This is a genomic window from Altererythrobacter xiamenensis, from assembly GCF_900177715.1.
GTDB lineage: Bacteria > Pseudomonadota > Alphaproteobacteria > Sphingomonadales > Sphingomonadaceae > Erythrobacter > Erythrobacter xiamenensis.
Window position 1 is genome coordinate 112758 of the sequence record NZ_FXWG01000001.1, and the last position, 54955, is coordinate 167712.

Genomic DNA, 54955 nt, shown 5'->3' on the forward strand with positions numbered 1-54955 from the left:
TGAGATTGCCGATCACGCCTTCGAACGGCTTGCGGACGGTATATTCCTTGCGCCCGTCCTTGAAGGTCAGCTCGACCGGCATGCCGCCCGTGCCGTGGAGGATGATCATGCGCTGGTCGGGCTCGAGCTCGTTCCACGGCGTGGTCAGGTCGAAATCATAAGCCTTCGCAAGGCTGGAGAGCACCTGCATGTAATAGGGTGACGGCGGGTTGGACTTGGCCCAGGGCACCACCGCGCCCTTCTTGAGCGATAATGCCTCATTCGGAACGACCAGTTGCGGGTCGAACAGCAGCTTTTCACCGATCCCGTCACAGGTCGCGCAGGCACCCTGCGGCGCGTTGAAGGAGAACAGGCGCGGCTCGATCTCCTCGATCGTGAAGCCGGAAACCGGACAGGCGAACTTTTCGGAAAAGACGATGCGATTGGCAGGGATCCCTGCGCCCTTCATCGCTCCGCCGGCTTCGCTCTCGTCCTCACGCCCCGGCACCACGCCATCGGCGAGATCGACATAGGCCCGCCCCTCGGCCAGCTTGAGCGCGGTTTCGAAACTGTCGGCAAGGCGCGTTTCCAGCCCCTCTTTCACGGCGAGCCGGTCAACCACCACTTCGATATCGTGCTTGAACTTCTTGTCGAGCGCGGGCGCTTCCTCGATGCCGTACATCTCGCCGTCGATCCGCACACGGGTGAAGCCGGCCTTCTGCCATTCGGCCAGTTCCTTGCGGTATTCGCCCTTGCGGCCGCGCACCACCGGCGCGAGCAGGTAAAGCCGCGTCCCTTCCGGTAGAGCCATGACGCGGTCGACCATTTGCGAAACGGTTTGCGCACTGATCGGCTTGCCGGTCGCAGGCGAATACGGCACGCCCACCCTCGCCCACAGCAGGCGCATGTAGTCGTAGATCTCGGTGACGGTCGCGACGGTCGAACGCGGATTGCGCGAGGTGGTCTTCTGCTCGATCGAAATGGCAGGCGAAAGCCCGTCGATATGCTCGACATCGGGCTTCTGCATCATTTCGAGGAACTGGCGCGCATAGGCGCTAAGGCTTTCGACATAGCGCCGCTGCCCCTCAGCATAGATGGTATCGAAAGCGAGGCTAGACTTGCCCGATCCGGAAAGCCCGGTGACGACGATCAGCGCATCGCGCGGCAGATCGATATCGACACCCTTGAGGTTGTGTTCGCGCGCGCCGCGGACGGAGATTTTGGTGAGGGACATGAAAAGCCGTGTTCCGCAAATGTTCTGATGTGTCAAGGCAGGCGGGCAGTTGCTCCCCGCCCGAGCGCGGGATGTGGGGATTTATGCGCGAATTACAAAGGGTGCCGAAACACCCGGCAGCATGCTTGCGAGGAATTCCAACAAAATCTTTCTCAGGTTTTTACTCTGTTTTTCAATTCCTTGGAGCGATTAAAACCGGCCTACAGGAAAAATGAAGTCCCGCCATTTGTAAGAATGCGTCACCACTGGTGCCTCTTCGTTCGTATCTTCCCGCTGAGCCCTTCGGGTCGCACCAAGGCTAGCGTGATCTGCGAAATGGCGAGAGCTCGCCGGTCTGTTCCAGGATCGGCGAGCACCGCCCCCTCCCCCGCACATCGCCGGCCCACCCCTTAAACCGTTGCTCAACCACGCTGAAGCGTGGACCGATTAGGCCCCTCCGTCCGTTATATAACTGAATGATAACGAGGCGTTTTTTGCAGGCTCCGCATTCAGCGTAGAGCCGCGAACATTCGCCGCAAGCCAGGGGAAAGCGCAATCGTACCTTCGGATCATGCTCCAGCAAAACGGGCCCCGCGCGGCCCGGCATTCTCGCGCCCGAGAGACCGGGTTCGCGCGCTACTTCGCCGGATGAGCGAAAGGCGCCGACGCGGTCCGCAGCCTCCGATCAAGAAGCGTCGTACCAAGCGCAAGGCGGCAATGGCGCTGTCCGCCAGCGTGATGGCGATGAATACCGGCATGGCCGATAGTGCATCTTTCGGTCAGCCGGTGATCGATACGGACATAACCGAGACAGTCGACCCGACACAGACGCGCGTGATGGCGCATAAACTGTCGGTCAGCCAGTCCTTCAAGCAAGCCCTGGTCGAAGAGGAAGGCGTGCGAGAAGTCGTTTATCGCGATGTTGCAGGATACCCCACCGTCGGTGTCGGACATCTGGTCCTTCCCGAAGACGGTCTCTATGTCGGTCAGAGGGTAAGCTACGCCCGGATCCTGGACTTCCTTGAGCGCGATCTCGCCAAGGCTGAAGCTGCCGTGCAGAGGCTGGTGGGTGACCTCAAGCTCTACCAGCACGAGTTCGACGCACTGGTCGACCTCGTCTACAATGTCGGCGAAGGCAATGTCTCGTCGGAGGAGAGCCCGCAGCTCAACGCAGCCATCGCCGCGGGCGACTATGATGCGATCGCTGACGAGCTTGACTATCGGCATGCCGGAGGAAAGGTGGCGAAGGGGCTCGCCATACGCAGTGAGCGCCGCGCGCAGATTTTCATGGACGCAAGTTATGACAACCCCCGCGTGCAGACCTAGTCGTGCCATCGCCGCAGCTGCGGCAATCCTGATAACGGCCTGTTCGGCAGAGACACGAGAAACCCCTGCCGATCGGGAAGTGCCGGAGACAGCCGGTGTCGATAATTGCCTGCTTCTCGTATGGGAAAACCAGGCCGATCCCGACCAGATGTTCGACCGCGCCAACGACACGGTCGAAGGCGGCGCAATTTCCTGCGCTACGGGCACCAGCCCGACACAATATGCCCAGGCGATCCAGGCGATCAGGGTTGCGGCACGCAGCGGCGACCGCGCTGCCATGCTCGATAACGTCGGCATTCCGCTGCTCTATCTCGATGCTGATGGAAAGCGCCGCGAATTGCGCGACCCGGCCGAAATCGAAACGGTGTTCGACGAGATTTTCGACCCCGAAATGCTGCGGATGATGCGCGATCTCGACCTGCAGCAAATGGCGGTCGAGAACCAGGCGGGCGGCTATTTCGGGCTTGGCGCGCTGTGGCTGGTGCCCGAGGGACCCGGTCAGCAGCCGCGCATTGTGACCATAAACCGGCAGGCCCTGAACGAAGCGGCGGTCGCTTCATCCGCCGGGCTGGCTCAATCGACGGACAGCGAACAGTGATCGACGCCTGACTTTCGTCCGGTTGCAAATGCAATCAATCTGCTGTTCAAGTCCGGCCTGCTAGCAGGGGGACTGCTATCTTGCTGCGCGAAATCCTCGCGCGCTATCATAATGACTGCTGGAGATAATATGAAGGTTCGCAACCCGGCCATTTCGCGCCTTAAACTGAGCGCCGCCGCACCCGCACTCGCCGCCACGCTTCTCGCAGGCTGTGCCACCACCTACGGAGACGACATGGATCCGATCGCCGCTGCCGAAGCCACCGCCGATTACAGCCCCGAAATCCCCGAAGGCACGGGCTATTTCGCATCGGACAGCACGCTGCCGTTCCTGGCACCCGACTTCACCAAGATTTCCGAGGACGACTACGTGCCCGCTTTCGAGCAGGGCATGGCGATCCAGAAGGCCGAAGTGCAGGCGATCATCGACAATCCTGCCCCGCCCACTTTCGCAAACACCATCGTCGAGCTGGAAAAGTCGGGCCGCATGCTGGGCCGCGTGAGCCGCGTTTTCTTTGCGCTGACCGGTTCGAACACGACCGATCGGCTGGACGAAATCCAGAGCGAGATCAGCCCGAAGCTGTCCGCCCATAGCGACAGCATCACGCTCAACCCGGAACTCTTCGCCCGCGTGAAGGCGGTTTATGACAACCGCGCCGCGATGAGCATGACTCGCGAAGACGCCAAGCTGCTCGAGGAAACCTACGACAGCATGGTCCATGCCGGCGCGCTGCTCACCGAAACCCAGCGCGAACAGGTCAAGGCGATCAATTCCGAGCTTTCGACCCTGACCACCGAGTTCAGCCAGACGGTGCGCGAAGCGACCGTCGACAATGCGCTGATCGTCGATACGGCGGAAGAGCTCGCGGGTCTTTCGGACTCGGAGATCGAGGCTGCCGCCAAGCTGGCTGCCGAGAAGGGTCATGAGGGCAAGTATGCCATCGCGCTCCAGAACACGACGCGCCACCCGCTCAACCCTGCTCTCACCAACCGCGACACGCGCGAAAAGCTGTTCAAACTTTCCGCCTATCGCGCCGATCAGGGTGGCGAGAACGACACCCGCCTGATGCTTGCGAAGATTGCCAAGCTGCGCGCCGACAAGGCCGCGCTATTCGGCGAGGAAAGTTGGGCCAGCTATGCGATGTATGACCGCATGGCTAAGAATCCGGCGACCGCAATCGGCTTCATGGAGCAGATGGTCCCGGCGCTCGCCGCGACCCAGCGCCGCGAGGCTGCCGAAATCAACGCGATGATCGCGGCTGAAGGCAAGAACTTCTCGGTCCAGCCGTGGGACTGGAACGTCTATGCCGAGAAGATCAAGGCCGAACGCTTCGCCTTCGACGAAAGCCTGGTGAAGCCTTACTTCCAGCTGGAAAAGGTGCTGGAAGACGGCGTCTTCTACATGGCGAACAAGCTTTACGGCCTCAATTTCGAACGCCGTACCGATCTCCCGACCTATCATCCGGACGTGTGGACCTACACGGTCTTCGACCGCGACGGTTCGGAGCTCGGCCTGTTCTACTTCGACCCGTTCCAGCGCCCCAGCAAGCGCGGCGGTGCATGGATGTCGAACTTCGTCGACCAGAGCCATCTGTGGGGCACCAAGCCGGTGATCTACAACGTGCTCAACATCCCGAAGGCGCCCGAAGGTGAAGTCCAGCTGGTCGATTTCGACAATGTCGAGACGACCTTCCACGAGTTCGGCCACGCGCTGCACGGCTTCTTCGCCAACCAGAAGTACGAGAGCCTTTCGGGCACCGCCACGGCGCGCGACTTCGTCGAATATCCGAGCCAGGTGCACGAAATGTGGGCGACCTATCCCGAAGTGCTGCAGAACTATGCCAAGCACTACGAGACAGGTGAAACCCTGCCGATGGAGATGGTCGAGAAGATCCAGGCCGCAGCCAAGTTCAACCAGGGCTATGATTTCGGCGAAGTCGTCGAAGCGGCCCTGCTCGACATGAAGTGGCACGCGCTCACGCCTGCCGAAGCAGCCGCGATCGACACGCCGGAGAAGGTCGATGCCTTCGAACGCAAGTCGCTGAAGGAACTGGGCCTCGAGATCGACCTCGTGCCGCCGCGCTATCGCAGCAGTTACTTCAACCACATCTTCTCGAGCCCTGCGGGCTATTCGGCCGGCTATTACAGCTATCTGTGGACCGAAATGCTCGACAAGGATTCACGCCAGTGGTTCCTCGACAATGGCGGGCTGACGCGCGCCAATGGCGATCACTATCGCAAGACCGTGCTGAGCCAGGGCGGAACGATGGACTATTTCCAGATGTTCCAGAACTTCGCCGGGCGTGAGCCTGACGTGAAGCCGATGCTGGCGAGCCGCGGACTGCTCGAAGGCGAGGCGCAGGCTGACAGCTCCAAGCCGGACGGCGCGCTTCCGCCGCGCACTGTCGGCGGCGAGTAAGCTCCAACGGCTTTGCATCCTAAGCCCCTCCGGATTGCCGGGAAATCAAGAATGGGCGCTCCTGCGATGGGGCGCCCATTTTTATTGGCGAAGGCTCAGAACAGGGCCGGAGGTTAAAACAGGGACTGTTTCATGGGAATGGCGAGTCCTGCCTGTTGGGCGATCATGCCGACCCATTGTTCGACCTGCCCGATTTCCTCGGCAAGTTTCGCATCCCGGGCCAGCATATTATCCTCGTCCTCATGCGCCGCCTGTGCCCCGCCGAGCTTGGAATGCTCATCGAACACGTCGGCATGGGCCAATTCCTCGGCCCCCGCTTGATCTATCTCCAGTTCGGCGAAATCCGCGATGGCTGCGATAGTCTTCACCCTCTCGGCATTGAAACGATCTCCATCGAGCGAGCGGAACCTGTCTCCGGAAATTCCGGCGACCTGGCCCTGCATGTGCAGCAGGAACCATCTTTGCCCCAGGAACCACGCGAGGGCTGCGGCCTGCATGTCGCTCATTGCGAAAAGCTCGCGAGAGCTCATTCCGAAATCCATCCCGGCATAGGATTGCAGAGCGAGGAACAGTTCGCGACCCCATCGCCGCCCCAGCAATCCCCGCTTGGCGACGGATCCAAGGAATTTCGGCAAGGCGTTGCTCATCAGGATCGCACGCGCCTCGGGCATCGTATTGAGCATCCCCGGAATCAGCATGTTGGCCATGTTTGACGGTTTTACGAACACCGCCTCGCCGGGCTCGTGCGCGCGGGAAAGAAGCTGCAGAACCGGTTTGACCAACGGCTTCGTCGCTTCGACATTTCCAGCGAGGCTGGCGAGAATACCCGGTTCGTTGAGGCCGATGCAGACACCCGGCCTGTCAAGTGCGCGAACAAGCAATGTCGACCGGCAGAACGCCGTGTGGAAGATGAAATGGAGCTTGCCCGTCTCCACGCGCATGGCGCGCACATCGTCCCAGCCGATGATGGCAACATCCGCTTTGGAGCTTGGCTTGCGGTCTGCAAGGAATCCGGTCTTGCCCAGTTCCGAGCGTGGGATGCGCATTAACTCTACCGTACGCCGAGAGACATCGACCCGGTGCGGGAGCCAGGACGGATCGGCTTCGATTGTGCGGGGATCGGTCATAAGTCCGGCCTAGTAGGCTACGGCTTGGCGTCAAGCGTCAGACCGCGACCAGCGCCCGCGCGCCAGGCTCCCCCAGCCAGCGCGCGGAGACGCCCCAGACATCGGCGATCACGTCGCTCGCCAGCGCCTTCTCCGGGGCGTCGTCTGCAATCAGGCGGCCCTCTTTCAACACCAGCACGCGGTCGGCGTTGTTCATCGCCTTGGCCAAATCGTGAAGGACGAGCGCGACGCCCCTGCCCTCCTCCGCCGCCACACGCAGATGACGCAGCAAGGTAAGCTGGTGCGACAGGTCGAGCGCCGCCAAAGGTTCGTCCGCGAGGATCCATTGCGGCTCGCCCGCCAGCACGCGAGCGAGCAGAGCGCGCGCCTTCTCTCCGCCCGAAAGCTGCGAGGCGGGGCGATGCCGCAGGGCCTGCAGGGCGAATGCATCGATCGCCGCCTCGACAGCCTGCTCGCCCCTATCGCGCCACGGCATCCGCCCAAGCCGGACGAGATTGGCGACGGACACGTCCCATGCGACGCTGGCTTCCTGCGGGAGGTAACCGATCCGCTGAGCGCGGGCTCGCGGATGAAGCGTGTTGAGCGCTTCGCCATCCAGCGCGACTTTGCCCGATACAGGATCGAGCAGCGACGCAAGCGCCATCAGCAGGCTCGACTTGCCCGCGCCATTCGGCCCGCAGATCGCCGTAATGCGCCCGGGTTCGAGCGTCGCTGACACCTCATCCAGCCGCCCGGGAATGGTCAACTTCTCTGCGACAAGGCTCATACCCGCCCCCTCCGCATCTTCAGCAGCAGCCAGAGGAAGAACGGCGCGCCAATCAGAGAAAGCGCAATGCCGAGCCGCAATTCGGTCGCCATAGGGAGGATGCGCACGAGGCTGTCCGCGATCAGCACAAGCAGACCGCCCGCAAGCGCGCTTGGCAGGATGAGGCTCGACGGCAGGCGGTCGGTCAGCGGGCGGACCAGATGGGGGACGATCAGGCCGACGAAACCAATGATCCCGGCCACGGCGACGCCCGCGCCCACCGTCAGGCCGACGCCCGCCACGAGCAGCCAGAGCAGCCGCCCGCCATCGACACCCATCGAATGCGCCGCCTCGCTTCCCAACGTCAACGCGTCGAGCGGGCGCGCTGCAAACGCCAGCAATATAATGCCCAGCGCCACCAGCGGCGCGGCAATCCAGACCTCGCGCCAGCTACGGTCGGTGAGTGCGCCGTTTAGCCACATCACGATCTCGCTCATCGCAAAGGCATTGGCGCTAGTGGTGATGGCGAGCGCGGTCAGCGCGCCCGCAAGGCTGGCGATCATCAGGCCGGCAAGAGTGAACAGCGCAATGCCGCCGCTGCGCCCGGCTATCAGCGCGAGCAGCGCCATCCCCGCCGCCGCGCCTGCAAGCGCAAATCCGGGGAGCAGCCATGCGCTCGCGGTATAGCCGAACCACAGGCTTGCCACCGCGCCAAGCGCCGCCATCGGCGCAATGCCGAACAGACCCGGATCGGCGAGCGGATTGCGCAGATATCCCTGCATCGCCGCGCCCGCAGCGCCGAGCCCGGCGCCGACGATCACCGCGAGGATCGAGCGCGGCAGGCGCAGTTCCATCAGGATCAGCGCGGCATTGGGTGTCGTCGCGGGATCGATCCACACCCGCCCCGCGAGCAGCGACAGCGGGAACGCCAGCACCAGCAGCGCGGCGAAGATCAGCGCGGCGCGGTTCATGTAGCTTGCCTCATCTCGCGGCGGATGGCGTCGAGTCGCATCTGAACGCCGACGATTGTGCGCCCGCCGCAATAGAGCAGTCGCGGTTCGAAACTCTCGACCCTTGTATCGGCCAGCCGCTGCAAGGCCGGGTGGGTCTGCGCGGGACTATCGCCCGCCACGAGCAGCAGCTCGGGCGGATCGGCCAGCAAGCGTTCGAGCGAGACATAGTCCGCCTGGTTCAGTCCGCGCTTTTCAGCGAAGCTCGTGAATCCGTTCTGCTCCATCACCTCGGCCACCAGCGTCTCGCCGCCCGGCACGATCTGGCCCGGCTGCCAGAGCAAGGTATCGATGTCGGGCTTCGGCTTGCCCGTCGCGTTCTCGAGAGCACGGTCAATGTCTCTGACCAGCCATTCACCCTCCAGCTCACGCCCTACGATCTTCGCAAGTCGGCGGATTTGCGCCTCGCTCTCTGCGACCGATTGCGGGCTGCCGAACGCCTCGACCCGGATGCCGAGGTCCTCCAGCGCCGACCGGGTCGCAGGCGCGATGAATGTGCTCGCCAGGACGACATCGGGATCGAGCGCGAGGATCTCCTCCACCGTGCCGCCGGTCACTTCGTAACGCTTCGCAACATTCTGCGGGATTGAACTGGAGGCGGGATCGTGGCTGTAATGCGACAGAGCAAGGATCTGGTCCGCGGACATTTCGACGAGCATCGCATCGGTGCAGGGGTTGAGGCTGACAATGCGCTTCGCGGTTGGCTGGATATCCCTGTCTGCTGCCGTCTCCGGCGCAGAACAGCCACCAAGCACCAGCGCGAGGGCGAGGCCCCCGGCGGCTAGCGCATCAGTTGCGCGTCGAAGGCTGCCCCATTTCGTCATATTCTTCGAATGCCGCGATAATTGCGCTTTTCCTCCCCTGCAAGACCGCGCCCGAAGGCCTGCCATTAACCTTTGGACCAGTGGTGTTCGCTTTCGGGACGGGCCGGAGATGCCGCTCGCCCGGACATGATCTTAACGATACGCGCCTAAGCGCGCTCACGGCGCACCGAAAATGAAACAGCAATTTGCTCGCCTTGTCCGCGGACTGACCGCAAAGCCCGCTTCCCCCTCGCGTGGGGACAAGCGCTTACTCGCGCTCGCCGCGATCATCGGTGTGCCCGCTTTTGCAGCGCCTGCCGACTGGTCTGCCGCTTCCGAGACAGCGACGGACACCGCGCAAATGGCGCAGCAGGCAGAGCTCATGCCGTTCGAGACCGCTGGTCAGAGTTTCCCGGGATCCGCATTCTATTATCTCGAGGATGCGCCGGAACTTGCGCTGGCCCTGCCAACGATCGACCCGACCGAGAAACCCGCCGCGCCGGGCGAGCTTGGCCGGGTGCTCGATCATGGCCCCGCTGCACGCGCATTCCTTTCCACCGCCACCGGTATGGACAAGGCCCGCGCGCAGCGCTGCATGGCGCAGGCGATCTATTACGAGGCCGCCAGCGAAAGCGAAGCAGGGCAGAAGGCGGTCGCCCAGGTCGTGCTCAACCGCGTGGCGCATTCGGCCTGGCCCAACAGCGTCTGCGGTGTCGTCTTCGAAGGTTCGACGCGGCGCACCGGTTGCCAGTTCAGCTTCACCTGCGACGGTTCGATGGCGCGCAAGCCCGGCAGGGCCGCGTGGGACCGCGCCCAGCGCATCGCCGCACGTGCGCTTTCGGGCGAAGTCTACGAGCCGGTTGGCCTCGCGACCCATTACCACACCAATTGGGTCAATCCTTATTGGGCCAAGTCGCTCGACCACATCGGCACCATCGGCGCGCACCGCTTCTATCGCTGGCGCGGAGCCAATGGTCGCCCGGCCGCGTTCCAGGCGCGCTACGCAGGGGTCGAAAGCACCTATCGCGCCAATCTGACCGGGCCGGTAACCGGTAGCGCCCCGATCGGCAGCGCTGCGGCCTACGCCCCGCTTCCCGCGAGCGTGCCTGCAACTGCGGAAGCGACAACCTCCGCAGATCGAATTGTCGACCTGCCCAAGAGCGGTACGGTGGCAAGCACTGCCCATATGGGCGCAGGGCAGATCCGCGAGGAATACGCGAATGTCGGCAAGTGGCTCGACCAGCCGGGTAAGGCTGCAACCGCGCTTGGCCAGTAAGACACTGCGCATTTATCTCCAAAAATCGGCTAGTTAACGTCCGCGAAACCCTAACCCGGAACGAAGCCTTAGCGGCGCTGCGCTAAACCTTGCGCACTCGCTGAAAACACCCCCTTTCGGGCGCATAAGGATCGCATCAATGTCTCTCAGGTTCGCCGCCGCGCGTACTCCCAACCGTTCGCCGGTGGCGCGCGCACTTCGGAAGCGGGCGATCGAATGCGTCGCAAATGACAATGGTGAGAATGTCGAGCATGACCGGATGTTGAAAGCGGCTCTGCGCCATTTCGGGGAGTTCGGCCTGAGCGCGGCCCGCAAGGCGCGCCAGAATGCCGAAGCGGCATTTTTTGCGGGGGACCGCGATCTCTACGACTGGTGGCTCGGAGTTTGCCGGGTGCTTGACCGCAGGCTCGCTGCCGAGCTGGAAACAGGCACCAGTTCCAAAAGCGCGTGAGAGAATAAATCAAGCCCGCACAATCATTCAATAAAACCTGGTAAGTATCATATTAACCTGACGGTGACGACTTCCGGTTATGGCGAAAGTCATGGCCGGCAAAGAGCCACTTCGGGCGCTGCGAAAGCGGTTTGCATCACAGACCAGCACGGACAAGCTGTCTGCGCAGGTACGGCGCACGCTCGTCACCACGCTCTACACACAGCCCGGAAGTCTGGCGATTGGCGCGATCAACGGCATCGCCTCCACCGCCATCGCCGCCTGGGTTTCACAAAACGAGATTCTCTATCTCAGCTGCATCGTGCTGACCGTGATCGCAGTCGCGCGCGTGACTGCCGCGCTCGGCCTATCGCCCGAGCATGACGGCGACAGCACGCGCAAGCTCGAAGTGATCTACGAAGTCGGCGCGTTCAGCTACGCGCTGGCGCTGGGCAGCATTGCCGCGATTTGCATCGTGATGAATGCCAGCGCAGCGGTCGAGGTGCTGATGGTAGCCAACGCCACCTGCTACGGCGTGGGCATCTGCGCCCGCAACGCCGGGCGGCCCGTCATCGCGCTGGGGCAGCTTTCGCTGGTCTGCCTGCCGATCATGTTCGCAGCCCTGTGGGTGGGCACGCTCGCGCATATCGCGCTATTCATCACCATGCTGCTGCTTTTCCCGGCGATGGCCTCGATCACCTTCAACGTGTTCAAGGTATTGCGCGATTCCATTGCTTCTGCAGAAACCAGCGCGCGCCTCGCCGAGAAGATGCAGATTCTTGCGCGGACCGATGTCGTCACCGGCCTCGCCAACCGCGCCGGTCTCAACCACGCCATGGTCGAAACCATGATGGCGCTCGAAGACGATGCCTGCATCGCGCTGATGTGGATCGACCTCGATCGCTTCAAGGAGGTCAACGACCTGCTAGGCCATCCGATCGGCGACCGCGTGTTGTCCGAAGTTGCGCGGCGCCTGCGTGACGTTGCCCCCGAAGGTGCGACCATTGCGCGGTTCGGCGGCGACGAGTTCGTGCTGTTTTCCCCGATCCGCGACCGCAAGCAGAGCGAACAGATCGCCAGCGAAGTCCATGCCGAGATCATGCGCCCGATCCGCATCGATGGCGACCGGCTGGAAGTGCGCGCGTCGGTCGGCGTCGCCCTGCTGCCCGAAGATGCGAACGATGCCGACACGCTGATGCAGAATGCCGACCAGGCGCTCTATCATGCGAAGATCGGCGGCCGCGCCCAGACGCGCTTCTTCGACCAGTCGATGACCCGCGACCTCGTGCGTCGCCGCGAGATCGAGGACGAACTGCGCCTTGCCATCCAGCGCGACGAGCTGTCGATCTTCTTCCAGCCGATCGTCGATCTCGAGACCGGCAAGATCCGCACCTTCGAGGCACTGGTGCGCTGGTTCCACCCGGTGAAGGGGGAATTGCGCCCCGACGAGTTCATTCCGGTGGCCGAGGAATCGGGCGTGATCGTCACGCTGGGCAACTGGATCACCGCCCAGGCCGCGCGTGTATGCGCGCAATGGCCAGAGGACGTCACCGTCGCGGTCAACCTTTCGCCGCTGCAGATCCGCGCTCCCGGCGCTGCGCTCGGCATCCGCAACGCACTGCGCGAAGCGAAGCTCGATCCGCACCGGCTCGAACTGGAAGTAACCGAGAGCCTCTTCATCGAGGACAACCACGCCACCGCAGCTTTCATCGAGGAACTTGCGGCCGAGGGGGTGCGCTTCGCGCTCGACGACTTCGGAACCGGCTATTCCTCGCTCGGCTACATCAACAATTTTCCGTTCAAGAAGATCAAGGTCGACCGCAGCTTCGTCTCGGGTCCCAATGTCGGCAAGAAGAGCGAAGCCATCATCCGCGCCGTCGCGGAGATGGGGACGCAGCTGGGTATGGAGATCGTTGCCGAAGGGCTCGAGACGATCGATCAGGTCCAAGCGGTACGCGAAGCGGGCTGTACGCTCGGCCAGGGCTACCACTTCAGCCGCGCCGTGCCCGACTATCTCGCCGCCATGCTGCTCGCCGAGGAGCGCGAGGGGCCGGACGGTCTGCGCAAGACCGCCTGAGCGATTCCCCATCGAGAACCTGTCCCGCCTCGCCTCGAGCAGCGCGGGAACGGATTACCTATCGACGCGTCTCATAAGGGCGGGCCCCGAAATCAGGCCCGCAATCGCGTTTTGCGCGGATATCGTCGGATTTTGCCAATCGCTATTGCAATTGCGAATTATTTGCAAAGATAGTTCCGAACTGGCACTTTTTGCCGGTTGCAATCGCACAGGCGCGGGCTTAGGGCGACCGATGAAAGACCGGACGCCCCTCCCCCTCGGGACGTAGGGGAAAGCGTCATTATCGGTCATGGCTTTCGCGTCCCGGACCCAGGGAAGGAACAGACCGAACAATGGCTCGCAAGAAGATCGCGCTCATCGGCGCCGGAATGATCGGTGGCACGCTTGCCCACCTCGCCGCGAAAAAGGAAATGGGCGACATCGTCCTGTTCGACATTGCCGAGGGCATGCCGCAGGGCAAGGCGCTCGACCTTTCCCAGTGCGGCCCGATCGAGGGCTTCGACGCGAAGATCACCGGCTCGAACGACTATGCCGACATCGCTGGTGCCGACGTGGTGATCGTCACCGCCGGTGTTCCGCGCAAGCCCGGCATGAGCCGCGACGACCTGCTCGGCATCAACCTCAAGGTGATGAAGTCCGTGGGCGAAGGCATCAAGAACAACTGCCCCGACGCATTCGTGATCTGCATCACCAACCCGCTCGACGCGATGGTCTGGGCACTGCGCGAGTTTTCCGGCCTGCCGCATAACAAGGTGGTCGGCATGGCAGGCGTGCTCGACAGCGCACGGTTCGCGACCTTCCTCGCGTGGGAGTTCGGCTGCTCGGTCAAGGACGTGAACGCCTTCGTGCTCGGCGGTCACGGCGACACCATGGTTCCCGTCACTAGCTACACCACGATCAACGGCATCCCGGTGAACGACTACGCCAAGATCAAGGGCGTGTCCGAAAGCCGCATCGATGAAATCGTCGACCGCACCCGCAAGGGCGGCGGCGAGATCGTCGGCCTGCTCGGCAACGGTTCGGCCTATTACGCGCCGGCCACCAGCGCCATCGCAATGGCAGAAGCCTATCTCGGCGACCAGAAGCGCATCCTGCCCTGCGCCAGCTATGTCGAGGGCAAGTACGGCCTCGACGGGCTCTATGTCGGCGTTCCGACCGTGATCGGCGCAGGCGGCACCGAGGAAGTGATCGAGATCGAGCTGTCCGACGAGGAAAAGAACAACCTGAAGGTCTCGACCGATGCGGTCGAGGAACTACTCGAGGCGTGCAAGTCGCTGGATGGCAGCCTTGCGTAAGCTCGCCACCGCCGCTCTGGCCTTATCCGCCGTGCTCGCCGCGCCTGCGACGGCACAGATGCGTGAAGCTGCGCTGCCCGAAATTTTCGAGAGCTACAACGACTGCTTTGCCGCTACCGAAAGCGGTGAAATCTCCATCTCTTCGCTCGAAGCGCTGGGCTGGTCTCGGGCCACGATACGGTCGAGCGACGGTGAGCCAATCGAAAACGCACCCCTTATCTTCGGACATTCAGAGCGCAAGCCGATCATCATAATGAGTGCGCTCGAAGGCGAGGGCGTTTGTATGGTCAACGCGCGCATCGAAAGCTTCGAAGTCTTCGAAGAATTCAAGCAGGCGTTCGGCGGCAAGCTGCCGGAGCCCGATAAGCAGGGTTCGATCTCGTATTTTGCCCAAGGGCATCCAGTCCAGATTGCCCCGACCGGATCGCGTGAGGCGCCAGCACTGCGCCTAGCTGTTCTTACTCCAAAAGAGAGCAAATAAATGTCCATTCTCGTAAACAAAGACACCAAGGTCATCACCCAGGGGATGACCGGCAACACCGGCACTTTCCACACGCAGCAGGCGCTCGATTACGGCACGCAGATGGTTGCGGGCGTGACCCCGGGCAAAGGCGGCACCGAGCATATCGGTCTGCCGCAGTTCGACACGGTGCGCGAAGCCAAGGCTGCGACCGGCGCAACCGCCTCGTGCATCTACGTACCCCCGCCTTTCGCCGCTGATGCGATCTGCGAAGCTATCGATGCCGAAATGGAACTCATCGTCTGCATCACCGAGGGCATTCCGGTGCTCGACATGGTCCGCGCCAAGGCCGCTCTCGAAGGCAGCAAATCGCGCCTGATCGGCCCGAACTGCCCCGGCGTGCTGACGCCGGAAGAATGCAAGATCGGCATCATGCCCGGCTCCATCTTCAAGAAGGGTTCGGTCGGCGTCGTCTCGCGTTCGGGCACGCTGACTTACGAAGCCGTGCACCAGACCACCATGGTCGGCCTCGGCCAGACCACCGCGGTCGGTATCGGCGGCGATCCGGTCAACGGCACCAATTTCATCGACGTGCTCGACATGTTCCTCGACGATGACGAGACCAAGTCGATCATCATGATCGGCGAAATCGGCGGCAGCGCCGAAGAAGAAGCCGCAGCCTTCATCAAGGCCGAGGCTGCCAAGGGTCGCCGCAAGCCGATGGTCGGTTTCATCGCGGGCCGCACCGCGCCTCCGGGCCGCCGCATGGGCCATGCCGGCGCGATCGTTTCCGGTGGCCAGGGCGGCGCTGACGACAAGATCGCGGCGATGGAAGATGCGGGCATCCGTGTCTCGCCCTCGCCTTCCGAACTCGGCACCACGCTCGACGCGATGCTCAAGGAAATGGCCTGATCGGTTCCCCGCATTCGCGGGGCACCCTCGCTTCCTCCTCCCCTAGGAGCCCCCCATGGGTAACGAACAGCACGACTTTCTCCCCGAGCTTTCCGATCAGGAAGGCCCCCAGCCCGGCCCCAGCTGGGCCAATCCGCGCTGGCTGGCGGAGGCAGTCGATGCCGATGCCGATCTGACGCAGGCGCTCGACCCGACCGCGATGAAGATCGCGATCAAGGAAGCGTCGGCCAAGGCGGGCAAGCCGACCGACACCAAGTCGATCGAGCAGGCGGCGGACGATTCCGTGCGTGCCATGCTGCTGGTGCGGCTTTATCGTGTGCGCGGGCACCTCGCGGCGAATCTCGACCCGCTGGGGCTGTCGCATCGTGACGAACCCGAGGATCTCAGCCTCGACTGGCATGGTTTTGCGGGGCAGGAAGATCGCGAGGTCTATGTCGGCGGCGTCTTCGGCTTCGAATGGGTGCGCGTGGGCGATCTCTACCAGATCCTGCGCGAGACCTATTGCGGCAATGTCGGTCTCGAATACATGCACATCTCGGACACGACCGAGCGGCGCTTCCTGCAGGACAAGTTCGAGAAGCCGGAAGATACGATCCAGTTCACCGAGGAAGGCAAGAAAGCCATTCTCGCAGCCGTGATCCGCGGCGAGGAATACGAGAAGTTCCTCGGCAAGAAATACGTCGGGACCAAGCGTTTCGGCCTCGACGGCGGCGAATCCATGATTCCCGCGCTCGAAGCGGTGATCAAGTATGGCGGCGCGCTCGGCGTGCGTGAGATCGTTTACGGCATGGCGCACCGCGGCCGGTTGAACGTGCTCGCGAACGTCATGGGCAAGCCATACAAGGTCATCTTCCACGAGTTCTCGGGCGGCAGCGCCAATCCGGAAGATGTCGGCGGCTCGGGCGATGTGAAGTACCACCTCGGGACCTCCACCGACCGCGAGTTCGACGGGATCTCGGTCCACATGTCGCTCGTCCCCAACCCCTCGCACCTCGAAGCGGTCGATCCGGTGGTTCTGGGCAAGGTCCGCGCACAACAGGCCGTTCGCGAAGACCTTGATAAGCATGAACAGGTGCTGCCCGTGCTGCTTCACGGCGACGCGGCCTTCGCCGGGCAAGGCGTCGTGTGGGAAAGCCTGAGCTTTTCCGGCATCAATGGCTACAACACCGGCGGCTGCCTGCACTTCATCATCAACAACCAGATCGGCTTCACGACAAGCCCGCGTTTCGCGCGCAGCTCGCCTTACCCCTCGGACGTCGCGAAGGGCGTCCAGGCGCCGATCCTGCACGTCAACGGCGACGATCCGGAAGCGGTGACCTTCGCCTGCAAGCTGGCGATCGAGTACCGTCAGAAGTTCAAGCGCGACATCGTGATCGACATGTGGTGCTACCGCCGCTTTGGCCACAACGAAGGCGACGAGCCGAGCTTTACCCAGCCGCTGATGTACAAGGAAATCCGCAAGCATCCGCGGGTTTCGGAGATCTATTCGGACGAGCTGATCGCGCAGGGCACGATCGAGAAGGGCTATGCCCCGCAGCTGCGCGACGAGTTCGACGCCCTGCTTCAGGAAGAGTTCGACGCGGCAGAGAGTTATCAGGCCAACGAAGCCGACTGGTTCGGCGGTCGCTGGGCGGGCCTGAACAAGCCGGCCGACCCCGAAAGTTCGCGCCGTAGCGCCGACTCCGCGATCGAGCGCAAGCTTTTCGACAGCCTTGGACGCACACTGACCACGGTTCCCGACGGCCTTGTCATCCACAAGACGCTCCAGCGCGTGCTCGATGCCAAGGCGAAGATGTTCGAAACCGGCGAAGGGTTCGACTGGGCCACGGCAGAGGCGCTCGCCTACGGCAGCCTCGTGACCGAAGGGTTCGGCGTGCGCCTGTCGGGCCAGGACTCGGGCCGCGGCACCTTCAGCCAGCGCCACGCAGTCTGGGTCGACCAGAACACCGAGGAAAAATACATCCCGCTGTGCCAGCTGCCGCATGGCAAGTTCGAAGTCTACGACAGCCCGCTGTCCGAATATGGCGTGCTCGGTTTCGAATACGGGTTCGCAATGGCCGACCCCAAGACGCTGGTTCTTTGGGAAGCGCAGTTCGGCGACTTCGCCAATGGCGCGCAGATCATGATCGACCAGTTCATCGCGTCGGGCGAGGCCAAGTGGCTGCGCGCCAACGGCCTCGTGATGCTGCTGCCGCATGGTTACGAGGGCCAGGGCCCCGAGCACAGCTCGGCCCGGCTCGAACGCTTCCTGCAGCTGTGCGCAAACGACAATATCCAGGTCTGCAACATCACCACCCCGGCGAACTATTTCCACGTGCTTCGCCGCCAGATGCTGCGGAGCTTCCGCAAGCCGCTCGTCATCATGACGCCCAAGTCGCTGCTGCGGCACCCGCTGGCGAAGAGCGATGCCGAGGAGTTTCTCGGCGATCACCACTTCATGCGGATCAAGTCCGACCTGAAAGAAATCGACGACAAGAAGGTGCGCCGCCTCGTGCTGTGCAGCGGCAAGGTCGCCTACGACCTGATGCAGAAGCGCGACGAGGAAAATATCGACGACGTCTCGATCGTCCGGATCGAGCAGCTTTACCCCTTCCCCGGCGAGCCGCTCGCCGTTCGGCTCAAACGGATGAAGAACCTCCAGGAGGTCATCTGGTGCCAGGAAGAGCCCAAGAACAACGGCGCATGGTTCTTCGTCGAAAGCCAGATCGAAGAAGCGCTCGCCAATGCCGGTCATGGCGGCATGCGCCCGCGTTATGCCGGGCGCGAAGTTGCAGCCTCTCCCGCAACCGGTTTTGCCAAGCGCCACATGGCGCAGCAGGAAGGGCTCGTCAGCGTTGCGCTGGGCCTGTCCGAACGCGGCGAAACGCACGCCAAGCACACAAACAATTCGCCTAAGAAAAAGGCCTGAGGAACAGAATTATGGCCACTGAAATCAAAGTCCCGACCCTCGGCGAGTCCGTCACCGAAGCGACCGTGGGCGAATGGCTGAAGAACCCCGGCGATGCCGTCGCGGTGGACGAGCCGATCGCCAGCCTCGAAACCGACAAGGTCGCGGTCGATGTCCCCTCCCCCGTCGCTGGCGTGCTGCAGGAACACAGCGTTTCCGTCGGTGACACGGTCGAAGTCGGCGCGGTGATCGCCACGGTCGAAGAAGGCGCTGCGCCTGCAGCGAAGGACGAGGAAGCCGGTCGCGCCAAGGAGGACCGTGAAGAATCCCAGGGCAAGCAGGAAGACAAGAGCGAGGAAAAAAGCGCGCCTGCTGGCGACGCATCCTCCGTCACCATGTCGCCCGCCGTGCGCCGCGCGGTGCTCGAACACGGGGTCGATCCGACCACGATCAAGGGCACGGGCAAGGATGGGCGCCTGACCAAGGAAGACGTGATCGCTGCGGCCAAGGCCAAGAAGTCCGGCGGCGGCGACTCTGTCGCCCAGGCTGCTCCCGAGCAGGCCGCAACGCCGTCCGCCCCCGCTGGCGGTCGCAACACCGAACGCGTGAAGATGACGCGCATGCGCCAGACCATCGCCCGCCGCCTCAAGGGCGCGCAGGAAGAGGCTGCGCTGCTTACCACTTTCAACGACTGCGACATGTCGGCAGTGATCGAGGCGCGCTCGAAGTACAAGGACCTCTTCGCCAAGAAGCACGACATCAAATTGGGCTTCATGGGCTTCTTCGCCAAGGCTGCCTGCCTCGCGCTGAAGGACGTGCCAGCCGCCAACGCCTATATCGAGGGTGACGAGATCGTTTATCACGATTACGTCGACATCTCGGTCGCTGTCAGCGCGCCCAACGGCCTCGTTGTCCCGGTCATCCGCGATGCCGACAAGAAGGGCTTCGCGCAAATCGAGAAGGACATCGCCGACTTCGGGGCGCGCGCCAAGGAAGGCACGCTGACCATGGAAGACATGTCGGGCGGCACCTTCACCATTTCGAATGGCGGGGTTTTCGGTTCGCTCATGTCGACCCCGATCATCAACCCTCCGCAGAGCGCCGTCCTCGGCCTGCACCGGATCGAAGATCGCCCGGTCGTCGTCGATGGCGAGATCGTGATCCGTCCGATGATGTATCTCGCGCTCTCCTACGACCACCGCCTGATCGACGGGCGCGAGGCCGTGACCGCACTCAAGATTATCAAGGAAGCGATCGAAGATCCTACCCGGATGCTGATCGACCTTTGAGGAACAGATAATGGCTGAATACGACTACGACGTCCTCATCATCGGTGCCGGTCCCGGCGGCTATGTTGCTGCAATCCGCGCGGCGCAGCTGGGCCTGAAGACCGCTTGTGCGGAAAGCCGCGATACGCTTGGCGGCACCTGCCTCAACGTCGGCTGCATCCCCTCGAAAGCGATGCTGCACGCGTCCGAATATTTCGACGCCGCCAGCAACGGCACCATGGAGCACATGGGGATCGAGGTTAAGCCCAAGCTCAACATAGACAAGCTCCACGGCCAGCGGATCGAGGCGGTCGACGGCCTGACCAAGGGCATCGAGTTCCTGTTCAAGAAGAACAAGGTCGACTGGAAGAAGGGCCACGCCACCTTCCAGGACGCGCACACGGTCAAGGTCGGGGACGAAACCGTCACCGCTAGGGAAATCGTGATTGCTACCGGTTCCTCGGTCACCCCGCTGAAGGGGATCGAGGTCGATAATTCGAAGCATATCGTGGTCGATTCCACCGGCGCGCTCGAACTGCCCAAGGTGCCCAAGAAAATGGTCGTCATCGGTGGCGGCGTGATCGGGCTGGAGCTTGGCAGCGTATGGCGCCGCCTCGGCGCAGAAGTGATCGTGGTCGAATTCCTCGACAAGCTGCTGCCCGGCATGGACGACGATGTCCGCAAGGAAGCGGCCAAGATCTTCAAGAAGCAGGGCATGGAACTGCGCCTCTCGACAAAGGTCACCGGCTGCACGGTCAAGGGCAAGAAGGCGACGCTGACGCTCGAGCCGTCCTCCGGTGGCGACGAGGAAACGCTGGAAGCGGATTGCGTGCTCGTCTCGATCGGGCGCATTCCCAATACCGACGGGCTCGGCCTCGACGCCATCGGCCTCGAAACCAATGCGCGCGGCCAGATCGAGGTCGATCACGAGTTCCGCACCGCTGTCGACGGCGTACGCGCCATTGGCGACGTGGTGCCCGGCCCCATGCTCGCCCACAAGGCAGAAGACGAAGGCATCGCCGTGGCCGAATGGATCGCGGGCGAGACCGGCATCGTCAATCACGATGTCATCCCGTCTGTCGTCTATACCTGGCCCGAAATCGCCGGAGTCGGCCTCACTACCGAGCAGGCCATCGAGAAGATGGGCGACAAGTCCAAGGTGAAGGTCGGCAAGTTCCCGATGATGGCGAACAGCCGTGCCAAGACCAATCACGAGCCGGACGGGTTCGTAAAGGTCATCGCGGAAGCGGAAAGCGACCGCGTGCTCGGTGTCTGGGCGATTGCCAGCGTTGCCGGTACGATGATCGCAGAGGCGGCGGTAGCGATGGAGTTCGGCGCGACGTCCGAAGACATCGCCTACACCTGCCACGCGCACCCGACGCACGCGGAAGCAACCAAGGAAGCAGCCATGGCCGTTCAGGGCAAGGCGATCCACGTCTGATTGCGAGTTCTGCGATTTGGCCCGTAGCGTTGTGATTATCGGTGCGGGCCAGCAGACAGCGCCTCGATCGGCAAGCTTGCCGTGAACTCGGCCCGCGTTGCCCTCGCCGCACTGGCATTGCCGGTTCTGGCAGGAATTGCGTGGATGGCTGCGGCTGGCGCGCCGGCGCATTATCTTGGTATCAATGCAGGGGCGCTGCTGGTCGCTGCCTTGTGGATCGGCTTTGGCTGGAGCGCACGCAGTCTTTCACAGCGGCGCGGACTGACACTGGCTCTTCTCGCGATCCTGTTCCTGCCGCTCGTTCTCGGGCCGCATGTGAACGGAATCGCGCGCTGGATAGCGATCGGCCCTTTCGCGCTTCACACCGGTATGCTGGTCGGTCCGGCGCTGGCTATACTGGCGTCGCGCGATCCAGATTATGCGGTACCGATCCTCCTGACGGGCCTGTTCGCGGCGCTGCTCCAGCCGGACGCGGCAACCGGATTCGCGCTCACTTTCGCAGCGATCGGGGCGCATGACGCGACAAAGGACTGGAAGATCGGGCTTGTCGGCATCGTCGGCTTCATTGCCAGCCTGCGCATGTTCGTGATCGGCGAGCTGCCCGCAACGCCCTTCGTCGAGCGCGTGCTGATCGATGCGCTTGCTCTATCGCCCTGGGCGGCGCTCGCGCTGTTTCTCTCGCTCGCCGCCAGCTTCGCGCTCATCCTGTTTGCCGGTCCCGCTGATAAGCCGCAACGTCTCGCCCTTGCGGGCGCGTTCTTCGGCTTTTCGATGGCTGCGCTGATGTCCCACTACCCGACCATTCTGATCGGATATGGCGCAGCGCCCATTCTGGGCCTCGGGTTCGCGCTGGCCTTGCTCCACGCGGAAAGCGAAGCGGCCACTTCAGAACAATAAAGGCTCAGTCGGCTGCGACGCGGAACCGTTTGAAAAATCCCTTCGCCTTCGCCTCCGGGATTTCTGCCGTGATGCCGTATTCGCCCGGCTCCAGGTCGACCGCGAAATAGCCGGTCGCCCCTTGCGGCATGTCGTGAATACCGCCGACGAATTTCGCCGGTGCCGGGGTCTGCTGGCCGTCGATCGGGAAGAAGTCGGGCCATCGCGCTGCAGCATCGACATCGGTGTCCGCGTCGATCCGGAACAAGTGCGCGTCATGACCGACGAAATTGTTGTAAAGCTGCTGCTCGGCAAACTTCACCCGGACATCGTTTCGGCCCGGCCGGAAGCGACCTTGCGAAATCTCGTAGCCGTTGTTGGTGATCGTCAGCGTTACGTCCGAAGCAGGCTCCGCCATGCCGCCGTCCTGAGGCAAGACGGTGAGCGGCATGACCATGCCCAGCTCGCCTTCGACCGGGTTGTAATTGTGCTGCACGCCGTTCGATTTGACATAGCATTCGACGACGTAGTTGCCGGGCTCCAGAAACATCGTGGCTTCGCCGGTCACGCCGTCAGACATCATCCCCGGGCCGCCCATCCAGACGAGGTCGCCTACCCATGCGGGCATCGTCGCGGCGATTTCCGCCGCCTTTTCTGCATCCCCTTCGATATTGGCGCTCAGGCTCGCCTGAATTGGCCGAACGACCTGCTCGTCGAGCATTTGCGCGGTTATCCCGTCGGGCAAGCGATAGACGAGCGCATGGTGTGTCATGCCGCCCTCGTTGTTGATGCGAATGGTCGTCCAGCCCGATTTGATCGTATCGGGCCCGACGAACTTCAGTCCCTCCACCCGCAATTCGAGGACATTGGAAACCGGCTCGTTTGTTTCTTCCGATGCCGCGTTGCAGCCTGCAAGGCCCACCAGCATCGCGCATGCCAAGAGATATCGCTTCATCATGTCCCCCCATCCCTGGGCCACAGCCTAACGCCTTCGCCAGCATAGTCACGCGCGGAGGCAAATCGGCGTTTGCTTGCGCTATCCCGGCAGGGCATATGGCGAGGGCGAGAAGGGGGAGACAAGCAGCGTGGCCTATCCGAAACTGACCAGCAAACCGGGCGCGATCGAGACCGCAGCAGCGATCCGTGCAGGCGAGATGAGCCCGTCGGAAGCGGTCGATGCGGCGATCGTGCGGATCGAGGAGCTCGACCAGCATGTGAATGCCGTTGCCGTGGGCGATTTCGAGCGTGCCGCCGCAATCGCGCGGGCGATGGACAAGCAGACGCCGCGCGATGACCAGCCGCTGTTCGGCGTACCGATGACGATCAAGGAAAGCTTCGACATCGAAGGTCTGCCGACCTGCTGGGGACATCCCGAGTTCAAGGACAATATCGCCAAAAGCGATTCCAAGGTGGTGCGACAGCTCAAGGCTGCAGGCGCGATCATTGTCGGCAAGACCAACGTGCCGATCGACCTCGCCGATTGGCAAAGCTTCAACGAAGTATATGGCCGCACCAATAACCCGCACGCGCATGACCGCTCGCCGGGAGGTTCCTCCGGCGGGTCCGCAGCTGCGGTGGCGAGCGGCATGGTGCCTATCGAGTATGGGACCGACATCGGCGGCTCGGTCCGCGTCCCGGCGCATTTCTGCGGGATCTGGGGCCACAAGACGAGTTGGGGACTGATCAGCAAGCAGGGTCACGATCATCCGATGATGGCGGGCGAGCCTGCGCATGACGGTGCGCTTTCGATCGCGGGGCCGCTTGCACGCAATCCCGACGATATCGAGCTCCTGGTGAAGCTGACCGCCACCCTGCCGATAACCGCGAAAAACAAGCCGCTGCGCGATTGCCGCTTTTTGCTGCTCACCGATCATCCCGTCAGCCCGATTGATGACAGCGTGCGCGGTCCGGTGGAAGCCGCCGCGGCTCAAATCGAAAAAGCAGGCATGCGGGTGGACCGCGCAACCGATCTCCTGCCCGACCTCGCGCAGCAGCAGGAGGATTACCTGCGGATGCTAAACATCGCGATGGCGCGCGGGGCACCTTCGCCCGATGGCAAGCGCGCAACGGCGACCGACTGGTTCGACCTGCTCGATGCGCAGGCCCGCAATGAACTCGCGTGGGAGGCCCTGTTCGAAACCTATGACTTCGTGCTCGCGCCGCCCGCGCCCGTGCTGGCGGTCAAGCATCGCCACGAAGCCGTGTTCAAGGGCGATCTGGAGATCAACGGTCAGTCACATCCCGCAGGCGGCGGACTTGCCTGGGCGGGAATCGCGACCTTCCCCAACCTGCCCTCCACCGTCCTTCCGGTCGGTTCGAGCGTGGTCGATGGCACGGAGCTACCCTGCGGAATGCAGGTCATGGGGCCGCGCTGGGCCGACTTTGATTGCATCGCAGCAGCACGCGAAATCGGCCAGATCGTCAACGGATAAGAACAAGAAAGCAATGGCTCGCAAAAGATACATGCAGCGCTTTGCCAAGTGGCATATCTGGCTCGGCTGGCTCGTCGGATTCCCAATCCTGATGTGGATGGCGACCGGCCTCTTCATGGCGGCAAAGCCGATCGAAGAAGTGCGCGGCAATCACCTGCGGATCGCGCAGGAAGAACAGCCGCTGGTCCTGCCGGGCTCTGCGCTCGCGAGCGAAGACTTTCCCATCAAGGAGATGCGCGCAGTCATGCAGGACGGGCGCGCCGTGGCAATCCTGACCGGGATGGACGGCAGCGTGCGCCGGGTCGACATGGAGAGCGGCGCCGCCCTCCCCGCCCTGACGGCAAATGACGCGCGCCGGATCGCATCGGAGCAGATCAGGGGCGGCGATGCCGTGCGCAGCGTAACCGGCTTCGCAGCGGATGACGTACCGTTCGACTTCCGCCGCGCGATGCCGGTATGGCAGGTCGCGCTGGAGGATGGCACCCATGTCTATGTCGGGCGCGACAGCGGCCAGATCGAAGCGGTGCGCACGCGCTGGTGGCGCGGTTTCGACTTCATGTGGGGTCTCCACATCATGGACCTGCAAACGCGGGAGAAAACCAGCCATCCGATCCTGATCATCTTCGCCGCTCTCGGCCTCATCGGCGCGCTGCTCGGCTGCATCCTCATGTTCCGCAAGCGCAAGGCGCGCGTAACCAGCAATGGATGAACTGATCCCCACGCCGATGCTCGATTTTCTCGACACGCTCGGGGTGGCGGTGTTCGCGCTGACGGGCGCTTTGCTGGCGGCAAAGGAACGCCAGACCTTCGTGACGGTGGCCTTCTTCGCGCTCGTCACCGGTGTCGGCGGCGGCACGGTTCGTGACCTGCTCATAGAAGCGCCAGTCTTCTGGATCAGCGATCCCTGGGTGACAGCCGTCTGCCTGGTCGTCGCTCTTCTTGTCTGGTTTACGCCTACACGCTGGTGGGAAGGCAAGCTGCTCGATTATGCCGATGGCATCGGCCTCACCGCCTATGCCGTGCTGGGAAGCGCCAAGGCGCTGAGCTATGGCGTTCCGCCTGTGCCGGCGGTCCTGATGGGAATCGTTACAGGAACGGTGGGCGGCATTATCCGCGATGTCGTCGCAGGCCGTCCGTCGATCATCATGAGGCCGGAACTCTACGTAACCGCTGCCGCGCTTTCGGCAGGGCTATGCGTCGTGGGCACGGCGATCGAATTGCCGCGCATACCCGTCTGGGTCGGAGCGGCACTGGCGGGACTGATCCTGCGCAGCGCCGCCATCCGCTGGAACCTCGCCCTTCCCGCCTATCGCGAAAAGGGCGCAGATACCGCCTGATCAGTTGCCGGCAGCCGCCATCGTGTAGCGATCGTCCTTCTGGATCTCGGCTTCGGGGGCGGCCACATCGCCATCGATCGGGCCGCCCGGATAGGCCGGTTGCGGGCCATCGGTAACAGCGCTTGGTGCCGGTTCTGTGCCATTGCCACGCTCCCTCGCCTCGGCCCCCACATCGGCCCACGCAGCGGCATAGCGATCATCGCTCCACTGCTTGTCCTCGACCGGTGTACGCGGTGCAGTCGATGAGGCCGCGAAACCGCCGAAATTGACATCGTCGATGCGGCCGTCCTGCCCGATACGGCAGGTGAAGCGGTCGCCATTGTAGAGCGAGCCCGTCACACGCCAGCCTTCACCGGTGCGATTAACCTCGTCCACGGTATCGACGCGGACATCGCGCTCGATCTCGGAGACACACATTTCGACCGCGTTGTCGATTCCCCGCCCGCCATCGTAGCGAGAATCGCCGCGACGTTCGCGATAGCGGTAGTCCTGGTTGCGGTAATCGCGATCGGGATAACGATAGTCGCGGTCGCGATAGCGCCGGTCGCGATCGTTATTCGAAGCGGCGCTGGCAATCGCGGCGATCCCGCCGATGATCAGTACGCCTGCAAGCACATCGCCCGCGTCAACGCGGTTGTGACGGTGGCGGCGCCAGCGACGATAGCCATCGGCGTCAGCTTCCTCGGCATGGAAGGTGCCGGGGGTGAAAACGGCGCTGGTGCGCGATGTCTTGGTGGGCAGCTCAGCGGCGGCAACAGGCGTTGCGGCCATCGATAGTGCGGCGGCCATTCCGGCAATCGCCGCGAAGCGGGAATTGTGGGCCATGTCGGCTCCCTCCTGTTTGAACCGAGCGTCCACCAATCGCTCCATCGTGACCATAAGCTAGGCGGCCCAGGCTTTCAAAGGCCTGAACCGCCCAGTGGTGGTGAATTGTCGGCTTGGCTGCCGGGATACGCGAGCTTACCTCAGTCCGCGGATACCCCGATAATCGATGTCGACGACGCGGCCGCGCTCGATGTCGCAGCTGAAGCGTCCGGCGTCACGGTCGTAACCGCGATCCCAGCGACCGTTGCGGTCGTAGCGATCGTAGCGGTTGTAGTGACGGTTGTAGCGGCCGTAGCCACGCGATCCGTCAACTACCAGGCGGCCCTTCACTTCCCACCCGCGACGTTCACGATCGACATCGCGAATCTCTGTCACGTCGGCAAAGCGGTAGCCTGCACGGCGCGCATCGCGCTCGACGGCGTTGACGCACTGCTGGACGGCATAGCGAGCGTTGCCCCGGCGACGATCGTCGTAGCCATAGCCACGGTTGTAGTCGCGGTAATCGCGGTCACGATAGCGGTAGCTGTCGCGATAACGGTCCTTCTTGCCGACGGCACTCGCCACGGCGGCGATTCCGCCCAGAATAACGGCACCTGCGATCACGTCTCCGGCATCGATGCCGTCACGGTCGCGGGCTTGTGCGGGGGTCGCTCCTGCCAGCGCCATGGCGCCTACGGCAGCGGTTGCGATCCCACCCTTCGCAAATAGCTTGGTTGTCTTGCTCATAAGAGGCTCTCCTCATGTGAACCGCGGCGGGATTGCCTCGGCTATGAGAAGGGTTCTAGAGCATGGCCACTGAGGTGACGCTGAATTGGGGCGACAGCTTTTGTTAATTTATAACGCCACTTTCCTGAACGATAGAAGCATATGGGTTTCAGATAGTTAGTCCGCAAGAGCGGCCAAAACGTCGCGCGTGAAGGCGACGATGTCGAAGCGCGATCCGACGGGATCCTCGCCTCTCCTGACAATAACGATATCGCGGCTCGGCACGATGACGACGTACTGTCCGCGATTCCCCATGGCGGCGAAAGTATCGGGCGGAATGCCCTCGGATTTGTTGAACAGCCAGAAGCCCGCGCCGTATCCGAGCGGTCCGTCGGGTTGCGGGCCGTTCGGGCTGCTCACATAATCTGCCCAGCCTTCGGGCAGGATGCGCTCGCCGCTCGGCAGCACACCATCGTCAAGGTAGAGCTGGCCGAATTTGGCCAGGTCGCGAGCGGTGGTCCAGGCTTGGCTGGAAAGAATGTACTGACCGCGCCAATCAATTTCCGCGACGGTGTGCGTCATGCCGATTTTGCCAAACAGATCAGCGGGTGGACTCGCCTGAAAGCTCGGCGTTATCGCCTGAATTGCAGCGAGTGTGTCATTGTTGGCATAGCGATAAGTCCGGCCCGGCTCATCGATCAATGGCCATTGCAAGGCGCGTTCTCGAACCCCTGCACCGCCCCAGTAGACAGGATCAGTGCGATTGCCCGCAGTGTCAGAGTATCGCCCGGAAGCCATGCGTAGCAGGTGGTCGATGGTGATCGCGCGTCGCGGATCACCTTGCGCATATCCAAGCCCCGCCGACGCGTTCACATCTGCCTCGCCGCGCTGCACTGCCGCACCCACGATTGTAGCCGCCAGACTCTTCGCCACCGACCAAGTGCGCTGCGGAGTCGCAGGGTCGAAACCGGCGACGTAACGTTCGCCCACGATCTCGCCATCGCGCTGGACCAAGATCGCTGTGGTCCGCGCACCCTCGCCATAGCCGCCGTCGAAGGCTCCACCGAAGGTCTCAAGAAGATCGGGCGTCGGATCGGCGACGGGGGCCATCGCTCGCTTCCGGCTCGACGGCGCGTTTGCCGGGTTACCATAGAACTCGGGCGGACCAGCAATCGGGTTGAGCGCGCACCCTCTGTCATCATCGAGGTGGATAGCAGAGCGTGGCACCATTCCATCAGCCCATGCGACGTTGACGCGCTCTACCGTGCCATTGTCATGCCGCTTCACCTCGTGGGCAAGGTCGCGCACGATTTCGTCCAGCGGGGCCTGAATGCCCGTGAGCTCCCATTCGTGGACACTCTCTGCGGTGCGGCTTGTACCGTTCGCTTCGGCATGAGCAATCGCGCTACACAGGAACAGCGCCTTGTAGCCCGCAGCGAGAGCGCGGTCGTAGCGCTTGTCGAGAGCCTCTTGCTGGCTTTGCGCCGAGGCGGTGGAAGAGAATGCGAGAGTTGCGGCAGCGATTGCCAGGAGGGTCTTTTGCATGAACCCTTCTTGCCACAGACCGCCCAAAAGGGAAGGCTAACAAAAAGGGCCGGCGGATCGCTCCGCCAGCCCTATTCATTATCTGGTTACCAGAGCCACCCGCTCCCTCCACCCTTCCACCCGGATTATCACCCGGTAGGCTTCGGGTGGAAGGGTGGAGGGCGCGGGTGGCTCGGCCCGGTCCGAAAAACACTTACGCGTCTTCGAAGTCTTCCTCGTCGCTCATGACCGGACCGGAGTCCCGACCCTTGGCGTCCGTGTCGCGGTCGACCAGTTCGATGATCGCCATCTGCGAGGCGTCCGAAGCGCGGTAGCCGGCCTTGATGATGCGGGTGTAGCCGCCCTCACGGTCCGAATAACGCTCGGCCAGAACGTCGAACAGCTTCTTCAGCTGCGTTTCGTCGAGCAGGCGCGACTGCGCCAGGCGGCGGTTCGAAAGACCGCCACGCTTTGCCAGCGTGATCAGCTTTTCGATGTAGGGACGCAGTTCCTTCGCCTTGGGCAGCGTGGTCTGGATCTGCTCGTGCTTGATCAGCGCGGCAGCCATGTTGCGGAACAGGGCCTTGCGGTGGCCCGACTTGCGGCTCAGCTTACGCTGCGAAATTCCGTGACGCATTGTATTTTCCTTCGTTTGTAAGGGGCCCGTATCAGGTAGCCCGGTACTGGCGGCGCTTGAGGTGCGCCGCCGGAACCTGTGTTAGCCGAGAAGTTCCTGTTCGAGCTTCTTGGCCATTTCCTCGATGTTCTCGGGCGGCCATCCGGGGATGTCCATGCCGAGACGCAGCCCCATCGACGACAGCACTTCCTTGATTTCGTTCAGGGACTTGCGGCCGAAGTTCGGCGTGCGGAGCATTTCGGCTTCGGTCTTCTGGACCAGATCGCCGATGTAGATGATGTTGTCGTTCTTGAGGCAGTTTGCCGAACGCACCGACAGTTCCAGTTCGTCGACCTTCTTGAGGAGGTAACGGTTGAGCTGGTTGGCGTCGTCTTCCTGCGGCTGGGCGGCCTGGCCGATCATTGCCGACTGTGGCTGCGGGATGCCGTCTTCGAAGTGGACGAACAGCGTCAGCTGGTCCTGCAGGATGCGCGCGGCATAGGCCACGGCGTCTTCAGGGGTGACGGTGCCGTCGGTTTCGATGGTCAGCGAGAGCTTGTCATAATCGAGCTCCTGCCCGACGCGGGCGTTCTCGACCTTGTAGCTCACCTGGCGAACCGGCGAATACAGGCTGTCGACCGGGATCAGGCCGATCGGAGCGTCGACCGGACGGTTCTGGACGGCCGGGGCATAGCCCTTGCCGACGTCTGCGGTCAGTTCCATGTTCAGCGTCGCGCCTTCATCGAGGTGGCACAGGACGAGATCCTTGTTCATCACTTCGATGTCGCCCGAAACGGCGATGTCGCCCGCCTTCACTTCACCCGGGCCGGTGGCCGAAAGCTGCAGGCGCTTGGGGCCTTCACCTTCCATCTTGAGCGCGATCTGCTTCACGTTCAGGACGATGTCGGTCACGTCTTCGCGAACGCCTGCGAGCGAGGAGAACTCGTGCAGCACGTTTTCGATCTTGATCGAGGTGATCGCAGCACCCTGAAGCGAGCTCAGCAGCACGCGGCGCAGGGCGTTGCCGAGCGTCAGGCCAAAGCCACGCTCGAGCGGTTCGGCCACGAAGGTCGCCTTGCGGGCCTTGTCGCCACTCTCTTTGATGTCGAGAGCATTGGGTTTCTTGAGTTCCTGCCAGTTCTTGATGTTGACGGACATGGATTTCCCCTAGGGTTTATAAACGGGCGGGACCGGCAGCGCCTTGGCAGCGCGTCCGGTCCGTGAAAGACGGCGGATCGAATGATCCGCCGGGCAGGTACGGATCAGACGCGGCGACGCTTGGACGGCCTCACCCCGTTGTGCGGGATCGGCGTAACGTCGCGGATCGAAGTGATCGTGAAGCCCACCGCCTGCAGCGCACGAAGCGCGCTTTCGCGGCCGGAGCCCGGACCCTTGATCTCTACTTCCAGCGTCCGGACGCCGTGTTCGGCGGCCTTCTTGCCGGCATCGTCTGCTGCGACCTGTGCAGCATAGGGCGTCGATTTACGGCTGCCCTTGAAGCCCATCATGCCCGCGCTGGACCAGCTGATAGCATTGCCCTGCGCGTCGGTGATGGTGATCATAGTGTTGTTGAAACTGGCATTGACGTGAGCGACACCACTGGTGATGTTCTTCTTGTCACGCCGCCTGATACGGCCGGGTTCGCGTGCCATGGTTCGTATTCCTCTTCAGTTCTGCAAAGAAGGCAAAAGCAATTGTCGGTCGGACCGACTGCTTACTTCTTCTTGCCAGCGATCGGCTTGGCCTTGCCCTTGCGGGTACGGGCGTTGGTGTGCGTGCGCTGGCCGCGAACGGGCAGCTGGTTGCGGTGACGAAGGCCACGATAGGAACGAAGGTCCATCAGGCGCTTGATATTCATCGCGGTATTCCGGCGAAGGTCGCCTTCCACGGAATAATCGGAGTCGATCGTCTCGCGGATACGCAGCACTTCCTCGTCGGTGAGGTCCTGCACGCGGCGGGTGTGATCGATACCCAGCTTGTCAGCAATCTGGACGGCCGTGGTGCGGCCGATACCGTGAATATAGGTGAGCGCGATAATAACGCGCTTGTTGGTGGGGATATTTACCCCGGCAATACGAGCCACTTACTTCTCCATGCTCCACAGGGATCCAGCGGCAACGGGCCGCCTGCCCTATCTCATCGCGGTTAATTCCGATCCGTCCGGCAACCGAAGCTCAAATACCAGGCGGAAACGCGAGGCAATTGTGCTTCAACGGCAAAAAGCCCGGTCAGCGTGCAACATTGGCTACCGCCTGCCGGACTCGTCGAACGTGTCGAATGATGGCGCGCTTAATGTGATTCTTACCCCGCGTCAACAGGGAGCGCGCGCGCAAACGACCGCACGGACCGATATGGTCCGCAGCTAATCGATTTCAAGCAATGCTACACCAGCACGCCTTTTCGGTCAAAAACCCCGTAATGCGCTGGCGTGCAAAACTAGAAATTGGCACGCGTGGCACCTCCATCCATCAGGATGTTCTGCCCGATGATGAAGCCCGCGTGCTGACTGGCGAGAAAAGCGCAGGCCGCGCCGAACTCTTCCGGCGAACCGATCCGTCCCGTGGGATTGGCAGCATCACGCGCGGCGCAGATTTCTTCCACGCTCCTGCCGGTCTTTTCCGCGGTGAGCGCGATGATCGAACTTTGCCGGTCGGTATCGAAGCTGCCCGGCAGGAGGTTGTTGATCGCGACGTTCGAGCCGGCGACCTGACGCGACACGCCGGAGAGAAAGCCGGTCAGCCCCGCCCTCGCCCCGGATGACAGATCGAGCCCTTCTATCGCAGCAAGCACGCTCGAGGACGTGATGTTGATGATGCGCCCAAAGCCGCGCTCGGTCATGCCGTCGATCACCAGCTGGATCATGGCGATCGGCGTGACCATATTGGCGTCCAGCCCCTTCAACAGTGCCGCTTCGTTCAGTTGGCGGAAGTCGGCGAGCGGCGGGCCAGCGGCATTGTTGACGAGGATATCGACCGGCCGGACTGCGACGAGCCGCTCGCGGGTCGATTCCTCGGTCACATCGCCGGCGACAGCGGTAACCTCGGCCCCGGTCGCGTCGCGCAGCGCTTGCGCAGTTGCTTCCAGCTTAGCCTCGTCACGCCCGTTGACGACCACGCTGCACCCGGCCTCTGCAAGGCTGAAAGCGCAGGCCCGGCCCAGTCCTCTGCTCGAGGCGCAGACCACCGCGTGCTTTCCGGCAATTCCTAAATCCATCGAAGCTCCTCTCGCTCAGACCACGCCGAAGGCGAGCATGGCATCGGCGACCTTCTTGAACCCGGCGATATTGGCTCCTTTGACATAGTCGATGTAGCCATCACCCTGGTCGCCATACTTCACGCATTTATCGTGAATGTCTCCCATCAGGTCGGTCAGCATGTCGCCGAGCCGCTCATGGTTCCAGCTGACCCGCTCGGCATTCTGGCTCATTTCGAGGCCCGAGACAGCGACACCCCCGGCATTGGCGGCCTTTCCCGGACCGTAGAGGATCTTCGCATCGTGGAAGACTTTCACCCCTTCCAGCGTGGTCGGCATATTCGCCCCTTCGGAGACGGCCATCACGCCATTGTCGACCAGTTCACGCGCGTTCTCTTCATCGAGTTCGTTCTGCGTGGCGCAGGGCAGCGCGAGGTCGCACGTGACGTCCCACGGGCGCTTGCCTGCATGAAACGTCGCGTTGGTGAAGTGATCGGCATAATCGCTTATCCTTCCGCGGCGCACGTTCTTGAGATGCTTGACCCAGTCGATCTTCTCCTGATCGATCCCGTCGGGATCGTGAATGAACCCGTCCGTGTCCGACAGGGTAAGCACCTTGCCGCCCAGCTGCGCGATCTTTTCCGCCGCATGCGTCGCGACATTGCCGGCGCCCGAGATGACCGCGGTCTTGCCCTCGATTGCCTCGTCTTTCTGCTTGAGCATGTTCTGCAGGAAATAGACCGCGCCATAGCCGGTCGCCTCAGGTCGCATCTGCGAACCGCCATATTCGAGCCCCTTGCCGGTCAGGACCCCTTCCCAGCGATTGGTGATACGCTTGTACTGGCCGAACATGTAACCGATCTCGCGCCCGCCGACGCCGATATCGCCCGCCGGCACATCGGTGTCGGGCCCGATATGGCGGTAGAGCTCGGTCATGAAGCTCTGGCAAAAGCGCATGATCTCGGCCTCGCTCTTACCCTTGGGGTTGAAGTTGGAACCACCCTTGGCCCCGCCCATCGGTAATCCGGTGAGCGAGTTCTTGAAGGTCTGTTCGAACGCGAGAAACTTGAGGATGCTTTCGTTCACGCTCTCATGAAAGCGGAGGCCGCCCTTGTAGGGACCGATCGCATTGTTGTTCTGCACCCGCCACCCGCGTTGCACGCGCACGCAGTGGTTGTCGTCTTCCCAGCATACACGGAAGGATATGACGCGATCAGGCTCTGCAATCCGCCGCAGGATCTGCGCTTCGTGGTATTCTTCCTTGTCCTCGATGAAATCGAAGATGTCCTGAGCGACTTCCTGCACCGCCTGGATGAACTCGGTCTGTCCCGGATTGCGCTTCCTGACGCCTTCCATGAACTGGTTCAAATCGACATGATCGGATACCGCCATCGCATTTTTCCTCGTCCTGCCGCCCTACCCCCGGAGCAAGGCCCGCTGAGTAAGAATGCGTGCCCGGGCCGAGCCGTTCCAGTCGGCCTGCCTTCAAGCTGAACCTATTCGCCCCGCCCCATGGCATCGATCGCGTCCTCGACGCTCGCTTCGGGCGCGGAATCGGCTCCGTCAGCATCCGGCTCGGCCGGCCGCGCGCGCGGCGCATCGACCCGCCCGAGCAGGTCGGCAAGGCCACCGAGTTGCTGGCTCATCACGCCATCGACTGCCCGACTGATAACCGGCGTTTCATAACGCATCGGGCCGCCGACCGCATATTCCCAGACGATCAACGTGCCCTCGTCCACTTCGGACATGACGATCGTGAGCACGCCTGTCGCCGCCTCGCTCTGCAGGGGGCCGAGGCCGCCGCGCATGCGCAAGACCTTCTCAGGGAAGGCCTGTATGACACGCATGTGCTCGACGCTGCCTTCAAGCGTTACTCTGTCATTCGAAGGGTCTTCGGGGATGGTCTCGCAGAAGCAGCCGCCCGCCTGTGGGGTCAGCGTCAGATTGGCCGCATCGCCCGACCAAGTGTGCGCGGAGTTCCACCATCTACCCGGCGAGATCAGCGCGAGCCAGACCGCCTTGGTGTCGGCAGACACCACCGCGGTATCCCGCGTCACGAAGCTGCTGTCACCTGTCGCGACGACTTCTGCCGAAACGGGCTGCGCGAAAATCGCGGCGCAAGCGAACACGGCGGCTAAAGATCTGATCATGGCGCAAGTTTACTCCCTCGCCCGGTGCCTAGGCGAAGAAACTGGCGCTTGGAAGGTCGAATTATGCCGCTTCAGCGCGCAGCTGGATCAGGCCTCTTCAAGGATCGCGTCGATCGCGGCGGTCACATCATCGATGCTCGCCATACCGTCGACACGCCGCACGATGCCGCGCGCTTCGTAGCCCGGCAGGATCGGTGCGGTTTCCTTGCGATAGACACCCATGCGGTTGCGCACGGTTTCCTCGTTGTCGTCGGGGCGGCGCTTGAATTCGGTCGAGCCGCATTCGTCGCACACGCCTTCGACCTTCGGCGGATTGGCCGTGTCGTGATAAAGCGTGCCGCATTCGGCGCAGGAGAAGCGACCGGTGATACGCTCGACCAGCGCGTCTTCATCGACGCCGAGCTCGATGACGTGGTCGAGACTGCGACCGTGCTTGGCGAGAAGTCCGTCGAGCATCTCGGCCTGGGCTTCGGTGCGCGGATAGCCATCGAAAATTGCGCCCGTTTCGGGGCCCATCGCGGTCAGTTCGGCATCGATCAGTTCGGAAACGATCTCATCCGAGACGAGGTCGCCGCGATCCATCACTTCCTTGGCCTTGATACCGACCGGCGTTCCGGCCTTCACTGCGGCGCGCAGCATGTCGCCGGTCGAGAGCTGGCGCATGCCATGGTGCTCGACGAGACGTGCACTCTGCGTGCCTTTGCCAGCCCCTGGAGGCCCGAGAAGAATGATGTTCACTGGTCGCTATCCCCCAAAGATAGGCGCTGCAATCAGCGCATGCGGCCTTTAAGTTTCGCCTTCTTGATCAGGTCGCCATACTGGTGAGCCAGCAGATGCGACTGGACCTGGCTGATCGTATCCACGGTCACGTTCACGACGATCAGCAGGCTGGTACCACCCAGGAAGAGCGGAATACCAGTCTGTGCGATCATGTATTCGGGCACAACACAGACGAAGGTCAGATAGATCGCGCCGACAACGGTAATGCGCGTCAGCACATAGTCGAGATAGTCGGCGGTGCGCTTGCCCGGACGGATACCGGGGATGAAGCCGCCACCCTTCTTCAGCTCTTCTGCCTTCTCTTCCGGATTGAAGACAACCGCGGTGTAGAAGAAGGTGAAGAAGATGATGCCAAGCGCATAGAGCGCCATGTAGAGCGGCTGACCATGCGCAAGATACTGGTTGAGCGTCACGATGATGCCGCCGGTCGCGCTCTCGGTATCGATAGAATTGCCAGCGAACTGCGTGATCGTCAGCGGCAGCAGCAGCAGCGAGCTGGCGAAGATCGGCGGAATGACGCCCGCAGTATTGATCTTTAGCGGCAGGTGCGAACGATCGGCCTGCATCATGCCGCGCTGCGTGGCACGCTTGGGATACTGCACCAGCAAACGGCGCTGCGCTCGCTCGAAGAACGATATCAGCAGGATCAGGAAGACCACCATCACGATGAAGCCGATGATGATGCCCGGTGCGATCGAGCCGGTCCGGCCGCCTTCGAACAGGTTCGAGACGAAGGTCGGGAACTGCGCGACAATACCGGCCATGATGATCAGCGAAACGCCGTTACCGATACCGCGCGCGGTGATCTGCTCACCCAGCCACAGCAGGAACATGGTGCCACCGACGAGGCTGATGACCGCGCCCACGCGGAACATGTAGCCCGGATCGACCACCGCCTGGAGACCCGCCGAGTTGGCGAAGCTCTCAAGACCCGCAGCGAGGAACCAGCCCTGGATCGTGCACAGGAAGACCGTGCCGTAGCGGGTGTACTGGTTGAGCTTCTGCCGACCGCTGGCGCCCTCTTTCTTGAGCGCGGCAAGCGTCGGGTGAAGCGCTGCGGCCATCTGCACCACGATCGAGGCGGTGATGTAGGGCATGACGCCCAATGCGATGAGACTCATGCGCTCCAGGCTGCCGCCCGTGAACATGTTGAACATGTCGATGATCCCGCCCGAGGTGCGCTCGGCAAGTTCCTGCAGCGCCAGCGGGTTGATACCCGGCAGCGGCACGAAGCTCAGGAAGCGGAATACGATCAGGGCCCCGATGGTGAACCAGATGCGCTGGCGCAGCTCGGTGGCCTTGGAAAAATTGGCGAGGCTCAGATTGCTCGCGATGCTGTCGGCGCGTGATGCCATGAAATCTCTACTGCCCTAAATCGGCGCCGGTCCCTCCCGGCTCAGACAGGCTAGATAGGGAGCGGGTCCGCCATTGTCGAACCCCGCTCCCCGTCTTTTTCGCTTCAGTCTGCCTTTTCAGCAGCTTTTTCGGCTTTCGGCGCGGTCACTTCGACGCTGCCGCCAGCCTTTTCGACCGCTGCAATGGCGCCCTTGGTGGCGCCGGTGACGACGAACTTGGCCTTGGCCTTGATCTCGCCCTTGCCGAGGAGACGAACTCCGTCCTTGCCGCCGCGGACCAGACCGGCCTCGCGCAGCGCTTCTTCGGTGATGTCCTTCTTGCCATCGAGCTTCTTGGCATCGATGAACTTCTGGACCATTCCGATGTTCACTTCGGCATAATCCTTGCCGAACGGGTTGTTGAAGCCGCGCTTCGGCAGGCGCATGTGAAGCGGCATCTGGCCGCCTTCGAAGCCCTTGATGGCGACGCCCGAACGGCTCTTCTGGCCCTTCTGGCCACGGCCACCGGTCTTGCCCTTGCCCGAGCCGATACCGCGTCCTACGCGGATACGGCCCTTGCGGGCGCCTTCGTTGTCACGGATTTCGTTAAGTTTCATAATTCTGCACTCGCTTTCGCTTTCAATGCCCCGATCAAGGGGTTCGCGCTAAAAGGAAGCGGCCCGGTACGCGACCGGGCCACCTGATTCAAGATTTAAGCGATCAATCGACCACTTGGACAAGATGCGGGATCTTGGCGATCGCGCCGCGCACCTCGGGGGTGTCCTGGCGCTCGACGACCTTGTGCATCTTGTTCAGCCCAAGACCGATGAGGATCTTGCGCTGGCTTTCGGGACGGCGGATCGGCGAACCGACCTGCTTGATCTTGATGGTGCTGTTCTTCGCCATCGATCTTACTCCACTACAGCGGCGGCGTCGGCTTCAGCCTCGGCCTCGCTTGCGCCACCACGGCCGAGAAGGTCGGCGACCTTCTTGCCGCGACGCTGGGCCACCGACTTCGGCGAAGTCTGGTTGGTCAGCGCGTCGAAAGTGGCGCGGATCATGTTGTAGGGGTTCGACGTACCGACCGATTTGGTCACGACGTCGGCAACGCCCAGGCTCTCGAACACGGCGCGCATCGGACCGCCGGCGATGATGCCGGTACCCGGAGGCGCTGTGCGGACGGTGACCTTGCCGGCACCGAAACGGCCATTGCCGTCATGGTGAAGCGTGCGCCCTTCCTTGAGCGGGACGCGGATCATCTTCTTGCGCGCAGCAGCGGTCGCCTTGGTGATGGCTTCCGGCACTTCGCGCGCCTTGCCATGACCGAAGCCGACGCGGCCCGAACCGTCACCCACGACGACCAGCGCTGCGAAGCCGAAGCGCTTACCGCCCTTCACCGTCTTCGAGACGCGGTTGATGTGGACGAGCTTCTCGATGATGCCGTCGTCTTCTTCCTCGCGGCGATTGCCACGACGGTTGTCACGACCACCGCGGCCACGGCCACGATCGTTGCCACCGCGATTGTCACGCCCACCACGGCCCTGACGGCCACGCGGCTGACCTTCGGCGCCCTGTGCCGGCGACTGGTTGTCGGCAGCTTCGGACGGCGTGTCGGCGATAGCCGGCTCTTCGTGAGTCACGGCGTGTTCGGTTTCCGCTTCGGCCTTGGTTTCCTCAGCCTTGGCTTCCTCGGCCGGAGCTTCGGTGGCTGCGGTCTCTTCGACCTGTGCTTCTTCGTTTTTCTTGTCGTCTGCCATCATCAGAACTCCAGCCCGCCTTCACGAGCGGCATCGGCCAGCGCCTTGACGCGGCCATGGAACAGAAAGCCACCGCGATCGAACACGACGGTGGTCACGCCAGCCTTCTTGGCGGCTGCGGCGATGTCCTTGCCGACCTGGCTGGCGGCTTCGACATTGGCACCGGAGTTCTTCGCGCCCAGCGTCGATGCGGCGGCAAGGGTCTTGCCTTCCGTATCGTCGATGACCTGCGCGTAGATGTGCTTGCCGGTACGGTGAACCGACAGACGCGGCTTGTCACCGGCACGGCTGCGGATCGCGGTGCGAACACGCCGGCGGCGGCGTTCAAAGAGAGAAAGCTTTGCCATCTTACTTCTTCTTCCCTTCCTTGCGGAAGACATATTCGCCCTGGTATTTGATGCCCTTGCCCTTGTACGGCTCAGGCTTGCGCCAGCGGCGGATTTCGGCGGCGAGCTGGCCCACGGCCTGCTTGTCGATACCCGAAACTACGACGGTGGTGGCGTCAGGCGTGGCGACTTCGAGGCCCTCGGGCACTGCGATGTCGACATCGTGACTGAAACCGAGCTGCAGGTTCAGGGTCTTGCCCTGCGCCTTGGCACGGTAACCAACACCCGAAATCTCGAGCGTCTTCGAAAAGCCTTCGGTGACGCCTTCGACGAGGTTCGAAACCAGCGTGCGCTGCATGCCCCAGTAGGAACGCGCCTGCTTGGTGTCGTTGGCCGGGTTGACCTGGATTTCCTCGCCTTCGACCTTGTAGTCGATGAGGTCGGAAAGGCCCATCGAAAGGGTGCCCTTCGGCCCCTTAACGGTCAGCGTGCCGTTCTCGATATTGGCGGTAACCCCGCTCGGGATCGCCACCGGCTTCTTGCCAATGCGGCTCATCAGAACACCTCCGCCAGCACTTCGCCGCCGACGTTTTCGTTGCGTGCTTCGTTGTCCGAAAGCACACCCTTGGGCGTCGAGACGATGGTGATGCCAAGGCCGTTGCGGACCGTCGGAAGCTCTTTCGAGCCCGAGTAGATCCGGCGACCCGGCTTGGAGACGCGAGCGACATGCTTGATCGCAGGTTCGCCCTCGAAATACTTCAGTTCGATACGCAGCGCCGGGTGCTTGCCCGACGCATCCTCGGAATAGCCACGGATGTAGCCTTCGCGCTGGAGCACTTCGAGGACGTTCGCACGCAGCTTGGAAGCGGGCGAGAGGACGGAGTCCTTCTTGGCCTGCTGACCATTGCGGATGCGGGTGAGCATATCACCCAGGGGATCGGTCATTGCCATTGTCTAGATCCTCACCAGCTCGACTTGGTCAGGCCCGGGATCAGGCCCTTGTTACCAAGGTCGCGCAGTTCGATGCGGTTGATGCCGAACTTGCGATAGTAGCCGCGCGGGCGGCCGGTGGTTGCGCAGCGGTTGCGGACCCGGGTCGGGTTTGCATTGCGCGGGATTTCGGCCATCTTCAGGCGCGCGATAAGACGTTCGCTCTCGTCGAGCGAGGTATCGTCCGCAATCGCCTTCAGCTTAGCGTACTTGTTTGCGTACTTCTTAACGAGCTTCTTACGACGCTCGTTCTTGTTGATGGAACTCAGTTTCGCCATTGGACTTAAGCTCTCCTGCAGCGGCTTACGCCGCTTCCTTTTCTTCGGCTTTTTCTTCAGCCGGGAACGGGAAACCGAACAGCTTGAGCAGTTCCCGGGCTTCCTCGTCGGTTTTAGCGGTAGTGGTGACGATGATGTCCATGCCACGCACCTTCTCGATCTTGTCGTAGCTGATCTCGGGGAACACGATCTGTTCCTTGAGACCCATCGCATAGTTGCCATTGCCATCGAACGACTTGGGGTTGAGCCCACGGAAGTCGCGGATGCGCGGCATTGCGATCGTCACGAGACGGTCGAGAAACTCGTACATGCGGTCACGGCGCAGGTTGACCTTGCAACCGATCGGCATGCCGTCGCGCAGCTTGAACTGTGCGATCGACTTCTTTGCCTTGGTGATGACCGGCTTCTGGCCGGCGATCAGCGCCATTTCTTCAGCAGCGGTCTGGACCTTCTTCTTGTCCTGGCTCGCTTCGCCCACACCCATGTTGAGCGTGATCTTTTCGAGACGCGGGACTTCGAGGCGGTTCTTGTAACCGAACTTCTCGGTCATCGCCTTGACGATCTGGTCTTCGTACTTCTGCTTCAGGCGGGGGGTATAATCAGCCATCGATGGTCTCCCCGGATTTCACGGCAACGCGCACCTTTTTGCCGTCCTTCGTTTCGAAACGGACGCGGGTGGGCTTGCCATCTTTCGGATCGGCCAGCGCAACCTTGCTGATGTGCATCGGCGCTTCGAAGCGATCGATGCCACCCTGCGGGTTGGTCTGGCTCGGCTTGCGGTGACGGGCGGCGATGTTGACGCCTTCAACCACGATCTTGCCGTCTTTCGGCATGACCTGCTTGACGGTGCCCGTCTGGCCCTTGTCCTTGCCGGACAGGACGACGACGCTGTCACCCTTCTTGATCTTTGCACCGGCCATTAGAGCACCTCCGGAGCGAGCGAGACGATCTTCATGAAGCCGCGGCCGCGCAGTTCGCGAACGACCGGGCCGAAGATACGGGTGCCGATCGGCTCCTCGCTCTTGTTCACCAGGACAGCGGCATTGCTGTCGAAACGGATAACGCTGCCATCGGGACGGCGGACGTCCTTCTTCGTGCGGACGATAACCGCACGGTGAACGTCGCCCTTCTTAACCTTTGCACGCGGCTGGGCTTCCTTGACGGAAACCACGATCACGTCGCCGACGGACGCAGTACGGCGCTTCGAGCCACCCAGTACCTTGATGCACTGGACGCGCTTGGCGCCGCTGTTGTCCGCGACGTCGAGATTGGATTGCATCTGGATCATCGATCCGGTTCCTTCTCATTGGCTTGCCAGAACCAGTCTGGCAGTTCCTAACGTCTAACTCAGTTGCTTGCGGCTTCGACATCCAGGTCGGCTTCCACCGCCTGCGTGCCGCCAGCCTGTACCCGGTCCTTCACGGCCCAGGTCTTGGTCTTCGAAATCGGCTTCGTTTCCTCGATGCGGACAACGTCGCCAATCGTGTACTCATTTGCTTCGTCGTGAGCGTGGTACTTCTTCGAACGACGGATGATCTTCCCGTAGAGCGGGTGCTTCACCTTGCGTTCGACCAGTACGGTCACGGTCTTGTCGGTCTTGTCGGAGGTGACAGTCCCGATCAGGATGCGTTTCGGCATTGTCTAGCTCCTCAAGCCTTCGCTGCCGAAGCAGCGCGTTCGTTCTGAAGCGTCTTGATCTTGGCGATCGTGCGACGCACTTCCTTGATCCGCGCCGGCGCTTCGAGCTGGTTCGTGGCAGCCTGGAAACGCAGGTTGTACTGCTCACGCTTGAGCTCGGTCAGCTCTGCGGAGAGCTGATCGTCGGACTTGGCGCGAAGATCTTCGATGACGTTCTTGTCGGCCATCAGTTACCTCCCAGGTGCGAGGTGTCGCCCATGCGGGCCACGACCTTGGTCTTGATCGGCAGCTTCATCGCGGCACGCTCGAAAGCGAGTGCGGCGAGCGGACCGGGAACACCGTCGAGTTCGAACAGGATGCGGCCCGGCTTGACGCGAGCGGCCCAGTATTCGACCGAACCCTTGCCCTTACCCTGACGGACTTCGGCAGGCTTCTTCGACACGGGAACATCGGGAAACACGCGGATCCACAGACGGCCCTGACGCTTCATCGCGCGGGTGATCGCACGACGAGCCGCTTCGATCTGGCGCGCGGTGAGACGCTCGGGCTCGAGAGCCTTGAGGCCATAAGCGCCAAAGTTCAGCGTGGTACCGCCCTTCGCGTTGCCGTGAATGCGGCCCTTGAAGGCCTTGCGGAACTTGGTTTTCTTCGGTTGCAGCATTTTCTCTTACCTATTCTGCAATCAGCGAGCCGGACGCACGCCGGAAGTCTGAGCTTCCATCATGAGGCGGTCGTGCGCGGTCGGATCGTGAGCGAGAATCTCGCCCTTGAAGATCCACACCTTGATGCCGATGATGCCGTAAGCGGTCAGCGCTTCGGTTTCGGCATAGTCGATGTTCGCACGCAGCGTGTGCAGCGGAACGCGACCTTCGCGATACCATTCGACGCGGGCGATTTCAGCGCCGCCGAGACGGCCACCGCAGACGATCTTGATGCCTTCCGCACCCAGACGCAGCGCCGATTGAACGGCACGCTTCATGGCGCGGCGGAATGCAACACGGCGAACCAGCTGGTCGGCCACGCCCTGGGCGACGAGCTTGGCGTCGATTTCCGGCTTGCGGATCTCGACGATATTCAGCTTCACTTCGCTTTCGGTCATGGTCGCAAGCTTGGTGCGCAGCTTTTCGATGTCTGCACCCTTCTTGCCGATGATGACGCCGGGACGCGCAGCATAGATCGAAACGCGGCACAGCTTGGCCGGACGCTCGATCACAACCTTCGAGATCGCTGCCTGCGGCAGGTTCTCGACGATGTACTTGCGGATCTCGATGTCTTCCTTGAGCAGCTTCGCATAGTCACGCCCTTCGGCGTACCAGCGGCTGTCCCAGGTACGGTTGATCTGCAGGCGCAGACCGATCGGATTGCTCTTCTGACCCATCTTATGCCTCTTCCTCTTCGCGTACCACGATCCGCAGCTTGCTGAACGGCTTCAGGATACGCGTCGACTTGCCGCGGCCACGGGTGTGGAACCGCTTCATGGTGATCGACTTGCCAACCGAAGCTTCGGCCACGACCAGCGCATCGACATCCAGGTTGTGGTTGTTTTCCGCATTCGCGATCGCCGAAGCGAGCACCTTGCTGGCATCCTTCGCCATCGCGCGCTTCGAGAAAGCGAGGATGTTGAGGGCCTCTTCGGCCTTCTTGCCACGGATCAGCTCGGCCACGAGGTTCAGCTTCTGCGCACTGCCACGAATGGTCGTGCCGACAGCCAGCGCCTCGTTATCCGCAACGCGGCGGGGAGACTTTGCCTTGCCCATTATCGCTTGCCCTTCTTGTCGGCAGCATGGCCCGGGAAGTTGCGCGTCGGAGCGAACTCACCAAGCTTGTGACCGACCATTTCTTCCGAAACGGAGACCGGGATGAACTTCTGCCCGTTGTAGACGTTGAACGTCAGACCAACGAACTGCGGGAGAATGGTGCTGCGGCGCGACCAGGTCTTGATCGGCTTGTTGCCACCACTCTCTTGTGCGTCCTCCGCCTTCTTCAGAAGGCTGAGTTCGACGAAAGGACCTTTCCAGACGGAACGTGCCATCGTGTCTTACCTCTTCTTCTTGGCGTGGCGCGAACGGATGATCATCTTGTCCGTCTGCTTGTTCTTGCGGGTACGAGCGCCCTTGGTCGGCTTGCCCCACGGAGTGACCGGGTGACGACCGCCCGAGGTCCGGCCTTCACCACCACCGTGCGGGTGATCGACCGGGTTCTTGGCGACGCCGCGGGTCAGCGGCTTCTTGCCCTTCCAGCGCGTGCGGCCGGCCTTGGCAAAGTTCTGGTTCTGGTTGTCAGGGTTCGACACCGCACCAACCGTACCCATGCAATCGGCGCGCAGGTAACGCTGTTCGCCCGAGTTGAGGCGCACGATGACCATGCCGCGGTCGCGACCGACGATCTGGACATAGGTGCCTGCGCTGCGCGCGATCTGGCCGCCCTTGCCCGGCTTCATCTCCACATTGTGGCAGATGGTGCCGACCGGCATCTGGCTCAGAAGCATGGCATTGCCAGGCTTCGTGTCGCAACGCTCGGCAGCCACGACCGTATCGCCGACAGCGAGACGCTGAGGACAAAGGATATAGGCCTGCTCGCCGTCCTCATACTTGATGAGAGCGATGAACGCGGTGCGGTTGGGATCGTACTCGATGCGCTCGACCGTCGCGGGAACGTCCCACTTGCGGCGCTTGAAGTCGATGAAGCGGTACTTCTGCTTGTGACCGCCACCGATGCCACGCGAGGTGACATGACCCTTGTTGTTCCGGCCACCGGTCTTGCGCTTGCCTTCCGTGAGCGACTTGACCGGCTTCCCTTTCCAGAGACCGGTCTTGTCGACCAGGATGAGACCGCGGCGCGCGGGGCTCGTCGGATTGTAGTTCTTGAGTGCCATCTTTCTCGCCCTCAGATACCGCTCGTGATGTCGATCATTTCGCCCTCAGCGAGGGTGACGATCGCCTTCTTCACGTCGGTGCGCTTGTAGGGTTTGCCCCTCCAGCGCTTGCTCTTGCCCTTCATCACGAGCGTGTTCACGCCCACGACTTTCTTGTCGTAGATCGCTTCCACCGCTTCCTTGATCTGCGGCTTGGTCGCGTCGCCAGCCACCTTGAACACCACAGCATTGTGCTCGGAAGCCATGGTCGACTTCTCGGTGATGTGCGGTGCCAGAATGACGTCGTAGTGACGCGCGTCGACTTCCTGCTTCTTAGCCATTGAAGCGCGCCTCCAGCTTTTCGACAGCGTCCTTGGTCAGGACCAGCGTGTCGTGGTTGAGAATGTCATAGACGTTGGCGCCCATGGCGGGGAGAACATTGACACCCTTGAGGTTGCCAGCGGCCTTCTTGAAGCCGTCGTTCACGGTCTCGCCGTCGATCACCAGGACCTTGCCGTTCCAGCCGGCCTTGTCGAAGTGACCCTTGAGAGCCTTGGTCTTGGCGTCCTTGAGCTCGAGGCTATCGACGACCACAAGACCGTCCTTCGCCTTACTCGAAAGCGCCATCTTCAGGCCGAGCGCGCGGATCTTCTTGTTGAGCGACTGCTCGAAGTCACGCTTGCGCGCGCCGTGCGCCTTGCCGCCGCCGATGAAGATCGGAGCGCCGCGGTCGCCGTGGCGTGCGCCACCCGAACCCTTTTGGCGGCCGAACTTCTTGCCGGTGCGGTTGACATCCGAACGCTCACGCGTCGGACGAGCGGTGGCACGGCGGTTTTCGAGTTGCCATGTGACAACGCGGTGCAGGATGTCGGCACGCGGCTCGACGCCGAACACATCGTTGTTCAGCTCGATATCGCCCGACGCCTTACCGTCGATTTTCTGGACCTTGACCTTCACGATCAGGACTCCTTGCTCTCATCCGAGCCGGTATCGGCTTCGGGTGCTTTGGTTTCTTCAGCCGGAGCGTCAGTTGCCTCGGGAGCAGCATCCTGCTCAACCGGGGTCTGCTCTTCAGCTGCCGGAGCTTCCGCCTCGGGCTTCGCAGCCGCAGGATCGAAGATCGCAGCCGGGAACGGCAGGTCTTCGGCAGCCGAAAGCTTCACCGCATCGCGAACGAGCAGCCAGCCATTCTTCGAGCCAGGGACCGAACCCTTGACGAAGATGAGGCCGCGGTCGGCGTCGGTGCGGACGATTTCGAGGTTCTGCTGGGTGCGCTGACGGTCGCCCATGTGGCCGGCCATCTTCTTGCCCTTGAACACGCGGCCCGGATCCTGACGGTTACCCGTCGAACCGTGCGAGCGGTGGCTGATCGAGACGCCGTGCGTCGCGCGCAGACCTCCGAAGCCCCAACGCTTCATCGCGCCGGCGAAGCCCTTACCCTGGGTGTGACCGGTGATGTCGACCTTCTGACCGGCAACGAAGTGCTCGGCACTGATGGTCGAGCCAACCGGCACCAGGCCGTCTTCGCTTTCGACGCGGAACTCGGCAACGCGCTTCTTCAGGCCGGTTTCGGCCTTGGCGAAGGCTTCGCGCTGCGGCTTGTTGACATTCTTCTGCTTGGCCTCGCCCGCACCGAGCTGGACGGCGAAATAGCCATCACGCTCTGCAGTACGGTGCGAAACGACCTGGCAGTCTTCCAGCGAGAGAACGGTCACGGGAACGTGACGTCCATCCTCCTGGAACAGGCGGGTCATCCCGACTTTCTTTGCGATAACGCCAGTGCGCATCGTATCGAACTCCTAACACAGAGGCACACGAGGCCCATCCCCGGGTGCTTGCCAGCCTCAAAGTTGATACGTCGCCCCGTCCGGGCTGAGCGCCCTCCCCACCAGCACGGCGGGAGAGCTAGACGGGGGACGCAGCCCGGATCAGATCCGGCGGTATCCCTATGTCTTGCCGGATCTTGTCGATCCAGCGGGGCCATATGGAGCCCCAAAAATCCCTGGTCCGTTTTACGTCCTGCCAGAAGGACGGAAAATCAGTTGGCTCAGGCCAGCTTGATTTCGACGTTCACGCCCGCAGCGAGATCGAGCTTCATCAGCGCGTCGACGGTCTGGGCGTTGGGCTGCACGATGTCGAGCAACCGCTTGAAAGTGCGCACCTCGAACTGCTCACGCGACTTCTTGTCGATGTGCGGACCGCGGTTCACGGTGAACTTCTCAATGCGCGTCGGCATGGGAATGGGGCCGCGAATGAGTGCACCCGTACGACGGGCGGTTTCTGCGATTTCGCCAGTTGCCTGGTCGAGAACGCGGTGATCGAACGCCTTGAGGCGAATGCGAATATTCTGAGCTTCCATTACCTACACCGATGCGAAAGAGCCAAATGCGAGCCGTTTCCAACCCACAAAAAGAAAGGCCAGCCCCGCTGGAACCCGGTTTCCCGGAACGGGCGACCTTTGCATGAATTCGTTATGTCCGGAGACGAATCTCCGTCTGTGAGCGCGCATATACGTCCGAGGTCCGTATCTGGCAACCCGTTTTCCGGGGAATTTCCGAAGAATGTTCCCCTTGGAAAATCCCTGACGACAAACCGCGCCGAAGCGCCGGTCAACCACCAGGAGGAGAGCGCTACCGAAAGGACACCGCTCTCATAAAAAGTCTGGGGCCCGCCACCCCGAAGAATGGCGAGCCCCGAAACTTTGCGATCAGAAGATTACTTCGTGATCTTGGCAACGACGCCCGAACCAACGGTGCGGCCGCCTTCGCGGATTGCGAAACGCAGACCTTCGTCCATGGCGATCGGAGCGATCAGCTTGACGTTGATCGACACGTTGTCGCCCGGCATCACCATTTCGGTGCCTTCCGGAAGAATCACTTCGCCGGTCACGTCAGTCGTACGGAAGTAGAACTGCGGACGGTAGTTGGCGAAGAACGGCGTGTGACGGCCACCTTCGTCCTTCGAGAGGACGTAGACTTCTGCGCTGAACTCGGTGTGCGGCGTAACCGAACCCGGCTTCGCGAGAACCTGGCCACGCTCGACGTCGTCACGGCCGGTACCACGAAGCAGGGCACCGATGTTGTCGCCAGCTTCACCCGAATCGAGCAGCTTGCGGAACATTTCGACACCGGTGACGGTGGTCTTCTGCGTGTCGCGGATGCCAACGATTTCGACTTCGTCGCCAACATTGACCTTGCCGGTTTCGACACGGCCGGTGACAACCGTACCACGACCCGAGATCGAGAAGACGTCTTCGATCGGCATCAGGAAGTTCTGATCGACCGGACGATCGGGCTGCGGGATGTGCTCGTCGACAGCTTCCATCAGGGCAATGATCGAATCCTTGCCGATGTTGTCGTCACGGCCTTCAAGAGCGGCGAGAGCCGAACCCTTGACGATCGGAATGTTGTCGCCGTCGAAGTCGTAGCTCGAAAGCAGTTCGCGAACTTCCAGTTCGACGAGCTCGAGGATTTCCTCGTCGTCAACCTGGTCGACCTTGTTCATGTACACGACCAGAGCCGGAACGCCGACCTGACGGGCAAGCAGGATGTGCTCGCGGGTCTGCGGCATCGGGCCGTCAGCAGCGTTCACAACCAGGATCGCGCCGTCCATCTGTGCCGCACCGGTGATCATGTTCTTCACGTAGTCGGCGTGACCCGGGCAGTCGACGTGCGCATAGTGACGCTTGTCGGTTTCGTATTCGACGTGCGCGGTCGAGATGGTGATGCCGCGCTCACGCTCTTCCGGAGCCTTGTCGATGTTTGCGAAGTCGACAGCTGCACCGCCATAGGTTTCAGCCATTACCTTGGTGATAGCCGCAGTCAGCGTGGTCTTGCCGTGGTCGACGTGACCGATGGTGCCGATGTTGCAGTGCGGCTTGTTCCGCTCAAATTTTTCCTTAGCCATTTCTCAAATTACCTCTGAGTTGAAATTAGTTTTCCGCGGGAGAGGACGGCACCCGCTGAATCAGGCGCCGCCCCTAGACCGTGTCGCTCGCTTAGGCAAGCTTCTCCTTGACTTCTTGTGCGACGTTCGCCGGCACTTCGTCATAGTGGCTGAACTGCATCGTGTACTGGGCACGGCCCTGAGTGAACGAACGCAGCTCGTTGACGTATCCGAACATGTTGGCGAGCGGGACGAATGCCTCGACCGCCTGAGCGTTGCCGCGGCTGTCGGTGCCCTGGATCTGGCCCCGACGGCTGTTGAGGTCGCCGATGACGTCGCCAAGGTAATCCTCGGGAGTCACGACTTCCACCTTCATGACCGGCTCAAGCAGCTTGATGCCTGCCTTCTCGGCCACTTCGCGCATAGCGCCGCGACCGGTGATCTCGAACGCCACCGTGCTCGAGTCGACGTCGTGATACTTGCCGTCGACAAGGCGGATGGTGAAGTCGATGATCGGGAAGCCGACCAGATGGCCGCTTTCAGCCTGCTCGCGCATGCCCTTCTCGACCGACGGGATGTATTCGCGCGGAATGTTACCGCCCTTGACCTCGTCTTCGAAGATGATGCCCTGGCCGCGTTCACCCGGGGTGACGATGACCTTGGCTTCACCGAACTGACCCGAACCACCCGACTGTTTCTTGTGGGTGTAGGTCACTTCGACTTCACGGCCGAGCGATTCGCGGTAAGCCACCTGCGGCGCACCGACGTTTGCTTCGACCTTGAACTCGCGCTTCATGCGATCGACGAGGATGTCGAGGTGAAGCTCGCCCATGCCCTTGATGATCGTCTGACCGCTTTCGTGGTCGGTCGATACGCGGAAGCTCGGATCCTCGGCAGCCAGGCGGTTGAGCGCAACGCCCATCTTTTCCTGGTCGGCCTTGGTCTTCGGTTCCACCGACAGCTCGATAACGGGTTCCGGGAACTCCATGCGTTCGAGGATGATCGGCTTCGAAGGATCACACAGCGTGTCGCCGGTGGTGGTTTCCTTGAGACCTGCGATCGCGACGATGTCGCCGGCGAATGCTTCTTCGATGTCCTCGCGGTTGTTGGAGTGCATCAGCAGCATGCGGCCGATCTTTTCCTTCTTGTCCTTCACCGAGTTCAGGACCGAGCCCTTGGAGAGCTTGCCCGAATAGATACGGGTGAAGGTGAGCGTGCCGACGAAGGGGTCGTTCATGATCTTGAAGGCCAGCGCGGAGAACGGCGCATCGTCATCCGACGGACGCATGTCTTCTTCTTCGCTGTCGGGCTTCACGCCCTTGATGGCCGGAACGTCGAGCGGCGACGGCATGTAGTCGACCACGGCGTCGAGCAGGGGCTGGACGCCCTTGTTCTTGAACGCCGAGCCGCACAGGACCGGAACGAAAGCCTGCGCCATGGTGCCCTTGCGGATGAGGCGCTTGAGCGTTGCCGCATCCGGCTCTTCGCCTTCGAGATAGGCTTCCATCACATCATCGTCCTGCTCGACGACGGTCTCGATGAGCTTCTCGCGATATTCTGCAGCCTTGTCGGCGAGGTCGGCAGGGATGTCGACATAGTCGAACTTCGCGCCGAGGTCCTCGGCCTGCCACACGATGCCGCGATTGTTGACGAGGTCGACAACACCCTGGAGGTCGCTTTCCGCACCGATCGGCAGGTAAAGCACCAGCGGGTTCGCGCCGAGACGATCGACGATCGACTGCACGCAGTAATAGAAGTCGGCACCGGTACGGTCGAGCTTATTGATAAAGCACATTCTCGGCACTTTATACTTGTCGGCCTGGCGCCAGACAGTCTCGGACTGCGGTTCAACACCGGCAACGCCGTCGAACACGGCGACCGCGCCGTCGAGTACGCGCAGCGAACGCTCGACTTCAATCGTGAAATCTACGTGGCCGGGCGTGTCGATGATGTTGATGCGGTGCTTGGGGCCTTCGCCATCTTCGGCCGACCAGAAGGTCGTCGTCGCAGCGGAGGTAATCGTGATACCGCGCTCCTGCTCCTGCTCCATCCAGTCCATCGTCGCAGCGCCATCGTGCACTTCGCCGATCTTGTAGGACTTGCCGGTGTAGTAGAGGATACGTTCGGTAGTCGTGGTCTTGCCGGCATCGATGTGGGCCATGATGCCGATGTTGCGGTACCGCTCGAGCGGATAATCGCGTGCCATTTTCAATCTCCATGAGGGGGGCTGCCCCTCGTAAATAGGTGTTACCAGCGATAATGCGAGAAGGCGCGGTTGGCGTCAGCCATACGGTGCGTGTCTTCGCGCTTCTTGACGGCATTGCCGCGGTTGTTGGCCGCATCCATGAGCTCGCCCGAGAGGCGTGCCGACATGGTGGTTTCCGCACGACCGCGCGCGGCCGAGATCAGCCAGCGGATCGCGAGAGCCTGGGCACGCTCGGGACGAACCTCGACCGGCACCTGATAGGTCGCACCACCGACACGGCGGCTGCGCACTTCGACCTGCGGCTTCACATTGTTGAGCGCTTCGTGGAACAGCTGAACCGGATCGGCCTTGGCCTTGTTCTCGACCGTATCGAGAGCGCCATAGACGATGCGTTCTGCAGTGGACTTCTTACCGTCGAGCATGAGGTTGTTCATGAACTTCGACAGGACCTGATCACCAAACTTGGGATCCGGCAGGATGACCCGCTTTTCGGGACGACGACGACGTGACATTTGTTAGAACTCCTTTGGAGTGCGGGCCGGGCATCCGCCCAACCCTTGCGGCTCCGGCCCTCTCCCCCGCCCTTCCACCCGGAATGATATCCGCATGGACAGAAGGGCGCGGGAGAAGACCGTGGCCGCGCTTAATCCTTACTTCGGACGCTTCGCGCCGTACTTCGAACGGCTCTGCTTGCGGTCCTTGACACCCTGCGTATCGAGCACGCCGCGAAGGACGTGGTAACGCACACCGGGAAGGTCGCGAACACGGCCGCCGCGGATCAGCACAACGGAGTGCTCCTGCAGGTTGTGGCCTTCGCCCGGGATGTAGGAGATGACTTCGCGCTGGTTGGTCAGGCGCACCTTGGCGACCTTGCGCAGAGCGGAGTTCGGCTTCTTCGGCGTCGTGGTATAGACGCGCGTGCAGACACCGCGCTTCTGCGGGTTCTGCTCCATCGCAGGGACCTTGGACTTGGCCTTCTGCGGAGTGCGGCCCTTGCGGACCAGCTGGTTGATCGTCGGCATAAGTTACTCTTCACCGTTGTTTCCGGACACGCGGGATTGCATGCCCAGGCTCGCCCACATGGGGCTGGCAACACTTGCAGTTCGTGGTGGGACGCTTCCGGTTCGCCCTGCCCCATAACCCCCCGGAGACGATCCAGGGCCTTGCTGAGGCAATCACGCCGCGCATCGAAGCGCGGCGCTTTGGCGAAACTGAAACACTCCACCCGAACAGCCTCGGCCACCGGGTTACTTTGACGGCTGCCCCCAACTCCCCGATCCGCCCGTCATCCTGAACTTGTTTCAGGAAAACACACGATGGAGAGCCAATAGAATAGAGCCACGCCGCACAAGCGACTGGCCCCCGGGACATGACCGGCAATGTTCAGCTCTATTGACCGAGGATAAGTGGTAGCTCCGCCTCGGATGGCGCGCACTTAGTGGGAATGCGGGGGGAGGTCAAGGGTGAACCAGATCACCGTCGCCCCATCCTGACCGCGTTGGATTCAATCAAATTGAACGCACTCGCTAGAGACAATCTGCTCACGGCAAAGCTGCGCAAGATCCTGCTGGTTGAGCTTGGTCTGGAAACGAATGCCGGTGCGCCGCCCCTCTTTCCACCGCACGGCGGAATTGCAAATCTCGAGTTTGCCGAGAACGACGGTTAGTAGCGCACCTATAGGTAGGTCAGGCAAACCGCGGACGCAGAGCCCGCCCATAGAGATGTTTTCGATCGGCGCGACGTGACAGCTGTTTCCAATCCAGAACTTGGCCGCTGTCGCGCTTGGAAGGCGCAAGGAACGAAACGGCTTGGTGTTTGCGAACGGATCGACCGACCTCTCATTGGCCAGACCAATGCGGTTCCCTTCACGCCAGACGACCTTGGCACTAACTCTGGTTTCACTGTTCCAGAAATAGGCAACCGTTTGATCGAGCGCGAAGAGGTTGGAGACATTGGTCTGATCGACCAATTCGATCATCGCCCCATTCGCCGATTGGTTCTTGATCAAGCCCAGATACACTTGGCCGCCATTCGATACACAGCAGGGGCGATAAGCGAGGTAAGGCCGGTAGTCCTCCCTGCGGTCTGTTTCGCTTTTTGCCTCCGCGTCGGAATAAAGGTTCTGGCAGAACGCCTCGTAAATCTGAACCGCGTGCGACATGTTCGATCCTACTTGGTTGTTGGACCGCCATTTTCCATAAGTGCCTGTTTTAACTCAAGTTTGATACCGTACATGTAACGTTACATTAGGTAGGACTACTGAAAAGCTTAAGTTTTCCGGAGCGATTTTACATTTCATTAATGCACTTTAATCGGTGGCAAATCTACCGACCATAGAGTGTCGCTTTGTCAGCAAATCAAAACTTTGGAACAAGCTTCGAATCGCAATTGCGTCTAGAAGTCAGTCGCATCCTTTCCGACGTGATCTTCGTCAGATCCCCGGTGCAAGCCAGATTGCTTCAGTTTCTGCTTGAACGCTCGGTTTCGGGTGATCCATTGCCCACGCAATATGAAATTGCGGTCGACGCTCTTGGCCGTCCGGACGACTACGATCTAGATTCCGACAGCTATCCTCGGGTCCAAATCTCGCGACTTAGAAAAAACCTCGAGAACTATTACAAGCGCAATCTCCCAGGCAATGAACGTAAGGTAGTCATCGAAAAGGGGCAGTATCGCCTCACCCTAGCTCGCCCGGAAGCCGGTCTATCGGAGAATGAACCCCATGAGGTTGGGGACGAGTGGCTTCGACAGGGTGAACCTGTGCAGAGTTACTATTCCGAAGCGTTCGTTCTGGGAGCAATCTTGATCATAGTTTTTGCCAGCGGCATTTACGCTTGGTCACAGCTCGTATCCGGGGAACCGGAACCCATCGACAAGCCGGCCATAGTTTTCGAACTCGACAACGGTCCCTCAATCGAAGGACTATCCGATCAGCAGCAGCTGGTCGAGAACACGAGAAGCATCGTGGAAAGGCAGCTCAGTAACTCCTTCGTCTCCAAGCTCTTCGATGGAGTGAAAGGAGAAGAGGCCTTCCGCTACCGATTCCAAGTGAGTTTTCGGCTCGAGTCTCCCGAAAATGCGTCTGCTTTCGTGGCCCTCAAAGATCGCGAGAACGAACTCATCTACTCCGGCGACGTGGAATACGATGCCTCAAATCCGTACCAATTCTACAGCGAATTGGAGGGCGTACTCTTATATCTAACTTCGCCGTCAGGGGTCATAGCGATCGAGGAATTGCAGGACGCCGATAACGCGGCCAGTTCCGACTATCTTTGCTTTCTCAGAATCGAGAGTCAGCGGGCGCAACCCGGAATGAGGCGATCATCGATCGACCGGTGCCTAAAAGACTTCCCGGATAGTGATTATGCCGCGTTCTGGTTCGCGCGACGGAGCTATGAGAGGTATCAAGCTGAAATCAGCGATGGGGAGCTGCCTGCGCGTGATGGCGAAGCTTGGTCAGACCTACGATCAGCCCTTGCCATAGACCCGTCGAATGCATTCGCCACGTTTCTAGCTGCGAAGGTCGAACTTGCGCAGGGAAACTGTCAAGCAGCTGACTCTTACCTGCGTCGTTCCTATAGTCGTGCAAGCAGCTATCCCACCCTGCTTGCCTTCATGGAGGCGGACGCTTCATCATGTTCGGCTGGAATTGTGGGGGATGATGAACCAATCGCGCAGATCGCGAGAGTAATCGAACGCAATCCTGATCCGGACCCATTTCTGCATTTACACCTGACGATAGCCGGAATTGCCGGGGGTGATCTGGAAACGGCCAGAACCATTGCTTCTCGACGAGTGCTCTCGCGCCCGACCGGAGTGGTTCAGGAAACCTCTCACCTGCTCCGTCGGTTTCTTATGGAAGGCAAATTGAGCCGGTCCGAAAAACTCAAGCTGCAAGAGAACATCGAGTTGTTCGTTTGGAGCGAAAAGGCGCGGCAAAAGATTGCAATGGCGCTTGAACAAGGCGCGACGACAGGAGCCTAAC

Annotated in this window: 61 protein-coding genes (1 of these 61 running past the window's edge); 17 read left to right on the forward strand and 44 right to left on the reverse strand. The window is 61.8% G+C overall.

Going from position 1 to position 54955, the window contains the following annotated elements; all coding sequences use genetic code 11:
* Positions 1–1213, reverse strand: the beginning of a protein-coding gene (gene uvrA / locus CCE89_RS00575; protein WP_086436114.1) for an excinuclease ABC subunit UvrA. The gene continues 1715 nt to the left of window position 1, outside the view; only the first 1213 of its 2928 coding nucleotides appear in the window; its start codon is at positions 1211–1213; its stop codon lies off the left edge, out of view.
* A 627-nt stretch (positions 1214–1840) separates the two neighbouring features.
* On the opposite strand from uvrA, the gene CCE89_RS00580 reads away from it, so the two are divergent.
* From CCE89_RS00580 to CCE89_RS00590, 3 genes are all read left to right on the forward strand, one after another.
* Positions 1841–2518, forward strand: a complete 678-nt coding sequence (locus CCE89_RS00580; RefSeq protein WP_234989867.1) for a lysozyme — start codon at positions 1841–1843, stop codon at positions 2516–2518.
* Between the two features lie 79 nt (positions 2519–2597).
* Positions 2598–3116 carry a hypothetical protein gene (locus CCE89_RS00585; protein ID WP_234989868.1) on the forward strand — a complete coding sequence of 173 codons (519 nt, stop codon included), beginning with the start codon at positions 2598–2600 and terminating at the stop codon, positions 3114–3116.
* A 129-nt stretch (positions 3117–3245) separates the two neighbouring features.
* Entirely contained in the window at positions 3246–5534 is a 2289-nt protein-coding gene (locus CCE89_RS00590; protein ID WP_234989869.1) for a M3 family metallopeptidase, read from the forward strand.
* A gap of 113 nt (positions 5535–5647) precedes the next feature.
* On the opposite strand, the gene CCE89_RS00595 is transcribed toward CCE89_RS00590, so the two are convergent.
* Genes CCE89_RS00595 through CCE89_RS00610 form a run of 4 tightly spaced genes read right to left on the reverse strand, consistent with a single transcriptional unit; the run spans position 5648 to position 9240 of the window.
* Positions 5648–6661 (reverse strand): hypothetical protein, encoded by a 1014-nt coding sequence (locus CCE89_RS00595; RefSeq protein ID WP_086436116.1) that lies wholly within the window; start codon positions 6659–6661, stop codon positions 5648–5650.
* A gap of 37 nt (positions 6662–6698) precedes the next feature.
* Positions 6699–7427 (reverse strand): ABC transporter ATP-binding protein, encoded by a 729-nt coding sequence (locus tag CCE89_RS00600; protein ID WP_086436117.1) that lies wholly within the window; start codon positions 7425–7427, stop codon positions 6699–6701.
* Positions 7424–8377, reverse strand: a complete 954-nt coding sequence (locus CCE89_RS00605) for a FecCD family ABC transporter permease (protein ID WP_086436118.1) — start codon at positions 8375–8377, stop codon at positions 7424–7426. The genes CCE89_RS00600 and CCE89_RS00605 overlap by 4 nt, the downstream gene beginning before the upstream one ends.
* Entirely contained in the window at positions 8374–9240 is an 867-nt protein-coding gene (locus CCE89_RS00610) for an ABC transporter substrate-binding protein (protein ID WP_086436119.1), read from the reverse strand. The genes CCE89_RS00605 and CCE89_RS00610 overlap by 4 nt, the downstream gene beginning before the upstream one ends.
* A gap of 172 nt (positions 9241–9412) precedes the next feature.
* Here CCE89_RS00610 and CCE89_RS00615 point away from each other — a divergent pair, with 172 nt between their 5' ends.
* The 10 genes from CCE89_RS00615 (at position 9413) to CCE89_RS00660 (ending at position 22162) form a co-directional block, all read left to right on the forward strand.
* The gene (locus CCE89_RS00615; protein WP_234989870.1) at positions 9413–10495 is read left to right on the forward strand and encodes a cell wall hydrolase; all 1083 of its coding nucleotides are present in this window, start codon (positions 9413–9415) and stop codon (positions 10493–10495) included.
* 139 nt (positions 10496–10634) lie between these two features.
* Positions 10635–10946 (forward strand): hypothetical protein, encoded by a 312-nt coding sequence (locus CCE89_RS00620; protein ID WP_086436120.1) that lies wholly within the window; start codon positions 10635–10637, stop codon positions 10944–10946.
* Between the two features lie 91 nt (positions 10947–11037).
* Positions 11038–13002 (forward strand): putative bifunctional diguanylate cyclase/phosphodiesterase, encoded by a 1965-nt coding sequence (locus CCE89_RS00625; RefSeq protein WP_086436919.1) that lies wholly within the window; start codon positions 11038–11040, stop codon positions 13000–13002.
* Between the two features lie 332 nt (positions 13003–13334).
* Positions 13335–14297 (forward strand): malate dehydrogenase, encoded by a 963-nt coding sequence (gene mdh, locus CCE89_RS00630; protein ID WP_086436121.1) that lies wholly within the window; start codon positions 13335–13337, stop codon positions 14295–14297.
* The gene (locus tag CCE89_RS00635) at positions 14290–14778 is read left to right on the forward strand and encodes a hypothetical protein (protein WP_143255922.1); all 489 of its coding nucleotides are present in this window, start codon (positions 14290–14292) and stop codon (positions 14776–14778) included. The genes mdh and CCE89_RS00635 overlap by 8 nt, the downstream gene beginning before the upstream one ends.
* The gene (sucD, locus tag CCE89_RS00640) at positions 14779–15669 is read left to right on the forward strand and encodes a succinate--CoA ligase subunit alpha (protein ID WP_086436123.1); all 891 of its coding nucleotides are present in this window, start codon (positions 14779–14781) and stop codon (positions 15667–15669) included. It begins immediately after the preceding gene.
* A gap of 55 nt (positions 15670–15724) precedes the next feature.
* On the forward strand, positions 15725–18577 hold the full coding sequence (locus CCE89_RS00645; RefSeq protein WP_086436124.1) for a 2-oxoglutarate dehydrogenase E1 component: 2853 nt from the start codon (positions 15725–15727) through the stop codon (positions 18575–18577).
* An 11-nt stretch (positions 18578–18588) separates the two neighbouring features.
* A complete protein-coding gene (gene odhB, locus CCE89_RS00650; protein WP_086436125.1) occupies positions 18589–19845 on the forward strand; it encodes a 2-oxoglutarate dehydrogenase complex dihydrolipoyllysine-residue succinyltransferase in 1257 nt (418 codons plus the stop codon).
* A gap of 10 nt (positions 19846–19855) precedes the next feature.
* Complete coding sequence (gene lpdA, locus CCE89_RS00655) at positions 19856–21265, forward strand: dihydrolipoyl dehydrogenase (protein WP_086436126.1); 1410 nt, start codon at positions 19856–19858, stop codon at positions 21263–21265.
* Between the two features lie 81 nt (positions 21266–21346).
* On the forward strand, positions 21347–22162 hold the full coding sequence (locus tag CCE89_RS00660) for a hypothetical protein (protein ID WP_234989871.1): 816 nt from the start codon (positions 21347–21349) through the stop codon (positions 22160–22162).
* A 4-nt stretch (positions 22163–22166) separates the two neighbouring features.
* Here CCE89_RS00660 and CCE89_RS00665 read toward each other — a convergent pair whose 3' ends face one another.
* Positions 22167–23099 (reverse strand): hypothetical protein, encoded by a 933-nt coding sequence (locus CCE89_RS00665; RefSeq protein ID WP_143255923.1) that lies wholly within the window; start codon positions 23097–23099, stop codon positions 22167–22169.
* A gap of 127 nt (positions 23100–23226) precedes the next feature.
* On the opposite strand from CCE89_RS00665, the gene CCE89_RS00670 reads away from it, so the two are divergent.
* From CCE89_RS00670 to CCE89_RS00680, 3 genes are read left to right on the forward strand one after another with little or no spacing between them, the layout of a single operon-like run.
* Entirely contained in the window at positions 23227–24573 is a 1347-nt protein-coding gene (locus tag CCE89_RS00670; RefSeq protein ID WP_086436920.1) for an amidase family protein, read from the forward strand.
* A gap of 13 nt (positions 24574–24586) precedes the next feature.
* Positions 24587–25282, forward strand: a complete 696-nt coding sequence (locus CCE89_RS00675) for a PepSY domain-containing protein (protein WP_086436129.1) — start codon at positions 24587–24589, stop codon at positions 25280–25282.
* Positions 25275–25910 (forward strand): trimeric intracellular cation channel family protein, encoded by a 636-nt coding sequence (locus CCE89_RS00680; RefSeq protein ID WP_086436130.1) that lies wholly within the window; start codon positions 25275–25277, stop codon positions 25908–25910. The genes CCE89_RS00675 and CCE89_RS00680 overlap by 8 nt, the downstream gene beginning before the upstream one ends.
* Here CCE89_RS00680 and CCE89_RS15305 read toward each other — a convergent pair whose 3' ends face one another.
* The 38 genes from CCE89_RS15305 to CCE89_RS00870 all read right to left on the reverse strand — a co-directional run bounded on the left by CCE89_RS15305 (position 25911) and on the right by CCE89_RS00870 (position 53131).
* Positions 25911–26735, reverse strand: coding sequence for a hypothetical protein (locus tag CCE89_RS15305; RefSeq protein WP_200810265.1), 825 nt, complete (start codon positions 26733–26735; stop codon positions 25911–25913).
* A gap of 135 nt (positions 26736–26870) precedes the next feature.
* The gene (locus CCE89_RS00690; RefSeq protein ID WP_086436131.1) at positions 26871–27461 is read right to left on the reverse strand and encodes a hypothetical protein; all 591 of its coding nucleotides are present in this window, start codon (positions 27459–27461) and stop codon (positions 26871–26873) included.
* A 156-nt stretch (positions 27462–27617) separates the two neighbouring features.
* The gene (locus CCE89_RS00695) at positions 27618–28985 is read right to left on the reverse strand and encodes a serine hydrolase domain-containing protein (protein ID WP_086436921.1); all 1368 of its coding nucleotides are present in this window, start codon (positions 28983–28985) and stop codon (positions 27618–27620) included.
* A gap of 193 nt (positions 28986–29178) precedes the next feature.
* The gene (gene rplQ / locus CCE89_RS00700; protein ID WP_086436132.1) at positions 29179–29601 is read right to left on the reverse strand and encodes a 50S ribosomal protein L17; all 423 of its coding nucleotides are present in this window, start codon (positions 29599–29601) and stop codon (positions 29179–29181) included.
* Between the two features lie 81 nt (positions 29602–29682).
* Positions 29683–30738, reverse strand: coding sequence for a DNA-directed RNA polymerase subunit alpha (locus tag CCE89_RS00705; protein WP_086436133.1), 1056 nt, complete (start codon positions 30736–30738; stop codon positions 29683–29685).
* A 104-nt stretch (positions 30739–30842) separates the two neighbouring features.
* Positions 30843–31232 (reverse strand): 30S ribosomal protein S11, encoded by a 390-nt coding sequence (rpsK, locus tag CCE89_RS00710; protein ID WP_086436134.1) that lies wholly within the window; start codon positions 31230–31232, stop codon positions 30843–30845.
* A 62-nt stretch (positions 31233–31294) separates the two neighbouring features.
* Complete coding sequence (gene rpsM, locus CCE89_RS00715) at positions 31295–31663, reverse strand: 30S ribosomal protein S13 (RefSeq protein WP_086436135.1); 369 nt, start codon at positions 31661–31663, stop codon at positions 31295–31297.
* Between the two features lie 353 nt (positions 31664–32016).
* Positions 32017–32793 carry an SDR family oxidoreductase gene (locus CCE89_RS00720; protein WP_086436136.1) on the reverse strand — a complete coding sequence of 259 codons (777 nt, stop codon included), beginning with the start codon at positions 32791–32793 and terminating at the stop codon, positions 32017–32019.
* A 15-nt stretch (positions 32794–32808) separates the two neighbouring features.
* Positions 32809–34164, reverse strand: a complete 1356-nt coding sequence (gene gdhA / locus CCE89_RS00725; protein WP_086436137.1) for an NADP-specific glutamate dehydrogenase — start codon at positions 34162–34164, stop codon at positions 32809–32811.
* Positions 34165–34268: 104 nt separating this feature from the next.
* Entirely contained in the window at positions 34269–34922 is a 654-nt protein-coding gene (locus CCE89_RS00730; protein WP_200810266.1) for an SRPBCC family protein, read from the reverse strand.
* A gap of 87 nt (positions 34923–35009) precedes the next feature.
* A complete protein-coding gene (locus CCE89_RS00735; RefSeq protein ID WP_086436138.1) occupies positions 35010–35660 on the reverse strand; it encodes an adenylate kinase in 651 nt (216 codons plus the stop codon).
* Positions 35661–35692: 32 nt separating this feature from the next.
* The gene (gene secY / locus CCE89_RS00740) at positions 35693–37057 is read right to left on the reverse strand and encodes a preprotein translocase subunit SecY (protein WP_086436139.1); all 1365 of its coding nucleotides are present in this window, start codon (positions 37055–37057) and stop codon (positions 35693–35695) included.
* Positions 37058–37161: 104 nt separating this feature from the next.
* Positions 37162–37653, reverse strand: a complete 492-nt coding sequence (gene rplO / locus CCE89_RS00745) for a 50S ribosomal protein L15 (RefSeq protein WP_086436140.1) — start codon at positions 37651–37653, stop codon at positions 37162–37164.
* Positions 37654–37756: 103 nt separating this feature from the next.
* A complete protein-coding gene (gene rpmD / locus CCE89_RS00750; RefSeq protein WP_086436141.1) occupies positions 37757–37942 on the reverse strand; it encodes a 50S ribosomal protein L30 in 186 nt (61 codons plus the stop codon).
* A gap of 5 nt (positions 37943–37947) precedes the next feature.
* A complete protein-coding gene (gene rpsE, locus CCE89_RS15375; RefSeq protein ID WP_143255924.1) occupies positions 37948–38796 on the reverse strand; it encodes a 30S ribosomal protein S5 in 849 nt (282 codons plus the stop codon).
* Positions 38796–39140, reverse strand: a complete 345-nt coding sequence (rplR, locus tag CCE89_RS00760) for a 50S ribosomal protein L18 (protein ID WP_086436142.1) — start codon at positions 39138–39140, stop codon at positions 38796–38798. Before rplR ends, rpsE begins: the two co-directional genes overlap by 1 nt.
* A 1-nt stretch (position 39141) precedes the next feature.
* Entirely contained in the window at positions 39142–39675 is a 534-nt protein-coding gene (gene rplF, locus CCE89_RS00765) for a 50S ribosomal protein L6 (protein WP_086436143.1), read from the reverse strand.
* Entirely contained in the window at positions 39675–40070 is a 396-nt protein-coding gene (rpsH, locus tag CCE89_RS00770) for a 30S ribosomal protein S8 (RefSeq protein ID WP_086436144.1), read from the reverse strand. Before rpsH ends, rplF begins: the two co-directional genes overlap by 1 nt.
* 11 nt (positions 40071–40081) lie before the next feature.
* Positions 40082–40387, reverse strand: a complete 306-nt coding sequence (rpsN, locus tag CCE89_RS00775) for a 30S ribosomal protein S14 (RefSeq protein ID WP_086436145.1) — start codon at positions 40385–40387, stop codon at positions 40082–40084.
* Between the two features lie 25 nt (positions 40388–40412).
* Complete coding sequence (gene rplE / locus CCE89_RS00780) at positions 40413–40994, reverse strand: 50S ribosomal protein L5 (RefSeq protein WP_086436146.1); 582 nt, start codon at positions 40992–40994, stop codon at positions 40413–40415.
* Entirely contained in the window at positions 40987–41307 is a 321-nt protein-coding gene (rplX, locus tag CCE89_RS00785; protein ID WP_086436147.1) for a 50S ribosomal protein L24, read from the reverse strand. Before rplX ends, rplE begins: the two co-directional genes overlap by 8 nt.
* Positions 41307–41675, reverse strand: a complete 369-nt coding sequence (rplN, locus tag CCE89_RS00790; RefSeq protein WP_086436148.1) for a 50S ribosomal protein L14 — start codon at positions 41673–41675, stop codon at positions 41307–41309. The genes rplX and rplN overlap by 1 nt, the downstream gene beginning before the upstream one ends.
* A 59-nt stretch (positions 41676–41734) precedes the next feature.
* Positions 41735–42025, reverse strand: a complete 291-nt coding sequence (rpsQ, locus tag CCE89_RS00795) for a 30S ribosomal protein S17 (RefSeq protein WP_086436149.1) — start codon at positions 42023–42025, stop codon at positions 41735–41737.
* An 11-nt stretch (positions 42026–42036) separates the two neighbouring features.
* On the reverse strand, positions 42037–42252 hold the full coding sequence (gene rpmC / locus CCE89_RS00800) for a 50S ribosomal protein L29 (protein WP_086436150.1): 216 nt from the start codon (positions 42250–42252) through the stop codon (positions 42037–42039).
* Positions 42252–42686, reverse strand: coding sequence for a 50S ribosomal protein L16 (gene rplP, locus CCE89_RS00805; RefSeq protein ID WP_086436151.1), 435 nt, complete (start codon positions 42684–42686; stop codon positions 42252–42254). The genes rpmC and rplP overlap by 1 nt, the downstream gene beginning before the upstream one ends.
* 21 nt (positions 42687–42707) lie before the next feature.
* Positions 42708–43403, reverse strand: coding sequence for a 30S ribosomal protein S3 (rpsC, locus tag CCE89_RS00810; RefSeq protein ID WP_086436152.1), 696 nt, complete (start codon positions 43401–43403; stop codon positions 42708–42710).
* A gap of 1 nt (position 43404) precedes the next feature.
* Positions 43405–43782, reverse strand: a complete 378-nt coding sequence (gene rplV / locus CCE89_RS00815; protein ID WP_086436153.1) for a 50S ribosomal protein L22 — start codon at positions 43780–43782, stop codon at positions 43405–43407.
* Positions 43782–44057 carry a 30S ribosomal protein S19 gene (gene rpsS / locus CCE89_RS00820; RefSeq protein WP_086436154.1) on the reverse strand — a complete coding sequence of 92 codons (276 nt, stop codon included), beginning with the start codon at positions 44055–44057 and terminating at the stop codon, positions 43782–43784. Before rpsS ends, rplV begins: the two co-directional genes overlap by 1 nt.
* 6 nt (positions 44058–44063) lie before the next feature.
* Positions 44064–44900, reverse strand: coding sequence for a 50S ribosomal protein L2 (rplB, locus tag CCE89_RS00825; protein ID WP_086436155.1), 837 nt, complete (start codon positions 44898–44900; stop codon positions 44064–44066).
* Between the two features lie 11 nt (positions 44901–44911).
* Positions 44912–45220 carry a 50S ribosomal protein L23 gene (locus CCE89_RS00830; RefSeq protein ID WP_086436156.1) on the reverse strand — a complete coding sequence of 103 codons (309 nt, stop codon included), beginning with the start codon at positions 45218–45220 and terminating at the stop codon, positions 44912–44914.
* Positions 45213–45836, reverse strand: coding sequence for a 50S ribosomal protein L4 (gene rplD / locus CCE89_RS00835; RefSeq protein WP_086436157.1), 624 nt, complete (start codon positions 45834–45836; stop codon positions 45213–45215). The genes CCE89_RS00830 and rplD overlap by 8 nt, the downstream gene beginning before the upstream one ends.
* Positions 45837–45838: 2 nt before the next feature.
* Entirely contained in the window at positions 45839–46666 is an 828-nt protein-coding gene (rplC, locus tag CCE89_RS00840) for a 50S ribosomal protein L3 (protein ID WP_086436158.1), read from the reverse strand.
* Between the two features lie 260 nt (positions 46667–46926).
* Positions 46927–47238, reverse strand: a complete 312-nt coding sequence (rpsJ, locus tag CCE89_RS00845; RefSeq protein ID WP_086436159.1) for a 30S ribosomal protein S10 — start codon at positions 47236–47238, stop codon at positions 46927–46929.
* Between the two features lie 356 nt (positions 47239–47594).
* The gene (gene tuf, locus CCE89_RS00850; protein WP_086436160.1) at positions 47595–48785 is read right to left on the reverse strand and encodes an elongation factor Tu; all 1191 of its coding nucleotides are present in this window, start codon (positions 48783–48785) and stop codon (positions 47595–47597) included.
* Between the two features lie 91 nt (positions 48786–48876).
* Positions 48877–50970 (reverse strand): elongation factor G, encoded by a 2094-nt coding sequence (gene fusA / locus CCE89_RS00855; protein WP_086436161.1) that lies wholly within the window; start codon positions 50968–50970, stop codon positions 48877–48879.
* Between the two features lie 41 nt (positions 50971–51011).
* Complete coding sequence (gene rpsG / locus CCE89_RS00860) at positions 51012–51482, reverse strand: 30S ribosomal protein S7 (RefSeq protein WP_086436162.1); 471 nt, start codon at positions 51480–51482, stop codon at positions 51012–51014.
* Positions 51483–51620: 138 nt separating this feature from the next.
* Positions 51621–51992: a 30S ribosomal protein S12 gene (gene rpsL / locus CCE89_RS00865; RefSeq protein ID WP_007164630.1), complete on the reverse strand. Its 372-nt coding sequence runs from the start codon at positions 51990–51992 to the stop codon at positions 51621–51623.
* Positions 51993–52474: 482 nt separating this feature from the next.
* On the reverse strand, positions 52475–53131 hold the full coding sequence (locus CCE89_RS00870; RefSeq protein WP_086436163.1) for a PilZ domain-containing protein: 657 nt from the start codon (positions 53129–53131) through the stop codon (positions 52475–52477).
* A 185-nt stretch (positions 53132–53316) separates the two neighbouring features.
* On the opposite strand from CCE89_RS00870, the gene CCE89_RS00875 reads away from it, so the two are divergent.
* Entirely contained in the window at positions 53317–54954 is a 1638-nt protein-coding gene (locus tag CCE89_RS00875) for a tetratricopeptide repeat protein (protein ID WP_143255925.1), read from the forward strand.
* Position 54955 lies beyond the last annotated feature (1 nt).

Bases quoted from the DNA above. Each gene is read 5' to 3' on its own strand.
- CCE89_RS00580 (WP_234989867.1), top strand. From the start codon at position 1,841: ATGAGCGAAAGGCGCCGACGCGGTCCGCAGCCTCCGATCAAGAAGCGT.
- CCE89_RS00590 (WP_234989869.1), top strand. From the start codon at position 3,246: ATGAAGGTTCGCAACCCGGCCATTTCGCGCCTTAAACTGAGCGCCGCC.
- CCE89_RS00595 (WP_086436116.1), bottom strand. From the start codon at position 6,661: ATGACCGATCCCCGCACAATCGAAGCCGATCCGTCCTGGCTCCCGCAC.
- CCE89_RS00600 (WP_086436117.1), bottom strand. From the start codon at position 7,427: ATGAGCCTTGTCGCAGAGAAGTTGACCATTCCCGGGCGGCTGGATGAG.
- CCE89_RS00605 (WP_086436118.1), bottom strand. From the start codon at position 8,377: ATGAACCGCGCCGCGCTGATCTTCGCCGCGCTGCTGGTGCTGGCGTTC.
- CCE89_RS00610 (WP_086436119.1), bottom strand. From the start codon at position 9,240: ATGACGAAATGGGGCAGCCTTCGACGCGCAACTGATGCGCTAGCCGCC.
- CCE89_RS00615 (WP_234989870.1), top strand. From the start codon at position 9,413: ATGAAACAGCAATTTGCTCGCCTTGTCCGCGGACTGACCGCAAAGCCC.
- CCE89_RS00620 (WP_086436120.1), top strand. From the start codon at position 10,635: ATGTCTCTCAGGTTCGCCGCCGCGCGTACTCCCAACCGTTCGCCGGTG.
- CCE89_RS00625 (WP_086436919.1), top strand. From the start codon at position 11,038: ATGGCCGGCAAAGAGCCACTTCGGGCGCTGCGAAAGCGGTTTGCATCA.
- mdh (WP_086436121.1), top strand. From the start codon at position 13,335: ATGGCTCGCAAGAAGATCGCGCTCATCGGCGCCGGAATGATCGGTGGC.
- sucD (WP_086436123.1), top strand. From the start codon at position 14,779: ATGTCCATTCTCGTAAACAAAGACACCAAGGTCATCACCCAGGGGATG.
- CCE89_RS00645 (WP_086436124.1), top strand. From the start codon at position 15,725: ATGGGTAACGAACAGCACGACTTTCTCCCCGAGCTTTCCGATCAGGAA.
- odhB (WP_086436125.1), top strand. From the start codon at position 18,589: ATGGCCACTGAAATCAAAGTCCCGACCCTCGGCGAGTCCGTCACCGAA.
- lpdA (WP_086436126.1), top strand. From the start codon at position 19,856: ATGGCTGAATACGACTACGACGTCCTCATCATCGGTGCCGGTCCCGGC.
- CCE89_RS00665 (WP_143255923.1), bottom strand. From the start codon at position 23,099: ATGATGAAGCGATATCTCTTGGCATGCGCGATGCTGGTGGGCCTTGCA.
- CCE89_RS00675 (WP_086436129.1), top strand. From the start codon at position 24,587: ATGGCTCGCAAAAGATACATGCAGCGCTTTGCCAAGTGGCATATCTGG.
- CCE89_RS00680 (WP_086436130.1), top strand. From the start codon at position 25,275: ATGGATGAACTGATCCCCACGCCGATGCTCGATTTTCTCGACACGCTC.
- CCE89_RS15305 (WP_200810265.1), bottom strand. From the start codon at position 26,735: ATGGCCCACAATTCCCGCTTCGCGGCGATTGCCGGAATGGCCGCCGCA.
- CCE89_RS00690 (WP_086436131.1), bottom strand. From the start codon at position 27,461: ATGAGCAAGACAACCAAGCTATTTGCGAAGGGTGGGATCGCAACCGCT.
- CCE89_RS00695 (WP_086436921.1), bottom strand. From the start codon at position 28,985: ATGCAAAAGACCCTCCTGGCAATCGCTGCCGCAACTCTCGCATTCTCT.
- rplQ (WP_086436132.1), bottom strand. From the start codon at position 29,601: ATGCGTCACGGAATTTCGCAGCGTAAGCTGAGCCGCAAGTCGGGCCAC.
- CCE89_RS00705 (WP_086436133.1), bottom strand. From the start codon at position 30,738: ATGTCCGTCAACATCAAGAACTGGCAGGAACTCAAGAAACCCAATGCT.
- rpsK (WP_086436134.1), bottom strand. From the start codon at position 31,232: ATGGCACGCGAACCCGGCCGTATCAGGCGGCGTGACAAGAAGAACATC.
- CCE89_RS00720 (WP_086436136.1), bottom strand. From the start codon at position 32,793: ATGGATTTAGGAATTGCCGGAAAGCACGCGGTGGTCTGCGCCTCGAGC.
- gdhA (WP_086436137.1), bottom strand. From the start codon at position 34,164: ATGGCGGTATCCGATCATGTCGATTTGAACCAGTTCATGGAAGGCGTC.
- CCE89_RS00730 (WP_200810266.1), bottom strand. From the start codon at position 34,922: ATGATCAGATCTTTAGCCGCCGTGTTCGCTTGCGCCGCGATTTTCGCG.
- secY (WP_086436139.1), bottom strand. From the start codon at position 37,057: ATGGCATCACGCGCCGACAGCATCGCGAGCAATCTGAGCCTCGCCAAT.
- rplO (WP_086436140.1), bottom strand. From the start codon at position 37,653: ATGAAACTTAACGAAATCCGTGACAACGAAGGCGCCCGCAAGGGCCGT.
- rpmD (WP_086436141.1), bottom strand. From the start codon at position 37,942: ATGGCGAAGAACAGCACCATCAAGATCAAGCAGGTCGGTTCGCCGATC.
- rpsE (WP_143255924.1), bottom strand. From the start codon at position 38,796: ATGATGGCAGACGACAAGAAAAACGAAGAAGCACAGGTCGAAGAGACC.
- rplR (WP_086436142.1), bottom strand. From the start codon at position 39,140: ATGGCAAAGCTTTCTCTCTTTGAACGCCGCCGCCGGCGTGTTCGCACC.
- rplF (WP_086436143.1), bottom strand. From the start codon at position 39,675: ATGAGCCGCATTGGCAAGAAGCCGGTGGCGATCCCGAGCGGGGTTACC.
- rpsH (WP_086436144.1), bottom strand. From the start codon at position 40,070: ATGGCAATGACCGATCCCCTGGGTGATATGCTCACCCGCATCCGCAAT.
- rpsN (WP_086436145.1), bottom strand. From the start codon at position 40,387: ATGGCGAAACTGAGTTCCATCAACAAGAACGAGCGTCGTAAGAAGCTC.
- rplE (WP_086436146.1), bottom strand. From the start codon at position 40,994: ATGGCTGATTATACCCCCCGCCTGAAGCAGAAGTACGAAGACCAGATC.
- rplX (WP_086436147.1), bottom strand. From the start codon at position 41,307: ATGGCCGGTGCAAAGATCAAGAAGGGTGACAGCGTCGTCGTCCTGTCC.
- rplN (WP_086436148.1), bottom strand. From the start codon at position 41,675: ATGATCCAGATGCAATCCAATCTCGACGTCGCGGACAACAGCGGCGCC.
- rpsQ (WP_086436149.1), bottom strand. From the start codon at position 42,025: ATGCCGAAACGCATCCTGATCGGGACTGTCACCTCCGACAAGACCGAC.
- rpmC (WP_086436150.1), bottom strand. From the start codon at position 42,252: ATGGCCGACAAGAACGTCATCGAAGATCTTCGCGCCAAGTCCGACGAT.
- rplP (WP_086436151.1), bottom strand. From the start codon at position 42,686: ATGCTGCAACCGAAGAAAACCAAGTTCCGCAAGGCCTTCAAGGGCCGC.
- rpsC (WP_086436152.1), bottom strand. From the start codon at position 43,403: ATGGGTCAGAAGAGCAATCCGATCGGTCTGCGCCTGCAGATCAACCGT.
- rplV (WP_086436153.1), bottom strand. From the start codon at position 43,782: ATGGGCAAGGCAAAGTCTCCCCGCCGCGTTGCGGATAACGAGGCGCTG.
- rpsS (WP_086436154.1), bottom strand. From the start codon at position 44,057: ATGGCACGTTCCGTCTGGAAAGGTCCTTTCGTCGAACTCAGCCTTCTG.
- rplB (WP_086436155.1), bottom strand. From the start codon at position 44,900: ATGGCACTCAAGAACTACAATCCGACGAGCCCCGCGCGCCGCGGTCTC.
- CCE89_RS00830 (WP_086436156.1), bottom strand. From the start codon at position 45,220: ATGGCTAAGAAGCAGGAAGTCGACGCGCGTCACTACGACGTCATTCTG.
- rplC (WP_086436158.1), bottom strand. From the start codon at position 46,666: ATGCGCACTGGCGTTATCGCAAAGAAAGTCGGGATGACCCGCCTGTTC.
- rpsJ (WP_086436159.1), bottom strand. From the start codon at position 47,238: ATGGAAGCTCAGAATATTCGCATTCGCCTCAAGGCGTTCGATCACCGC.
- tuf (WP_086436160.1), bottom strand. From the start codon at position 48,785: ATGGCTAAGGAAAAATTTGAGCGGAACAAGCCGCACTGCAACATCGGC.
- fusA (WP_086436161.1), bottom strand. From the start codon at position 50,970: ATGGCACGCGATTATCCGCTCGAGCGGTACCGCAACATCGGCATCATG.
- rpsG (WP_086436162.1), bottom strand. From the start codon at position 51,482: ATGTCACGTCGTCGTCGTCCCGAAAAGCGGGTCATCCTGCCGGATCCC.
- rpsL (WP_007164630.1), bottom strand. From the start codon at position 51,992: ATGCCGACGATCAACCAGCTGGTCCGCAAGGGCCGCACTCCGCAGAAG.
- CCE89_RS00870 (WP_086436163.1), bottom strand. From the start codon at position 53,131: ATGTCGCACGCGGTTCAGATTTACGAGGCGTTCTGCCAGAACCTTTAT.